Origin of the sequence: Actinomyces sp. zg328 (assembly GCF_009829635.1) — a bacterium.
GTDB classification, from domain to species: Bacteria; Actinomycetota; Actinomycetes; order Actinomycetales; family Actinomycetaceae; genus Actinomyces; species Actinomyces marmotae.
The window spans coordinates 57024-106358 of record NZ_VWPE01000004.1 but is presented as its reverse complement, the minus strand read 5'-3'; the positions used below and the strand labels follow the sequence as shown (position 1 = coordinate 106358).

Annotated in this window: 36 protein-coding genes, 2 tRNA genes, 1 pseudogene and 1 riboswitch (1 of these 40 cut by a window edge); of the genes and pseudogenes, 18 read left to right on the top strand and 21 right to left on the bottom strand. The window is 71.9% G+C overall.

Translation table 11 applies throughout. The features are described from left to right. Positions 1 to 360 precede the first annotated feature (360 nt). From GVV75_RS04085 to GVV75_RS04075, 3 genes are all read right to left on the bottom strand, one after another. A tRNA-Ala gene (locus GVV75_RS04085) sits at positions 361 to 433 on the bottom strand. 88 nt (positions 434 to 521) lie between these two features. Next, a complete protein-coding gene (locus GVV75_RS04080; RefSeq protein ID WP_159717336.1) occupies positions 522 to 1859 on the bottom strand; it encodes a hypothetical protein in 1338 nt (445 codons plus the stop codon). A 211-nt stretch (positions 1860 to 2070) separates the two neighbouring features. Then, positions 2071 to 3282 (bottom strand): molybdopterin molybdotransferase MoeA, encoded by a 1212-nt coding sequence (locus tag GVV75_RS04075; protein ID WP_159813594.1) that lies wholly within the window; start codon positions 3280 to 3282, stop codon positions 2071 to 2073. A 155-nt stretch (positions 3283 to 3437) separates the two neighbouring features. Between GVV75_RS04075 and GVV75_RS04070 the strand changes: the two genes are divergently transcribed. From GVV75_RS04070 to mscL, 3 genes are all read left to right on the top strand, one after another. After that, entirely contained in the window at positions 3438 to 4088 is a 651-nt protein-coding gene (locus GVV75_RS04070) for a 5-formyltetrahydrofolate cyclo-ligase (RefSeq protein ID WP_159522580.1), read from the top strand. A 124-nt stretch (positions 4089 to 4212) separates the two neighbouring features. Then, positions 4213 to 4926 carry an SAF domain-containing protein gene (locus tag GVV75_RS04065; RefSeq protein WP_159522578.1) on the top strand — a complete coding sequence of 238 codons (714 nt, stop codon included), beginning with the start codon at positions 4213 to 4215 and terminating at the stop codon, positions 4924 to 4926. Between the two features lie 162 nt (positions 4927 to 5088). Then, entirely contained in the window at positions 5089 to 5481 is a 393-nt protein-coding gene (gene mscL / locus GVV75_RS04060) for a large conductance mechanosensitive channel protein MscL (RefSeq protein WP_159624013.1), read from the top strand. Between the two features lie 184 nt (positions 5482 to 5665). On the opposite strand, the gene GVV75_RS04055 is transcribed toward mscL, so the two are convergent. Next, positions 5666 to 5896 (bottom strand): transcriptional regulator, encoded by a 231-nt coding sequence (locus GVV75_RS04055; protein ID WP_159522574.1) that lies wholly within the window; start codon positions 5894 to 5896, stop codon positions 5666 to 5668. Beyond that, the gene (locus GVV75_RS04050; RefSeq protein ID WP_159813592.1) at positions 5893 to 10287 is read right to left on the bottom strand and encodes a DNA helicase; all 4395 of its coding nucleotides are present in this window, start codon (positions 10285 to 10287) and stop codon (positions 5893 to 5895) included. Before GVV75_RS04050 ends, GVV75_RS04055 begins: the two co-directional genes overlap by 4 nt. Positions 10288 to 10876: 589 nt before the next feature. On the opposite strand from GVV75_RS04050, the gene GVV75_RS04045 reads away from it, so the two are divergent. After that, entirely contained in the window at positions 10877 to 11731 is an 855-nt protein-coding gene (locus GVV75_RS04045) for an MT-A70 family methyltransferase (RefSeq protein ID WP_159813590.1), read from the top strand. 138 nt (positions 11732 to 11869) lie between these two features. Here the strand turns inward: GVV75_RS04045 and GVV75_RS10260 are convergent. The 7 genes and pseudogenes from GVV75_RS10260 to GVV75_RS04010 form a co-directional block, all read right to left on the bottom strand. Beyond that, positions 11870 to 12160 (bottom strand): annotated as a pseudogene (locus GVV75_RS10260) (BglII/BstYI family type II restriction endonuclease); the annotation flags it as partial. A 258-nt stretch (positions 12161 to 12418) separates the two neighbouring features. Further along, a tRNA-Arg gene (locus GVV75_RS04035) sits at positions 12419 to 12494 on the bottom strand. A gap of 60 nt (positions 12495 to 12554) precedes the next feature. Beyond that, entirely contained in the window at positions 12555 to 13493 is a 939-nt protein-coding gene (locus GVV75_RS04030) for a universal stress protein (protein ID WP_159522566.1), read from the bottom strand. Between the two features lie 186 nt (positions 13494 to 13679). Continuing rightward, positions 13680 to 14480 (bottom strand): C40 family peptidase, encoded by an 801-nt coding sequence (locus GVV75_RS04025; RefSeq protein WP_159813588.1) that lies wholly within the window; start codon positions 14478 to 14480, stop codon positions 13680 to 13682. A 465-nt stretch (positions 14481 to 14945) separates the two neighbouring features. Continuing rightward, the gene (locus GVV75_RS04020; protein WP_159813586.1) at positions 14946 to 15731 is read right to left on the bottom strand and encodes a C40 family peptidase; all 786 of its coding nucleotides are present in this window, start codon (positions 15729 to 15731) and stop codon (positions 14946 to 14948) included. A 3-nt stretch (positions 15732 to 15734) separates the two neighbouring features. Then, positions 15735 to 15894: riboswitch (cyclic di-AMP (ydaO/yuaA leader) on the bottom strand. A 213-nt stretch (positions 15895 to 16107) separates the two neighbouring features. Beyond that, positions 16108 to 16794 carry a metal-dependent transcriptional regulator gene (locus tag GVV75_RS04015; RefSeq protein ID WP_159522560.1) on the bottom strand — a complete coding sequence of 229 codons (687 nt, stop codon included), beginning with the start codon at positions 16792 to 16794 and terminating at the stop codon, positions 16108 to 16110. Between the two features lie 170 nt (positions 16795 to 16964). Further along, a complete protein-coding gene (locus tag GVV75_RS04010) occupies positions 16965 to 18440 on the bottom strand; it encodes an NCS2 family permease (RefSeq protein WP_175994067.1) in 1476 nt (491 codons plus the stop codon). An 84-nt stretch (positions 18441 to 18524) separates the two neighbouring features. On the opposite strand from GVV75_RS04010, the gene GVV75_RS04005 reads away from it, so the two are divergent. Together GVV75_RS04005 and GVV75_RS04000 are read left to right on the top strand one after the other, a co-directional pair. Continuing rightward, on the top strand, positions 18525 to 19487 hold the full coding sequence (locus GVV75_RS04005) for an NAD(P)-dependent oxidoreductase (RefSeq protein WP_159813584.1): 963 nt from the start codon (positions 18525 to 18527) through the stop codon (positions 19485 to 19487). Then, entirely contained in the window at positions 19484 to 20779 is a 1296-nt protein-coding gene (locus GVV75_RS04000) for a TIGR04053 family radical SAM/SPASM domain-containing protein (protein ID WP_236266050.1), read from the top strand. Before GVV75_RS04005 ends, GVV75_RS04000 begins: the two co-directional genes overlap by 4 nt. On the opposite strand, the gene GVV75_RS03995 is transcribed toward GVV75_RS04000, so the two are convergent. Continuing rightward, positions 20720 to 22036 carry a DUF3027 domain-containing protein gene (locus tag GVV75_RS03995; protein ID WP_236266049.1) on the bottom strand — a complete coding sequence of 439 codons (1317 nt, stop codon included), beginning with the start codon at positions 22034 to 22036 and terminating at the stop codon, positions 20720 to 20722. The genes GVV75_RS04000 and GVV75_RS03995 overlap by 60 nt on opposite strands. A gap of 82 nt (positions 22037 to 22118) precedes the next feature. Continuing rightward, positions 22119 to 24221 carry a helicase-associated domain-containing protein gene (locus GVV75_RS03990; protein WP_159813582.1) on the bottom strand — a complete coding sequence of 701 codons (2103 nt, stop codon included), beginning with the start codon at positions 24219 to 24221 and terminating at the stop codon, positions 22119 to 22121. Positions 24222 to 24497: 276 nt separating this feature from the next. On the opposite strand from GVV75_RS03990, the gene GVV75_RS03985 reads away from it, so the two are divergent. Further along, positions 24498 to 24773, top strand: coding sequence for a hypothetical protein (locus GVV75_RS03985; RefSeq protein WP_201288698.1), 276 nt, complete (start codon positions 24498 to 24500; stop codon positions 24771 to 24773). Between the two features lie 69 nt (positions 24774 to 24842). After that, complete coding sequence (locus GVV75_RS03980) at positions 24843 to 26540, top strand: DNA repair helicase XPB (protein ID WP_159813580.1); 1698 nt, start codon at positions 24843 to 24845, stop codon at positions 26538 to 26540. Between the two features lie 50 nt (positions 26541 to 26590). Here the strand turns inward: GVV75_RS03980 and GVV75_RS10255 are convergent, their stop codons facing one another. Continuing rightward, positions 26591 to 29884 carry a GDSL-type esterase/lipase family protein gene (locus tag GVV75_RS10255; RefSeq protein ID WP_159813578.1) on the bottom strand — a complete coding sequence of 1098 codons (3294 nt, stop codon included), beginning with the start codon at positions 29882 to 29884 and terminating at the stop codon, positions 26591 to 26593. 228 nt (positions 29885 to 30112) lie between these two features. Between GVV75_RS10255 and GVV75_RS03970 the strand changes: the two genes are divergently transcribed. The 7 genes from GVV75_RS03970 (at position 30113) to GVV75_RS03940 (ending at position 38407) form a co-directional block, all read left to right on the top strand. Continuing rightward, positions 30113 to 32260: a TPM domain-containing protein gene (locus tag GVV75_RS03970; protein ID WP_236266048.1), complete on the top strand. Its 2148-nt coding sequence runs from the start codon at positions 30113 to 30115 to the stop codon at positions 32258 to 32260. Positions 32261 to 32317: 57 nt separating this feature from the next. Continuing rightward, positions 32318 to 33175 (top strand): PspA/IM30 family protein, encoded by an 858-nt coding sequence (locus tag GVV75_RS03965; protein ID WP_159522552.1) that lies wholly within the window; start codon positions 32318 to 32320, stop codon positions 33173 to 33175. A gap of 179 nt (positions 33176 to 33354) precedes the next feature. Next, positions 33355 to 33975, top strand: coding sequence for a nuclease (locus tag GVV75_RS03960; RefSeq protein ID WP_159522550.1), 621 nt, complete (start codon positions 33355 to 33357; stop codon positions 33973 to 33975). An 89-nt stretch (positions 33976 to 34064) separates the two neighbouring features. Further along, positions 34065 to 34817, top strand: a complete 753-nt coding sequence (locus GVV75_RS03955) for a response regulator transcription factor (RefSeq protein WP_159522548.1) — start codon at positions 34065 to 34067, stop codon at positions 34815 to 34817. Beyond that, positions 34817 to 36343 carry a sensor histidine kinase gene (locus tag GVV75_RS03950; protein WP_159624033.1) on the top strand — a complete coding sequence of 509 codons (1527 nt, stop codon included), beginning with the start codon at positions 34817 to 34819 and terminating at the stop codon, positions 36341 to 36343. Before GVV75_RS03955 ends, GVV75_RS03950 begins: the two co-directional genes overlap by 1 nt. A 169-nt stretch (positions 36344 to 36512) precedes the next feature. Further along, a complete protein-coding gene (locus GVV75_RS03945; protein WP_159717306.1) occupies positions 36513 to 37823 on the top strand; it encodes a hypothetical protein in 1311 nt (436 codons plus the stop codon). 290 nt (positions 37824 to 38113) lie between these two features. Continuing rightward, positions 38114 to 38407 carry a WXG100 family type VII secretion target gene (locus tag GVV75_RS03940; protein ID WP_159522542.1) on the top strand — a complete coding sequence of 98 codons (294 nt, stop codon included), beginning with the start codon at positions 38114 to 38116 and terminating at the stop codon, positions 38405 to 38407. Between the two features lie 111 nt (positions 38408 to 38518). On the opposite strand, the gene groL is transcribed toward GVV75_RS03940, so the two are convergent. The 3 genes from groL to GVV75_RS03925 form a co-directional block, all read right to left on the bottom strand. Further along, complete coding sequence (groL, locus tag GVV75_RS03935) at positions 38519 to 40138, bottom strand: chaperonin GroEL (RefSeq protein WP_159522540.1); 1620 nt, start codon at positions 40136 to 40138, stop codon at positions 38519 to 38521. Between the two features lie 266 nt (positions 40139 to 40404). Then, on the bottom strand, positions 40405 to 41943 hold the full coding sequence (locus GVV75_RS03930; protein WP_159717304.1) for a glycoside hydrolase family 15: 1539 nt from the start codon (positions 41941 to 41943) through the stop codon (positions 40405 to 40407). Between the two features lie 10 nt (positions 41944 to 41953). After that, positions 41954 to 42616, bottom strand: a complete 663-nt coding sequence (locus GVV75_RS03925; protein ID WP_159522536.1) for a LytR C-terminal domain-containing protein — start codon at positions 42614 to 42616, stop codon at positions 41954 to 41956. 198 nt (positions 42617 to 42814) lie between these two features. Here GVV75_RS03925 and GVV75_RS03920 point away from each other — a divergent pair, with 198 nt between their 5' ends. After that, complete coding sequence (locus GVV75_RS03920; RefSeq protein WP_159717302.1) at positions 42815 to 43501, top strand: uracil-DNA glycosylase; 687 nt, start codon at positions 42815 to 42817, stop codon at positions 43499 to 43501. Between the two features lie 71 nt (positions 43502 to 43572). Here GVV75_RS03920 and GVV75_RS03915 read toward each other — a convergent pair whose 3' ends face one another. The 3 genes from GVV75_RS03915 to GVV75_RS03905 all read right to left on the bottom strand — a co-directional run bounded on the left by GVV75_RS03915 (position 43573) and on the right by GVV75_RS03905 (position 47604). After that, complete coding sequence (locus tag GVV75_RS03915; protein ID WP_159624040.1) at positions 43573 to 44334, bottom strand: Rossmann-like domain-containing protein; 762 nt, start codon at positions 44332 to 44334, stop codon at positions 43573 to 43575. A 223-nt stretch (positions 44335 to 44557) separates the two neighbouring features. Then, positions 44558 to 46282 (bottom strand): DUF7059 domain-containing protein, encoded by a 1725-nt coding sequence (locus GVV75_RS03910; RefSeq protein WP_159813576.1) that lies wholly within the window; start codon positions 46280 to 46282, stop codon positions 44558 to 44560. A gap of 86 nt (positions 46283 to 46368) precedes the next feature. Continuing rightward, the gene (locus tag GVV75_RS03905) at positions 46369 to 47604 is read right to left on the bottom strand and encodes an ROK family transcriptional regulator (protein ID WP_159813574.1); all 1236 of its coding nucleotides are present in this window, start codon (positions 47602 to 47604) and stop codon (positions 46369 to 46371) included. Positions 47605 to 47684: 80 nt separating this feature from the next. Between GVV75_RS03905 and xylA the strand changes: the two genes are divergently transcribed. Next, the gene (gene xylA / locus GVV75_RS03900) at positions 47685 to 48866 is read left to right on the top strand and encodes a xylose isomerase (protein ID WP_159522526.1); all 1182 of its coding nucleotides are present in this window, start codon (positions 47685 to 47687) and stop codon (positions 48864 to 48866) included. A 149-nt stretch (positions 48867 to 49015) separates the two neighbouring features. Continuing rightward, positions 49016 to 49335, top strand: partial view of an FGGY family carbohydrate kinase gene (locus tag GVV75_RS03895; RefSeq protein ID WP_159813572.1) — the 5' portion only. Its footprint extends 1144 nt past the window's final position; the window shows 320 of its 1464 coding nt (coding positions 1–320); the start codon lies at positions 49016 to 49018; the stop codon falls past the right edge of the window.

The following is a 49335-nucleotide window of genomic DNA, read 5'->3' as shown; positions in this document are numbered from 1 at the left end:
CACGCCCCAAGCCCACCAAAAACAAAGCAAACCAAGAACGCGCCCACTCCATACAAGCCCAGAAAAAAAGACCAGGCCCAACCCACACCACCACCAAAAACAGCAGCAGCACAGGCCAAACAAAAAAACAAGACATAAACAAGCATGACACGCTATCGAGTTCTCAAACAACACACCCAGGAGAGCGATCCAAAGAGCCTTTCGCTCCTCGCGTCGCTCTCAAGGCGACTCGACCAACTTAACCAGATGATCGCGGTGATTGTCAATCTCAGGCTCTGTGATCCCGATCTCGACCCCGGATCGTTCGTGAACGATCTGGGCGATAGGAGACCCGAGCCTGACAGCCCGGGTCTCTACCGGTGGAGCTAGGGGGATTCGAACCCCCGACCTTCTCATTGCGAACGAGACGCGCTACCAACTGCGCCATAGCCCCAGGTGCCGGACGATACTAGCACCAGCACTCCGGTGCGCCGCAAGCTGACGCGCCGTGAGCCGCGCCACCGAGCGGTTTCAGCGGGCCATCACGCTCCAGCGGCGCGGCGCCGCTCCAGGACCTCATCGAGGTTGATGGGCTTGAAGGCCTGTTCCTCGTCGAGGACCGGTGCCGGCACATAGGCGCGCGCGTTGCGCGGCCGCACCGGGGATGGCACCGACTCTGCCTCCGGCAGGTCCAGGTCCGGCACCGCACGGCGGCGGGCCCGCGCGGCGAGCGTGTACGTCGGTGCGGGCACCGCCACAGGGCGCCAGCCCTGGGGAGGGGTCGACGTCGCGTCGCGGCGGACCGGCGGGGTAGCCACCGATCGTGGTGCCGCTGACTCGGGGCTAGCCGCGCCCTCCTGTCGGCGCCGCTCCGCCGAGGGAGCGCCGTCGGACTCGATGCGCCCGCTCGCGGCAGCGGTCGCGACGCGGCCACGATCGATCGTGGCCTTTTCACCGGACTCAGCCTCGTCGCGGTCAGCGCGATCGACGTCGGCCGCCTCCAGCGGGCGAGGCTCCATCATCCATTCCATGGGCTTCGCCGTATCAGCCGCGGCCGGCGCTGTTGCAGCGGACGGGGCCAAGGACGTCAACGAGGCCTCGACGACGCCGCTCGCCGGCTCCTCCGTCTCACCGGGAGCGACCGGCTCAGCACCGCTCGCGGCGCTGAGCGCGGCGGCGGTCGAGGCGCCGGCGGGCCCAGCGGCCTCCTCTTCCACGAAAGCGGCCCGTCCCAACTCACTCGACCCGAGGATGGCCCCGGCGGCGGGCGCGGCCACGGGCCTGGGCGCGGCGGGCTCGATCCTGGTCTTGGGGCGGGCGCCGGTGAGGGTGTCGAGTTCGCGCTGCAATGCGGCGATGCGGCGCCGCTCAGCGCGGTCAGCGGCGCGGGAGGCCTCAGCCGCTTTATGCCCGGCGACCATCGACCCCATTAGCAGCGCCGTCGGCAGTAGCGCGGGCCACCACGGCATGACGGTCATGAATCCCACCAGCCACAGCCCGAGGCTCACCCCGAGCAGGCCGGCGGCCACGCGCGCGCGGTTGGCGGCGGCGTCCTGGCGGCGCGCGCGAGCGGCATCGCGCGCACGTCGGGCCTGCACGAGCTCACGCTCGACGCGCAGCGCGCGGACGTTCCTCACAGCTGGCCTGTTCATCGCCCTCACCTCCGGGAGCTGTCGGAAGATCCTCGCGTGCCCGCCCTGCTCGCAAGCCTCGTCGGAGGCCGCGGCCGCGTCGCCGGTCGCCAGGATCCGCAATTCGGCGGAATAGCGATCCTCGGAGCGGGACAGGCTCATCACCTCGCGGCGCCCGACCAGAAAGGGCAGGAGATACGCGGTGAGAACGACGACAAGGGCGAGGAGCGCCCAGACTTCAATTCCCACAGCGCCACGGTACGGGCCACCGAGCCCCGGTCAGGAGAGATTGTCGGCGTGTTGTCACCCGGAATGACACCAATCCAGCCACGGCAGTCCCGCTATTCCCAACAGTCACTCAAAGCGCATGGGCCACTCCCCGAGCGCGCGCCGGGGCTCTCGGGCATCCGGGCTATCTCGCCCTCACGGAGACCGTCGCCCCAATCTCAGCGGACGGGCATCAGGCATCGAGGAGGAGGCAGTGGAGTGTGTCCCCGACCGAGACGCCGCGGGCCTCCTCTGGGACGACGGCGATGGCGTTGGCCCGCGCCAGGCCCATGAGGCGGGTGGTGCCGGGCTCCGCCGTCGGCTCGGCGCGGTAGCCGCTGGAGGGCGAGCCGGTCAGGCGCACGGGAACGAACTCCCTCCTACCGGCGGGCGAGGCCCACCCCCGCGTCATCTCGGCTGGCAGGCTTGAGCGGTGAAGCCCCTGCCAGCCGGCGATCTCTCGCAGCACGGGCCGCACGAAGGTCTCGAAAGCGATCTGAGCGCTCACGGGATCGCCAGGGAGGCAGAAGATCGGCGTGCCCTCCACGGTGCCGACGCCGAGCTGGCGCCCGGGGCTCATGGCGACGGCGTCGAAGCGCACCGAGCCCAGCGGCGCGAGGGCCTCCTTGACGGTGTCCCCCTGCCCCACGGACAGGCCCCCGGTGGTGATGAGGACGTCGGCGCGCACGAGCTGATCCTCAAGGGTCTCGGTCAGGGCGCCGAGCTCGTCGGGGACGGCAGCGACCCGGAAGGCCCGCCCGCCGGCATCGGTGACGGCGGTGGCCAGGGCGTGCCCGTTGGCGTCGTAGACGCTGCCGTCCCGGCCCGGCGATCCGGGCTCGACAAGCTCGTCGCCGATCGACACGATCACGACGCGCGGCGCGGGATGCACCTTGACGCGCAGCCGCCCCACCCCGGCCAGGAGCGCGATCTGCCGGGCGGACACGCGCGAGCCCTGCGGCAGGACCGTCGTCCCGGCGGCGACATCCTCAGCGCGCCGCCTCACGTTCTCCCCCTCGACGACGACGGAGCGGACCTCCACCCGCTGGGCGCCGCGGTCGGTGTCGATCCAGGGGACGACGGCATCAGCGCCAACGGGCAGGGGGGCGCCGGAGTCAATGAGCATGGCGGTGCCGGGGACGAGCTGGGCGCTGCTGGTGTCGCCGGCGCGCACGGCGTCGATGACGTCGAGACGGGCGGGCTCGCTCGCCGTCGCTCCCCGGATGTCGGCGGCGCGCACCGCGTAGCCGTCAAGGCCAGCCAGGTCCGCGCCGGGAAGGTCGAACTCCGCGACGACGTCCTCAGCCAGGACGCAGCCGACGGCGTCGAGAAGGACGACGTCGAGCGGCGGCGCCGGCTGCGCGATCTCGAGGCACGATGCGAGGTGCTCGGCGACGGTTCTCATGGGTTCCTCCCTGCCCGCAGGGCCCGGGACCTCGGGGCGGCACCGGGGTGAGGCCTGCGGCTCCAGGCAGTCAGGCTACCCGCAGGGGCCCATCTCCCCACCCCAGGGGCGGCTCGGCGCGCCCGGAGCGAAAGAGAACCTGAGAGAATCGGGGGGTGAGTTCTCAGGCGCGCCCATCCCCTGCTCCCGCTGGACTGGAGACCAGTCATGACAAGGGCCGCTGGCGCCAGATCCTGCGCCAGCGGCGCCGCAGAGAACACCCCCACCCCAATGCGGGCCACTGCCCTGCCTGCGAGAGCCTCATGGAGCACGCCCTCCAGGCCGTCGAGGGCATGAGAACCATCGCCGCCTACGTCTCGGTGGGCAACGAGCCCTGTACCCGGCTCCTGCTGGAGCACCTGGAGGCCGAGGGCCGCGAGGTCCTCCTGCCCGTCCTGGGCCCGCAGCTCTCCCGCGGCTGGGGGCGCTTCACGGGCATCGCTGATCTGGCCGAGCGCGCGCCGGGGCGCCCTCCCGAACCAGGCGGCGCGCCCCTCCCGGCGGAGGCGGTCTCCGACGTCGACGCCCTGATCATCCCCGCGCTCGCCATCGACCGCGCCGGCAACCGCCTCGGTCAGGGCGGCGGCTGGTACGACCGCGCCCTGCCGCTGAGGCGCGAGGGGGCGCTCGTGCTCGCCGTGGTCTACGACGATGAGCTCACCCCGCACCAACTCCCCACCGAGCCGCATGACCAGCGGGTGGACGCCGTCATCACGCCCGAGCAATGGTTCCTCCTGGAGCGCTCCGTCTTCGCCTCCGGGTCCTAACGGGGCGGCGGGGAGGCGGCTCGCGCAACCACCCCGGGAACCACAGGCGCGCGTGCGCACACCCGCGGCCGCGCCCTGTGGACGAGGGGAGCCGTCTTCCGGATGGAGGGCCCACCCTGGGGTCATGAGCCCCCACCCGCGCCTGAAGCGCTCCCCCGCCATTCGCCCATCGTTGCGCCTGTGGAGGGCGCGCCACCTCGTCATCGCCGCCTGCGTGGGCGCGGCCGTACTGCTCGCGCTCTCCGTGCTGCGCCCCTCACCGCAGGAGGACGGCAGCGCGCTGGTCGTCGCCCGGACGATCGGCGCCGGGGAGCGGATCGAGGCCCGTGACGTGGAGCGGCGCCCGATCCCAGGGGCGGCGCTGCCCGCCCGGGGGAGGGCGGATGAGAGCATCATCGGGAGCAGGGCGGCGGTCCGCTTGGAGGAGGGCACCGTCCTGACGGAATCGATGACGAGCTCGGCGCGCGCCCGGGGGATCGCCGACGACGAGCGGATCGTCCAGGTTCCTGTCGCGGTGGGAGGATCACTGGCGGAGCCGGGCGCGATCGTCGACATCATCGGCGAGAGCCCAGTCACAGCCGCGAGCGCGCCCGCGAGCCCCGCTACGCCCCGCGATCAGGCGGTTAATTCCGCGCCATCGCCGGTTTCGACGGGCGAGGGGACCAGGATCCTCTGCTCCGGCGCACGGGTCGTCGCTACCACAACAGAAGGTGACACTTCTAGGTTACTTTCAGGGAATAAGATCACAGTAGTAGAACTTGCCGTCCCAGCGGACACCGTTACCCTAGTCGTCGGTGCGGCAACGCAGGGCGCCCTCGGCCTCGCGCTGAGCCCCTGACGACCTCATCACAGTCGGGATGATCATTGATCCGATCATTGATCCGCCGGCGCGTTCAGCCGGCGCCGACTGCCCGATGCAGCCAACCGGCTGTCGATCATCGTCCCGGCCTCGCGCCTGTCGCCCCTGCGGGGCGCGCACTCACCGAAAGGTTCTCCCCTCATGATCAAGGGATTCAAGGAGTTCATCGCTCAGGGCAACGCCCTGGAGCTCGCCGTCGCCGTCATCATCGGTGGCGCTTTCAAGCCCATCGTTGACTCGATCACCAAGGTGATCCTGGACATCGTTGGTCAGATCGTCGGCTCCCCGAACTTCGACTCCGTCCTTCAGTTCAAGATCGACAGCGGTTCGGGCACCTACATCCAGCCCGGTACGATCCTGACCGCGCTCATCAACTTCATCCTGGTCGCCGCCGCCGTCTACTTCTGCATCGTCGTCCCGATGAACAAGATGAGGACCCTGCAGAAGAAGCAGGAGGAGGAGAAGCCCGCCGCGCCGACCGACGTCGAGCTGCTGGGCGAGATCCGCGACCTGCTCGCCGCCCGCAACCACTGAGAGCGAGCGCGCCCGGCAGCGCCGGAAGCCGCGCCCCAGTGACCCTCTGAGCCCCGCCGACCCAAGTGGTCGGCGGGGCTCAGTGCTATCCGCTCCGCTTCGCCCCCGCCGCGACCGGTCTCGCTCATGTTTTCGACCGGTCTCGCTCGTAATTTCGACCGGTCTCGGTGAAGGGGGGGCGGGGTCAGGACCAGTGGGGCGGAACCTCGGCGCGCAGGCGCGCGTCGTTGGCGCTGCCGCCGCCGGGCGCGTCCTCCCGGCGGGCACGGGCCTCGGTGAGGGCATCGATTCCACGGCGCCGCGCGTTCTCCTCGTCCTCCTCAGTCATCTCGCCACGCGCCACCCGCGCGGCGTCCTGAGGGGACAGCAGGACCACTCGGCGCCTGCGGGGCCCACCCGCCGCGGAAGCGCTCATCGGCCCCGCCGCACGGCGTTGCCGAGGACAGCGTCCACACCGGTCCCCCGGCGGGTCAGGGCGAGGGCGGCGCGAAGCTCGGCGAGTTCCTCCTCCTCGCTGCGCGCCATCCCATCGGAGCGGATCCAGGCGACGAGGTCATCGAGCTCGTCGTCGGAATAAGCCTGGAGGGGCAGCCCTTGCGCGATCGGCGGGCGAGCCCCGCGCGCATCCGCCCGGGCAGCGCCCGCGGACGCGCCCGGGGCAGTGGCACTGGCGGGCGCGGCCTCCCCGGGAGCGGGCGCGGGCCGGTCGCCTGCGGGCTCCGCCTCGCGGGCCCCGGCGGCTCCCGGGGAGGAGGCGCCTTCACCGGCGGCGTCGTCGATGCGCTCAGGGAGCTCGGGGCCCTCCGGGCGGGCCTGGGCGGCGGAGCGCTCATCGAGGAGCTCATCGATCATGATCTCGATGGCGCGGGCCTCGGCCTCCGGGTCAACGAAGACGCCGGCTGAGAAGGAGCGGTGGACCCGCCAGCCGCGGTGCTCAAGGCGCTCCACCCAGTGGCGGTCGCGGCGCCGCAGGCTCGGCTCGGCCACGTAGTCGTCGTCATCGGTCAGGACGGCGACGAACAGCTCCTCGGGGTAGTCGGGGTGGCCGATGGCCAGGGGGATGCGGGGGCCGCCGTCGGCTCCCCACTGGGGGACCACCACGAGTCCCTTGCGCCACAGGTGCCAGGCGAGATCCACCAGGAGGCGATCGGGCTCGGCGTTCTCCGTCGGGCCCACGGGGGTCCCTCCCCCGGCGGCGCGGGCGAGGACCTCGCGCAGCAGTTTGGCGCCGGGCGCCCGCAGCCGATCGGGATCGAGGTCCTCGGCCCCGATGGAGGAGATGACGGTCGTAGCGCCCCGGGAGGCGCACAGGGCCTCGACGAGAGCGACCATGCCGCCCTGCTCACCGAGCTCGCCGAAGGCGTGAATGGTGCGCCCGTGCGGGGTCTTCGCGAAGCCGACGGAGAGGATGACGCGGTCGCGGCGCAGGGAGCGGGCCTCGCGCAGGTCGATGACCGTGAAGGGCTCCTTCACGCCGACGGAGAAGAAGTCGTCCAGGGCGGGGGACTCGGCGGCCGCCACGGCCACCGCTCGACGGATCTCGTCGGCGTGGCGGGTGTTGAGGGCGATGACGCCCAGGCTCTCGTCGGGGCGGGTCAGCGCGTGCTCGATGACGACGTCGACCACCTGGTCCACCTCGTCCGGCACGGTCTCCACAGCGCTCTTACCGGGCGCGGGCATGCCGCGACCATCGACGCGGATAAGGGACAGGGTGGACTCGCCCGGCGGCCCGGGGATCACCTCGACGATGCCCTCATAGCCGTTAGAGGCGAGGAAGGAGGCGATCCCGGCGTCGAGCTGGTTGCGGCCGGTGGGCAGGGTCACCGAGGGCAGGAGCGGCCCGAGCTCGGCGGCGAGCCCCTTCTCCGCGCGGCGCGGGTCCCCGATGACGAGGACCTGCTCGGCGCGCACGAGGGCCGGCAGGGCCTGGGCGACCGGCATGCTCGCAGAGGCGTCGAGGATCGCCAGATCCACGACGGCGCTGGGGGCGAGCACCTGCGGCACAAGGGTCGGTGGGACGATCCAGACAGGGCGGGCCAGCCAGGCCACCGGGTGGGCATCGAGGATGTCGCGCAGGGGGACGCCGTTGTCCTTGGACAGGGCGATGTACAGGGAGCGGGCCTGCTGCTTGTCGGCCTCGACAGCGGAGCGCACGCGGCGGGCGCAGGCCTGCGCGACGGGACCGGACAGGGAGGCGGACTGGGCGGCGTCAAGCCGGCGCAGGCTCTCGGAGAGCTCGTTGAGGGCCTTGGCGTCCAGCCCGCCCATATCCGGATCCTCCCGCAGGGCCTGGGCGAGCACGGAGGACCACCAGCAGTAGGTGAGCTCGTCATCGAGCTCGTCATCGGGCACCTGGCGGGCGCGCAGATCCGCGACGAGCGGGCCCATGCCCAACTCGTCGATGGCGATGGTGGTCTGGTTGCGCTCAGGTTGGGCCTGCGCGGTCTCCGGGTCATCGGCGAGAGCCCGCACACGGGTGGTCAGCTCCGCGAGGGGCGTGTCCACGAGCGCCGGGGAGCCGTCGTGGCGGTCGAGGAGGGACTGGAGCTCGGTGAGCGCGTTCATGGCGCGCTCGCAGGTGCGGCGCATCTCGTCCAAGCCCTGCGGGAGGGTGGGCCAGCCGCCGTCGGGATCGTGGTGGCGCCACTCCTCGCGACGCCGCTGCACCTTGACGAGCTCGGCGTGCAGGTCCTCGACGACGCGGCCGGGGCGCACGAGGTCCTTGGCCTGCCGGGTGAAGCGACGGCGCGCGGAACCGCTCATGACGATGCTGCGCTCCTCGCGCCACCGCTTGGTGGCCGTGGCGATGACGAGGTCGGCGGCGGAGCGCTCGAAGACCTCGGGGAGGAAGACATCGAGGGAGTCGCGCACGCCGTCGAGCATGTCGAGCTGCTCGGACCACATGGCCGGCGTCGTGGCGCGCCGCAGCCCGGTGTAGGAGGAGACCTCGCGGCTGTGGGTCTCGATGGCGGGCAGTATGTCGTCGGCGAGGCGGCCCAGGCGCCCCAGGGCGTCGGTGACCTCGTCGAGGTCGGTCAGCGCCAGACCGCTCCAGGGCGAGGGCGCCTGGACCGGGTCGAGCATCCCGAGGGAGTGGGCGCGGTGGAGGATGCGAGAGGCGCGCTCGCGCCCGGCGTCGTCGAGGCGCTCAAGCCGTCCGGGGACGATCCTCGCGGTGGTGCGGGCCTTCGAGCGCGACGAGGTGAGTTCAGCGAGTGTCTGAAGCGCCTCGTAAGCGGAGACGTTCCAGGGCGCGCGCCGCGTGTGCAGAGCCGTCACGTAGCGGGACAAGCGCTTGCGCACGGCGGTGAGGCGCTGGCGGACCCGCAGGATCTCGGGGACGTCGATCTGGGGCGGCTGGGAGCCGAGCCCGGATTGGACGGCCTCGGCGGCGTGACGGCGCCAGCTGGCGTCCTCCGTGAGATCGACGACGAGGTCCCCCAGGCCGAGGTCCTCCAGGGCCTGGGCGACGGCGTGGCCATCCCCGCTCGTGGCCGGGATGTGGATGGCGGTGCGCCCGGTGGCGGCGGCGTCGGCGAGGACGGCGGCCAGCGTGGCGGCCACATCCGATCCGGGGGGCGCGTCGAGGAGGAGGGAGGCGCCCAGGCTGACGGATTCGACGACGTCGAGCTGACCGGGGTCGAGATCGCCCGCGCCGCGCTCGGCGTCGGGGGCGCGGTCCTCGCGCCGGAGGGCGGGCAGATCGACGGCGAGGGCCCGCTGGGCGGGCTCAACGCCGGCCAGCGCGGCCACGATCGCGGAGAGGCGCGCGCGGTCGACGACGGCGTCGAAGTCCTCGACGAGCGCCTGGCCCGGGTGAACGAAGGCGCCGACGACGAGCCGCTCGCGCAGTTCGAAACCGGGCAGGTAGTCGCGGCAGGCGGCGGCGATGCGGGTGAGGGCGGCGCGCGGGGTGAACCCCTCCGCGGTCAGGGCGGCGCGGGCCAGGGCCTGGATGTCGGCCGTCGATCCATAGCGGCGCAGGGCGCGCGTGAGAACGGGGTTGACCTCGATGGAGGGGTCGACGGCGATGGTCGCGTCCGCGGAGGCGCTGGCCAGGCGGACCGGCCGCATGAGCACGGGGGCGTTGACGGTGCGGACGGTTCCCGGGGGCCCTGCCGGCCGCGAGGAGAGCGCGCTCTCCAGGGCCGAGGCGAGGACGGGGTCGGAGATCTCATGCCCGGCGGGCGCCTCAGCCTCATGGTCGGCATCGGAGTCGCCGGGCCCGCCTGGGCCGCCGTTCTGGGCGCCCCCTGCGCCGCCGGCCGCCGCGGCGCCGGTGCGCCGGGAGTCCTCCCGGATGGTCTCAGTCCAGGTCGCGATCCCGATGGCGAGGTACACGGGGGCGACGCCGAACTGCCTGGCGAGGATGTCGGTGCGCCCGGCGACCTTGCGCACGGACTTGCGGGCGGCGGCCAGGGCGGTGGGCTCGCGGATGAGGCTGGACAGGGGGGTGGGGCGCCCGGCGTAGAGCTGAGCGAGCCCCGAGGGATGCGCGGTAGTGAGGTCGACGGCGCCGTCGAGCAGGGAGACGTCGTCGAGACTGGCCACTCCCCCGAGCCCGACGAGCTCCTCTCGCCATCCCGCGAGCGCGGCGTCCACGCGGGCCCGGCTGGCGTCGTCGAGGTCCGTGGGGGACGCGGGGGCCTCCGGCGCCGTCGGCGCGGGCTGGGGGCTGATGGCACCGGTGACGCGCGGCTCGCGCCCGTTCCCGTTGGCTCGCCCCTCGGCGGTGCCCACGCGATCGCCTGCTGCGTGGCCCGCGCTGTGCCGAGCGCGGCCGAAGGAGAAGAGTGAAGGCGCCATGCTCTGACAATATCCGCGCGCGGCGCGCTCCTGCCCGAGGCGCCCCGGGGTGGCGCCGCGTCAGCACGCGAGCGGGCGCCCGGCGACGACGACCGCGGCGGGATCGCGGGCGCGCCCCTCGGGTCATGGACCCGCTCCCGGAACGCGCCGGCCTGCCCGCGGCGCGTTGGCGAGCCCTGCCGCCAGGGGCGGACCACGGGCCGTGGCAGATGCGGGCAGAACAGCGGATCGGGGCCGCGAAGGCTTCCACGGCCCCGGACCCCGATCCGTGTGATAGGCCGTGCAGAGCGCCGTCTGGAGGCCTTGGAGGGACGCATGACATGGACGGCCGTAGGGCGGGGCGAAGACTCTCATCGCGATGGCCACGCTCGGCGGGGTCGCTGGATTTACGCCGGTCGTGTGGAGGCTCGCAGTACGGCTGCGTGATGAGTTCGGCTCGTGGTAAGAGAAAAAGGAGGTGAGGGCAGCGACAAGACCCTGGTCACCGTCACGGCGACCAGCATTCCTTCAGTCTGGACACTGTGTGACGGTAGGCCCGGAAAATATCTATCGCCACTAAAGTAGATCTTTGTCTAATACACTTGGACTCATGCATGAGCCACCGTACACACACGAGGAGATCGCCCCTCTCCCCACCGTTGAGGGCGGGTTTCAGACCATCTTGGCCGATCCTCCATGGCGTTTCGCCAACCGCACGGGCAAGGTTGCGCCAGAGCATCGTCGTCTCGGACGCTACGGCACTATGTCGCTGGACGAGATCAAGGCTCTACCAGTAGGCGATGTCACCGCCAAGTCCGCCCATCTGTACCTGTGGGTGCCCAACGCTCTCCTACCCGAGGGTATCGACGTGCTCCAGGCATGGGGTTTCCGCTACGTCTCGAATATCATCTGGGCAAAGCGCCGTAAGGACGGCGGCCCCGACGGCCGTGGAGTTGGATTCTACTTCCGCAACGTCACCGAGCCGATCCTGTTCGGTGTTAAAGGATCGATGAGGACTCTCGCACCCGGGCGCTCGACGGTGAACATGATCGAGACCCGCAAGCGCGAGCACAGCCGCAAGCCCGACGAACAGTATGGTCTCATCGAGTCCTGCTCTCCAGGACCCTACCTGGAGATGTTCGCACGATATGCACGTCCCGGTTGGTCCATGTGGGGCAATGAATCCGACGATGAGATCGAGCCTCAAGGCAAGGCACAGAGAGGCTACGGCGGGGGCGAGATCGCTCGATTGCCGATGCTGGAGCCGAATGAGCGCATGAGTGACTGGCTTTCTGAGCGCGTGAGCCAGATCATGGCGGACGAGTATTCTCGCGGCACCTCCGTCCAGCAACTTGCCAAGCAGTCTGGGTACTCGATTCAACGAGTGCGCACGCTCCTGGCAAAAAGTGGGGTGCCCCTCAGAAGGAGGGGTCACCCAAAGAAGCCGGAGAAACTGTCCGCGTAGGCGAATTCTTAAGATTCGTCGTTGTCGTCGTTGCAAGCATCTTCTTTGCTTCAGACTCAGACATGCCATAATCCTAATATCGCGATCCAGATTGCCGTCCTTAGCGTTCCATTCCAGATCGAGGGCCACTCGCCCCTTGAAGTTGTCAACCTTGTAGCCCTTGTTGGACACGGGACTTGAGGTCACCGTTGACTTCGTCTCACCAGCGGGCTTGTACGGCATGATCCGGAGTTTGAGTTCAATGTCAGTGTCGACGCGAGCCTCACGCCATCCCAGGCTACGGAATCCTTCATTGAAACGGCGCGCGAGAGTTGATTCCTGCCCACCCGCCAGAAGGAGATCTTTCGAAAGAATCTCAAAATCGTTGAGCGCCTTGACGAGCTCATCGAAGAGGTTGGGGTTCGTAGCTCGGACGATGAAGACGCCCACGTTTGGGGCTTCAACGACGGTGCAGCCGTGACAAGAGTCTTACTCCCACTTCTCCCAGTCGAAGTACCTCATAGCCTCCTCGGGCCAGCCGTAGAACATCCCGCAGTCGTCGGCCCCAGGCGGCTGAGCCACACGGCGGGCTGGACCTTCGCGGCCGCGTCGTGGCTCGTCAGATTCAGAACTACGAACGTGGATCGGGGTCCCGATCGCTTCCGCGCCCCGAGACCCCGATCCGTTTTCCCTGGTGAACCAGGGTTTTGGTGCCCCCGAGACGATTCGAACGTCCGACACCCGCTTTAGGAGAGCGGTGCTCTATCCCCTGAGCTACGAGGGCTGGGCGCGATAAGCCTACCAGCGTGCCGCGCCGATCGGGGACCGACGTGCCCCTGCTCGCTCAGGCGCGCTCCCAGGGCACGTTGGAGCGAGTGACCGCCGAGTCGTCGTCCTTGGCGCGGGCGGGCACCACCATGATCGGACAGGCGGCGTGCGAGAGCACCGCCTGGCTCGTGGAGCCCAGGAGGAGTCCCGTGAAGCCGCCGCGACCGCGCGAGCCGACGACGACGAGGTCGACGGCCGTGGAGAACTCGGCGAGGAGCTCAGCGGCGTTGCCGTCCAGCGCGTGGCGGCGGACCGTCACCCCGGGGTGCCCCTCGAGGGCCTCGGCGACGGCGTGGTCGAGGCCCGCTCGCACGTCGGCGAGGACCTGCTGGCGGTCCACGGCGGCCGGCAGCCATGCGAGGGCGCCAGTGCCAGTGCTCATGGGCACGGCGGCCACGGCGGTGAGCTCGGCGCCCCAGGCCTCGGCCTCGCGCACGGCCCGTCGCGCGGCCTTGCGGGCGGAGCCAGAACCGTCCACGCCGACGACGATCCGCTTGACCGGCGTGAAGGCCGCGCCGGTGGTGTGGCGGGGGACGATGACGGTAGGGCACTTGGCATGCGCGGGGAGGGCGGAGGAGACGGTGCCGAGCAGGCGGTCGGCAAAGCCCCCGCCGCCACGGGTGCCGACGACGGCCAGGGCGGCATCGGAGGAGAGGTCCACAAGCACTCCGGCGGGGTCGCCCGTCTCAAGCGAACTGCTCACCGCGACGCCGGCCTGCTGGGCGCGGGCCACGGCCTCGTCGACGACGGCCTGGGCGCCGGCGCGTATCGCGGTGTCGTCCAAGGCCGCGTAGCCGCCGTCGAGCGAGGCGGCGGTGAAGGACGGAAGCGAGTAGGCGCACAGGATGTGGACCCTCCACCCCTCGCGCGCCGCGCGGGCGACCGCCCAGTCGACAGCGCCGAGAGACTCGGGCGATCCGTCGACGCCAACGAGGACGACTTTGTCTTCAGCCATGGTTCCCTGCCTTTTCCATCGGAGGCCCCGGCCCTCCGGGGTCCGGCGAACCAGGTGCCCCCAAGCATACCTGTGGCGCAGCGCACGGCGGTGAGGTTCAGTGGACGTTGCCCCGGCACGCGCTTCGAGGGGGCGGCCGCCGTGGCGGTCGCCCCCTCGAAGCGGTGGCTGAGGTCCGAGCCGGTGTCAGCCGATCCGGATGAACGAGGTCGGGCTGCCCCAGATCTCGCGGTACACGACGCCGGTGGACTCGTTGCCGGCGTCGATCATCATGCCGTTGCCGGCGTAGATGCCGACGTGGTAGCCGTAGTAGACGATGTCGCCGGGGCGGGCCTCGGCCATGGAGACGGCCCTGCCCGCGGCGGCCTGAGCGCCGGAGGTGCGGGGCAGGCTGATTCCGGCCTGGGCGTAGACGTACTGGACGAAGCCGGAGCAGTCGAAGCCCGAGGGCGAGGAGCCGCCGTAGACGTAGGCGGCGCCCACGTACTGCATGGCGATGGAGACAATGCTCGAGCCGGAGGCGGCGGGGGCGGCGGCGGGCCGCGCCTGGGCGGCCTGAGCGATGGTCCGCTGGGCCGAGGAGCCGCCCTGGGCCGCGCCCTGCTCCGACTGAGCGGCCGGTGCCTGCTCAGGGGCCGTCTCCTCGACGACGGGCTTGGGAGCCGCGGCGACGGCCTCGGCCGCCTCTGAGCCGTGGCTGAAGGCATCAGCCTGGACATCGGCGCCCACGACGATCGCGGCGTTGGTCGTCGCGGCTGCGTGGGCGTCCAGGCCGAGGTAGTTGAGGCCGGAGGCGTCAAGGGAACCCGCGGAGGCCTGGGCGGGCTCCGCGACCGAGGCGGTGGCGGCACCGGAGGCGACCATGGTCAGGGCCAGGCCGGACGAGGCGGCCAGCGCGAGACCGCGGCGAGTGGCGGGCACGACCTCGGCGAGGGGAGTCGTGGGGCGCGTCGCGGCGCGGTGACGAGCCGGGGAATGGGTGGTCATGTTTCTCTCCTATGGCCGCCGAGGTGAACTGTCTGGTTCGGGCTGGAGACGCCCTCGCCGCGTCAAGCGGGACTCGCCCCGAGGGCCGCGTTCAGGGCCGCGACCCATGAAACGGTTCCCCCGTCCCCATCGCTGGTTGTTCGCCAGCCCGGGCCGGACGATGGGACTGGGCCCCGGCTCGGGCGCCGCGAGGGGGAGGCCCCGCGACACCTGAGAGGCTACCGGAGCGCCGACGGGCAAGTCACGGAAAGGTAAACGACACGATCGTGACCTGCCACACAATACCACCCCTCTTTCCCCGTCGTTCCAACGGGTTCCGACCAGTTCAGAGCCCCATTCAGGCACTCTCGAATGAGCGGCTTCACGATGAGAGCAACACCACATAAAACATCTCGGCCCCGCTCCCACGGGGGGAGCGGGGCCGAGAGCGGAGTCAGAGCCGATGCGGCCCGACCGCCGGTTCGCTCAGAGGCGGAGGTACGTGGCGCCACCGCGGACGGCCAGGTACTGCACGCCGACGCTCTCGGACTCGGCGGAGACCATCATGCCGTTGCCGGCATAGATCGCGACGTGGCCGGGCCACCAGAGGACGTCACCGGGCTGGGCCTCGGCGGCGGAGATGACGGTGCCGACCGAGCGGATGCCGCCGGAGGAGTGCGGGACGCTGATGCCCGCGACGTTGGCGTACACGTAGGAGACGAGGCCCGAGCAGTCAAAGGCGCTGGGGCCGCCCGCGCCGTAGACGTAGGCCTTACCGACCTGCGCCATCGCGAGACCCACGATGGAGTTTCGGGCGACAGGGGCGGCGGCCGGGGCGGCCGCGGCCTGGGTGGTGCGGGCCTCAGCGGTCGCGGCCTGGGTCGCCTCAGCGGTGGAGGCCTCAGCGGTCGCAGCCTGGGTCGCCTCAGCGGTGGGGGCGGGAGCCGGGGCCTCGGCGGCGACGGCCTCGGCGGTGTGGTTGAAGCCGTCCACCTGGGCGTCACTGGCGACCTTGACGGCCGCGTTGGCGATGACGGCCTCGTGCGCCGGGGCGGCGAGAGCGGCGGTGCCGACATTCTCTCCGAGGGAGCCGGCGGACTCGCTGAGCTGGGTCGTGTCACTCGCGGCATTGGCGCCGGAGGCGATCATGGTGAGAGCCAGACCGGAGGACGCGACGACGGCGATGCCGCGACGCGCGGCCGGACCGGTGCTCGACAACGGGGTGATCGGTCGAGTGGCTTTGCGGTGGCGTGCCTTGACGCTGGAAGTCACTGGATTTTCTCCTGGAGAGCCGTCGAGGTTAGCTGTCGGGTTCGGGCTGGAGACGCCCTACCCGCCGAGGCGGGATTCACCCCAAGGAGGAGCGAGCGCGAGGCTCGTTCTCATCCGGGGAATGGTTCCCCCGTCCCTGCCGGTGATCTGGGTGGGAATCAGGAGTGAGGGGCGCCGGCAGGGTTTGGCTCCGCCCGTCTCTCCACAACCGGGGCATCGGCTGCACCGCTGACACTAGTCGAAGTCCCGCGCCAGAGTGAAGCCTTGATGTCCGCGACCCCGTGTGGCATCCCTCTCCTAGGGGCCCCATAGGCATATTCACACTGGTCAGGCCCACTGACGGCCTGACCGGCCGCGGGCGCTCACGACCCGGGCTTCAGACAGCGGGAGCGCCCTGCTCCAGGAAGAGGTGGCGGGCGACATCGTCCGGCAGCACGATCGGCATGCCCGTGGGCCCCACGATGCGCACACCCCCGGCCGATCCGCGCAGCTCCACGCGCGCGCCCGCGCAGATCCCTGCGTCCTCCATCCGGCCCAGGAGCTCGCCGTCGGCCTGGATCGGCTCGCCGATCCGGCGCACGACGGCGGATCCGACGCCGTCGCGGACCGCGCGGTTGGCGCTTGACTCGTCTTTCCCCGGCGCGGGGTGGTCGGCTCGCCTGCCGGGGATGGGATTGCCGAAGGGATCGGTGGCCACGTCCCCGAGGATCTCGGCGAGCCGGTCCTCGACCCTCTCGCTCATCACATGCTCCCAGCGGCAGGCCTCGTCGTGGATGTAGCGCCGATCGACGCCGACGACGTCGAGCAGCAGCCTTTCAGCAAGGCGGTGCTTGCGGATCACCTCCGTGGCCCGGCGCCGGCCCTCCTCGGTGAGTTCCAGTGAGCGGTCCTCCGTGACCCTGATGAGCCCGTCGCGCTCCATGCGCGCCACCGTCTGGGAGACCGTGGGGCCCGAGTGGTCGAGACGATCGACGATCCGCGCGCGAAGAGGGGTGACGCCGTCCTCTTCCAACTCGTAGACGGTCTTGAGGTACATCTCGGTGGTGTCGATGAGTTCGCTCATATTCGCTCGCGCCTCCTGCGACGACGGTTCCCCACCCAGGCGGGCGGCCAGGCCCTCGCGCCGCCGCTCTCGTAGGGCGCGGGGACTAGGAGAAGGATATCGGTCACTCGCGCGCGGGGTCCTCCGCGAGCGCGGAGGACCCCGGGGTCGTGCTGGCAGTGCTGGGCGGCTCAGGACAGGCCGAGGATCTCCTTGATAGGCGCCGTCGTGAAGTAGACCGCGAACAGCGCGGCGGTCAGCCACATGAGCGGGTGGATCCTGCGCGCGCGGCCGACGGCGGTCTCGACGAGCACGTAGGTCAGGAAGCCCGCCCCGATGCCGTTGGTGATCGAGTAGGAGAACGGCATCATGATGATGGTCATGAAGGCGGGTATGCCCAGTTCGGGCCGCTTCCAGTCGATGTCGGCCACCTGGGTCATCATGAGGAAGCCGACGACGACGAGCGCGGGGGTGGCCGCCTCGTAGGGGACCATCGCGACGAGCGGCGACAGGAAGACCGAGGCGAGGAACAGGGCCCCGGTGACGACGTTCGCCAGGCCCGTGCGCGCGCCCTCCCCGACGCCCGCCGCGGACTCCACGTAGGAGGTGTTGGAGGACACCGCGCCGACGCCGCCGACGATGGCGCCCACGGAGTCCACCACGAGGATCTCGCGGGTGCGCGGCGGGTTGCCGTTCTCATCGAGGAGGTCCGCCTCGGCGCCGATGGCCACCATCGTGCCCATCGTGTCGAAGAAGTCGGCGAGCATCATGGAGAAGACGAGCAGGACGATCGACACGACGCCCGCCTTCTCGAAGGAGCCCAGCAGGGAGAAGTGGCCCAGGCCCGACAGGTTCGGCACGGAGACGGGACTGCCGCTCAACGAGGGGACGCTCAGCGCCCAGCCCGTGGGGTTGGAGCCCTCCTCGAAGGCGCCCAGGCCCTGGATGGCCTCGATGATGACGGCCAGGAGCGTGGCGCTGACGATGCCGATGAGGATGGCGCCGCGGACCTTGCGGATGTGCAGGATGATCGTGAGGAACAGGCCGAGCAGGAAGACGACCACGGGCCAGCCCTTGAGGGAGCCGCCCAGGCCGAGCTCGAGGGGCGTGCCGCCGGCGCGCACGACCTTGGCGTCCACCAGCCCGATGAGGGCGATGAACAGGCCGATGCCCACGCTGATCGCGGTGCGCAGGAAGGGCGGGACGGCCCGGAAGACGGCCTCGCGGAAGCCGGTGAGGACGAGGATGAGGATGATGACGCCCTCGATGACGACGATGCCCATGGCATCGGCGAAGGTCATGCCGTGGTTGCCGACGATCGTGTAGGCGACCATCGCGTTGATGCCGAGCCCGGCGGCCATGGCCAGCGGGTAGTTGGCGACGACGCCCATGAGGATCGTCATGACCCCGGCGATGAGCGCGGTGCCGGCGGCGATCTTCGCCTTAGCGCTGGTCACGTCGCCGTCGCCCGCCAGAGCGCCGCCGAGGATCAGCGGGTTCAGCACGAGGATGTAGCTCATCGTGAAGAAGGTGACGACGCCGCCGCGGAGCTCGCGGGCGACGGTCGAGCCGCGCTCGGTGATGCGGAAGAAGCGGTCGAGGGCTGGCAGGGCGGTGGAGGGGGTGGGGCGTGAGGGCGCGGCGCGCCCGGGAGAAGTGGTGCTCACGTTGCCTCATTGTCACAGACCCCGGCGTCGGCCACGAGACCGTATCAGGAGTCGAAAGCGGCGCGGGCGAACCATAATGGGCCCATGAAGATCCTGCTCACGTCCACCTCCCACCTCGATCCATCGCCGCTGGTCGCCGATGGTCACGAGGTGGTCGTCTTCGATGAGGCCGCCCCGGTTCCTCCCGAGCACCGCGATGCGGAGGCGATGATCCTGTGGGGCATGGGCGGAGCGCGGACCTTGACGGCCCTGCGGGACACGGCCGGCCACATGACAAGCCTGCGCTGGATCCAGACCCTCGCCGCCGGGCCGGACGCCATCCTCGCCGCGGGCTTCCCCGACTCCGTCGCGATCACCACCGGGCGCCACTTCCACGACGCTACGGTGGCCGAGCACACGCTGGCCCTGGCCCTGGCCTGCGCGCGATCCCTGCCCCGGGCGCTGGAGGCTCAGCGCGAGCACCGGTGGGACCGCGAGCTCGGCGGGGCGAAGCCCCTGCACGACCCCGACCGCCTGACCACCCTCATCGGCGCCCGCGCGCTCGTCTGGGGCTTCGGCGCGATCGGCCAGGCCACCGCGCGGCTGCTGACCGCCGTCGGCGCCCAGGTGCGCGGGGTGGCTCGCAGCGCGGGAACGCGGGCGGGCTACGAGGTGATCGCCGTGGACGACATCGACACCGCCCTGCCCACCACTGACCTGCTGGTCTTGATCCTGCCCGCCACGCCGTCCACGGCCGGGGCCCTCGATGCCCGACGGCTGGCCCTGCTGCCCCGGCGCGCCATCGTGGTCAACACGGGACGAGGATCCACGGTGGACACGCCCGCGCTGAACGCCGCGCTGCGCGAGGGGCGGATCGCCGCCGCCGGCCTGGACGTCACCCATCCGGAGCCGCTCCCAGCCGATTCCCCGCTCTGGGACGCCCCGAACCTCATCCTCACCCCGCATGGCGCGGGCGGGCGCCCCGTGGGAGCGATGGAGCGGATCGTGCGCAACGCCAGGATCGTGGCCAACTCGCCCGCCGGCGAGCCGATCGAGGGGCTGTCATGACGCCGTCGCCCACGGCCCCCGCCCGGCGCCCCTCCGCCCGGCCGGTGCGCGTCCAGCGTCATGATCCCGCCCAGCGCCCGATGCTCGTCACCTGGGAGGCCACCCGCGCCTGCGCCCTGGCCTGCCGCCACTGCCGAGCCGAGGCCGTGCCGCTGCGCAGCCCCTTCGAGTTGGGCCTGGATGAGGCGAAGGCGCTCATGGATGAGGCGGCCGCCTTCGGCAAGCCCGCCGTCATTTTCATCATCACCGGGGGCGACTGCTTCGAGCGGCCGGACCTGGCCGAACTGGCCGCCTACGGGACGGAACTGGGGCTGCATGTGGCGCTCTCGCCGTCGGGGACGGATAAGCTCACCAAGGAGGCGCTCGCCGAGTTGCAGGAGGTGGGGGTCAACGTCATCTCCCTGTCCGTCGACGGCGCCACCGCCACCACTCATGACTCCTTCCGGGGGCTGGAGCGCACCTTCGACCGCACGATCGCCGGCTGGGAGGCGGCCCGCGAGTTGGGAATGAAGGTGCAGATCAACTCCGTGGTGGCGCGCCACAACGCCCATGAGCTGCCGGATATCGCGGCGCTCGTGCGCGAGCACGGGGCGATGACCTGGTCCGGGTTCCTCCTGGTGCCCACGGGGCGCGGCGTCGACTTGGGCGCTCTGGACGCCGATGAGGTGGAGGACGTGCTCGGCGCCTTCTACGACATGGGCGAGGCCGTCCCCGTGCGCACCACCGAGGGGCACCACTTCCGGCGCGTGTGCTTCCAGCGACAGGTCCTCGCCGATCGGGGCGTCCCCGAGGAGGAGATGATGCGGATCATGGGGTACGGGCCCCTGTACCGCCAGTTGCGCGAGCGGATCACCGAACTCGGGCTCGACTCGGGGCCCCGGCGGCGGCGTCCGCCGATCACCGTGAGCTCGGGCAGCGGCTTCGTGTTCGTCTCCCACACAGGGGAGGTGACGCCCTCGGGCTTCCTGGAGAAGAGCGCCGGGAACGTGCGCGACTCCTCCCTGACCGAGATCTACCGCCGCTCCGAGGTGTTCACCGGCGTGCGCGACCCGGGGCTGCTGAAGGGCCGTTGCGGCGCCTGCGAGTACAAGGCCGTGTGCGGCGGCAGTCGGGCGCGCGCCTACAACACGACCGGCGATCTCCACGCGGAAGACGCCTCCTGCAACTACCGCCCCGGCAGCTTCCCCTTCCCCGACGAGGTCGCCGCGCTCATGAGCGGGGTCGGCGGGGGCTCAGGCGCGGGTGGGCATGAGGGCCTCAAGGTCGGCGAGGCTGTTCACGCCGGCCACTGAGTCAGCCGTCTCTTCCTCGGCATCGGGCCCGTCCGAGGGCCCGGCGGGCGCTGCGGAGCGCTCCTGGCCGAGTTCGTCGGCTAGGCCCGCGACGGCGTCGCGCGCGGCGACGGCGCGGTCCTCGCCAGCATCAGCGGTCCCCGGCGCGTCATCGACCGCCGGATCCGCCTCGGCTCCGGGCGCGGCGCCGACGGGGGCCTGCGGGGCCCGCGGGGCCTCATCAGCGGCGGGTTCCGCGGCAGCATCCTCGGCGGAGCCCTCGGCGGCGGGCACCGCCGCCTCCTCGACGGCGCCCCCGGCGATCTCGTCCAACGGAACGCCCCCGCGCAGGTCCTGGCCGTCGGAGCCGACGACCTCGATGCGGCCCTCGTCGACGCGTGAGGGCGTCACCGGCCACTCCGGCCCCTGGTCGGGCACATCGGTCTCGGAGTGGGCGCCGCAGCCGTGGTCGAGGGAGACGACGACGCCGTCGTCGGGGGCCCACTCGTTGGCGCAGATCCCGAAGGCCTGCCGGAAGGGCCCCGCCATGGGGATGAAGAAGCCGCATGTGGAGCAGGTGGCGTGGGCCTTGCGGACGCCGTCGGCATGGGGGCCGTGATCGCCGTCGTACCAGCGCTGGGCGGCGCGCTGGACGCCCTCGGGGCTGAGGACCCGCGCGCGCCCGAGGTCGAGCTCATCGAGGGCGACCCTGTCCCCCTCCTCGTCGCCAGTGGCTTCCCAGCCCGGCTCAAGGCGCTCGTCGGTCTCGCGCAGGGGGAGCCGGTCGGAGCGGCTGACATCCCCGGGGGCCAGGCGGTCCGCCCAGGGCACCCACACGGGGGCGAGAAGCGCGTCCTCGCCGGGCAGCAGTTCGAGCTCGACCACGGTGGCCGTCCGCGAGCGCGGCGCGCGGCTCATCGTGACGGCCCAGCGCCAGCCGCTGTAGCCGGCCAGGGTGCACTCGAAGAGGTGGGTGACGAGGCGCTCGGCGTCCGCGCGGGCGGCCGTGTGGGCCCCGATAGTCTCGGGGATCGTGATCTCCATGAGGGCGGTCCGCGCGAGCTCGACGGCGGTCGCGCTGGTCAGCGTGCGGTCCTTGGCGGCGAGGGCGGCCTGGGACGCCGTGGGCAGCGAGCCCCCGCGGACCAGGGCGGCGGTGGCGGGGTCGGCGGCGGTCCCGACGCTCCCCCGGGGGACCTCGGGGGCCTCAGGGCTCTGCGGGGTCGCGCTCATCTCGGGGGAGGTCGCGCCTGCCACGGCGCTCTCGGTTCCAGTCACGCGCCCCAGTGTAGAGGGGGTGTCCACGCCCCGCCCGCCAGCGCTCCCGTCGCGGGACGCGCCCCAGAGGCCCGGGGGCCGGTCAGTCCCGGCTGAGCGGCTCCACGGAGACGATGCGGTGGACGGCGACGGTCAACTCGGTCTCACGCGCGACATCGGCGAGCCTGACCCGCCCGGGCTCGACGGAGCGCACTCGCACCCGCCTGTCCTGGACCTCGCCGTCGGGTCCCGCCAGGCGCAGGCGCAGCAGGGAGCGGTTGGCCTGGCCCTGCCGCAGGACCGCTAGGGCGTGTACGGGGTCGCTCGCGGCAACGGCCGGCCCGGCGGCGTCGAGGGCCTCCTGGCCGGCGCGCATCCTGCCGACCATGACGGCGAGTTCCCGGCTGGCGGGGGCGCGGCGCCGGGAGGCGATGACGTGTCCCGGCCGGGTGGGCTCGGGCGCGGCGCCCCGGCCGCGCGCGCCAGCGGCACCGCCCGGGGCGCCGTCGATGACGAGGCGGCCCTGCCCGTCCTCCAGGACGGGAGCGAGCCCCGCGGCCCGCAGCTCGCGCAGGACCTGCCCGGCGCTGGCGGTCGCGGTGATGATCCCGGGGGCGGCCTCGTCCAGGCCGAGGCCGGCCAGCCGGGGCTCGGCCAGGAGGCCCGCGGCGGCGGCCGGGTCGGGGACGCGCAGGATCGAGGCGATGGGGCGCACGCGGATCGCCCCGTGGCGGCGGGCGGCGTCCTCGACAAGGGCCTCCAGCGCCCCCGGCAGGGGGGCGGGGCTGTAGGCGCCGAGCGCGTCGAGGAGCTCGGTGGCGCTCAGACCAGCGTCGAGGGCGCCTCGCACCGAGTCGGGGGTGAAGCGGAGGGTGAGGGCGCCGCCGCGCGATTCGACGACGGCGCTGCGCTCCAGCAGGGCGGCGAGCGCCGCGACGGGGCGGCCCGGGACGATCGCGGTGAGGTCGGATTGGACCAGCAGCATGGGCACCGGCTCGGGCAGGTCGGCGGCCAGCGCGTCCTCCAGGGGCCCCAGGGAGGCCGGATCCGCCTCGGCGTCCAGGGACTCGCGCTCGGCCAGGGCGCGGCCCGCGCGCGAGAGCGCTCCGGCGCCCGTGATCCCCAGGAGTTCGGCCTCGGCGAGGATCGCGGTGATGGCGCCGTCGGGGATGGGGCGGCGGGGGCGGGCCGCGGTGAGGGTCGCGCGCACGAAGCCGGGGGTGGCGGAGGCGCCGTCGGGCAGCGCGGCCAGGAGGCGCAGGACGCGGTGGCGCAGGGTGCGGGCCCAGGGGGCCTCGGCGGCGTCGCCGAGCACTGCTCTCAGGGCCCCATCCTCACCGCGGCTGCCGACCAGCCACGGGGCGCGGGCGCTGGAGGCCCAGGCGGCGGCGAGGGCGGCCCAGCGCTCGGGCAGGGGCGGGGCGTCGTCGTGGGAGAGCCAGGCCAGGGCGGGGGCGGCGGGGAGCCAGGCGGCGCCGTCGTCGTCGAGGCCGAGGAGGCCCGCGGCGGCGGCGATCTCGATGACGGTGGCGGCCTGGGCGGGGGCCAGGCCGAGGGCCTCAGCGGTGCGGGCCAGGGGGCGCACGCCGACGCCGCCGGCGCGCAGGAGGGGGCCGGGCTCGCGCGACCACTCGCGCAGGAGCGCGGTGACGAGGCGGACGGCCTCCTCGGCTCGCTGGGCGGACTCGGCGGCGATGGCCCGGGGCTCGATGATGGTCAGCGAGTCGGGGCTGGGGCCGGTGAGGCTCTCGGCGGGCGGGGGCCAGGAAGCGGTGCCGGGCGCGAGGGCTTCGGCCAGGCCGGGGGCGGGCCGGTTCGAGATCGTCAGGGCGAGGCGGGAGAGCTGGGAGAGCCGGTCGGTGACGGTGTCGAGGGGCAGGGAGAGACAGTCGGCGAGGATGGCGGCGAGGTCATCGACGGCGCCAGCGGGCCCTGCCAGCCCGGCGACGGGGCCGACGAGGCCCTCGGCGACGGCGATGGCGGCCGCGTCGAGCTGGGCGAGGGCGAGATCGGTGCTGGTCCGCCCGGCGGCGCGGGCCGCGAGCGCGGTGAAGGAGGGCGAAGGCGGAGAGAGGAGGTCGGGGCGGGCCAGGAGGAGGGCGGCGATCTCCCGGTCGGGCAGGCCGGTCAGGCGCGCGGCCAGGTCCTCCACCGTCGCTGGGCCTGGTGCGCTTGCCTCGCGCCGCTGCTCCTCCTCACCGCTCATCCCACCAACGGTACAGCCCCGCGCCACCGGGCCCCGCGCCCACTACTTCTACAGTGATATAGAGGCGTATACACGTGTATCTGAAAACAATATATCTTCCATAGACCTTTAGATTCGGAGGACTTCATGGCCCCCATGCTCAACCCCTACGTCCCCTGAGCGACCTCGCGCGCCCCTCCGAAGGACATCTCGCTCGCAGCCGCGGAGGCGGGCAGCGGGCTCGCGCTCCTCATCGACGAGGCACAGGACCTCTCAGCCGAGGATCTCACCACGTTGGTGGCCGTCTCCCACGCCGCCGCCCAGGACGACTGGCCGGTGCTCTTCGCGCTCGCCGATCCGGCCACGGCGGAGGGCGTGACGTGGGACGACGACGCTCTGTCACACGTCGTGGACCGCTCCGGGCGCTACCCGTACTTCATCCAGCAGTTCGGGCAGGAGGCGTGGAACGCCGCATCCGGCACACGCATCGACGCTCGGGCGGCTGAGCTCGGCGTCGTCGCCTTCACCGTCCCGGGCATGGCCGAATTCATCTCCCGGCAGCACGGCGAATAGGGGTCGGCTCCACGGACGCGGGCGGGCGCTCATACCCTCCTTGGCGCCAGGAGCGCGATACTCACCCCCATGCCCACCACGCCCAACCCATCCGCTCCCCCAGCCCCGGACGGCCCGCTCATCGTCCAGAGCGACCGGACGGTCCTGCTCGAGGCCGCCCACCCGGCCGCCGACGACGCCCGCCGCGCCATCGCGCCCTTCGCCGAGCTGGAGCGGGCCCCCGAGCACATCCACACCTACCGGATCACGCCCCTGGCGCTGTGGAACGCGCGGGCCGCGGGCCTGGACGCGGAGACGGTCGTCCACGTGCTCGTCACCTACTCCCGCTTCCCCGTCCCCCACGCCCTGCTCACCGAGATCGCCGAGACGATGGGGCGCTACGGGCGCCTCCAGCTGGTGGCGGATCCCGCGCACGGGCTCGTCCTGCGCGCCACCGACTCCCCGGTCCTGGAGGAGGTCCTGCGCTCCAAGCGGACCGCGGGGATGCTCGGGGAGCGCCTGGGGGACGCCGACGTCGTCGTCCATCCCTCTGAGCGAGGTCGCCTCAAGCAGGCCCTCATCAAACTGGGCTGGCCCGCGGAGGACCTCGCGGGCTACGTCGACGGCGAGGCCCACCCGATCACGCTGGTCGAGGACCCGGCCGGCGCGGCCGCAGGCTCCCCGGGGGCCTTCGCGCTGCGCCCCTACCAGCGCCAGGCGGTGGACGCCTTCTGGTCGGGGGGCTCCGGCGTCGTCGTCCTTCCCTGCGGGGCGGGCAAGACGCTCGTGGGCGCGGCGTCGATGGCGCGCTCATCCACCACCACTCTCATCCTGGTGACCAACGCGGTCTCGGCGCGCCAGTGGAAGGAGGAGCTCATCCGCTTCACCACCCTCACCGCCGACGAGATCGGGGAGTACTCGGGGGCACGCAAGGAGGTCCGGCCCGTCACCATCGCCACCTACCAGGTGCTCACCATGAGACGGAAGGGCACCTACCCGCACCTGGACCTGCTCGACGCGCGCGACTGGGGACTCATCGTCTACGACGAGGTCCACCTCCTGCCCGCTCCCGTCTTCCGCATGACGGCGGACCTCCAGGCGCGCCGCCGCCTGGGGCTGACAGCCACGCTCGTGCGCGAGGACGGGCGCGAGGATGAGGTCTTCAGCCTCATCGGGCCCAAGCGCTACGACACTCCCTGGAAGGACCTGGAGAACCAGGGGTGGATCGCTCCGGCAGTGTGCACGGAGGTCCGCCTCACCCTCGACGCCGGGGAGCGGATGTCCTACGCCACTTCGGAGTTGGAGGACCGCTACCGGCTGGCCGCCACCAGCCCGCGCAAGCGGGATGTGGTCGAGCGGATCCTGGCGCGCCATCGGGGCGAGGAGGCGCTCGTCATCGGCTCTTACGTCGACCAACTCGAGGATCTGGCCGAGCACCTGGGCGCGCCGATCATCACCGGGGCGACGACGGTTCGCCAGCGCCAGCGCCTCTACGACGACTTCCGGGCGGGCAAGGTCCCCGTACTCGTGGTCTCCAAGGTCGCCAACTTCTCCATCGACCTGCCCGGCGCCTCCGTGGCGGTACAGGTCAGCGGCTCCTTCGGGTCGCGCCAAGAGGAGGCGCAGCGCCTGGGGCGGATCATGCGCCCCAAGTCCGACGGCCGCCAGGCGCACTTCTACACCGTCGTCGCGCGCGACACCAAGGACCAGGAGTTCGCCGCCCACCGCCAACGCTTCTTAGCCGAGCAGGGATACGCCTACGAAATCGTCGAGGCCGACGACCTGTGACAGGAGGGCGGGTCGGGGCGCTCGCGCGTCCCGACCCGCCCTGGCTCCCGTCAGCCGATCCACCTCCCGGACTCGGAGAATCGGTGCCAGTCGGGCCCCAGCTTGCGCCAGCCGGTGACCATCGCACCGTCATCGCCCAGGTAGTACCAGTCGGGCCCGTGCTTGAGCCAACCGGTGACCATCGCACCGCTGTCACCCAGGTAGTACCAGTGGGGCCCGTGCTTGAGCCAACCAGTGACCATCGCGCCGCTGTCACCCAGGTAGTACCAGGCATCACCGTCACGCTGCCAGCCGGTGACCATCGCACCGTTGTCACCCAGGTAGTACCAGTTGCCCGCGTCGAGCGCCCAGCCCGTGCGCATCGTGCCAGCGCTGTCCAAGAGGTACCAGGTGCCGCGATCATTGAGCCATCCGGTGGCCCAGGAGCCGTCCGCGCGCTGGAACCCCCACGTCCCGTCGGGTTGGAGGACCCAGTGATCCGTGGCCTCCGGCTGGGGGCGCTGCGGCGGTCGTGGCGCATCACCCTGCCCTTGGGCACTGGCCTCGCCCGAGGCCACTCGGACCGGGGAGCCGGTCCGGTACGCGACGGCCGTGGCGACGTAGGAGGAGGCATTGGGGAGGCTCTCGAAGACGGCCTCCGCCTGCCCCGCTGGGACCACGCGGGTGACCGACCAGCCCTCATCCTTCCCGGAGACCGTGACAGCGATGTCGCCGATCGCGCCGACCTGCGGCCGCGTGAACGGCTGGAGGTCAACGGTAGCCGTGGTCCCCGAGGCGGCCGCGCTGGTCGTGATCCCCGGCGCGGGCGCCTGGGCCGCCGAGATGGCCGGCTCGTACTGGAGCGCGGCCTGCTCATTGTCGGGGGCCCACAGGCCGAGGGCACTCAGGAAGAGCCTGGCCATGTAGCGCTGGCCGTTGAACCCGGGGTGCAGGTTGTTGCCCATGAGGATCTGGTCGACCTTGTTGGCGTCCGCGGGGTCGCTGATGAGCCAGGGGTAGCGCTCCGCGGATTCCTGCCATCGGGTGAACTGATCGACGACGATGAGCCCGTCGTCCTCGGCGCCGAACTGCTTCATGATGGCGACATAGGGCTTGACCCGCTCACTCCTGCTGCCCGGCGTCGGGGTGCGCAGGATGATGACCGCGTCGGGGTTCTTCGCCCGGATGCGCTCGATGATGGTCCGGAGGTTCTTCCGGTAGGTCTCGGGAGGCGTGGCCGCACTGGCGGAGTCATTCGTGCCGATCATCAGGGAGACGACGTCGGCCGGGTAGTTGTCCAGGCGCGGCCCGATCTGCGCCAGAGTCTCAGCGGTGTCGGCCCCGGACACGGCGGTGTTGACCACCACGTCATCCTTGCGGCCCAGGACCTCATGGACGTACTTCTCCACGACCTGGGGGACGGCGTCGTAGCCCTTGGTGTGCAGCGCCCCGTGGGTGATGGAATCCCCCATGAACAGCCAGGTCAGGGGGCGCCCCTGCCCCAACTTGCCAGAGAGCCTGTCGATCGGCGAGACGACGGCGGGGCTGAAGGAGCCCGATGCGAGCTCGCCGCGAAGCGTCGCCAGCCGCTGGGCGCCGTCGGTCGAGGCGGTGGTGATCTCCACGCGCCCGGCGTTCGGCAGGCCGCGAAGCAATGCGGTGCCCCCGGCGTCCACCGTGGCGGAGGAGAGCGTCGTGCCGACCTTCGGCGGGGCGAGGTCGGCGTCCTCATCGGACAGGATCACCCGGGCCTCGACGCGCCAGCGCCCACCGACCTCCTGGGGGATCGAGACCGACAGAGAGCCGGAGCGGAGGGAGGCGGTCGGCGCCTCGGCCCTGAAGGCCGCGGGCGCGGGGCTCTCCTTGCGGTCGAGGGTCACGCCCCTCCCGGGGAAGGCGGTGGGCAGGCCGATCGTCGCATCGGCGAGCTGGCGGCCCAGAATGAGGTGGCCCTGGGCCGTGAGCGTGGAGTCGGCCCTCAGCCCCGCGGAGGCGAAGGCGCTGTCGGCCTTGGTCTGGGAGAAGTGGTCCACGACGATGATCCTGCTGTGGATCGCGGGCTTGGCCGCGTACTCGTTGATGACGTCCTTCGCGGCCGCCGCGTAGCGCTCAGCGAGGTCAGCCTTCTCCTTGGGCCGGTAGGGGAGTTGGACGACGGCGAAGGCGCCGGATCGCACGGCGACCGCCTTGTCGATGAACTGCCGGAGAGCGCCCTGGAAGGCGGGCACCCCGGCCTCACCGGCGGCGTAGTCGTCAGGGCTGATGAGGTAGGCGGTGGCCTTCGGTCTCAAGGGCGCGACCCGGGTGTCGAAGTCCGCCACGACGTCGGACAGGACCGCGCCGGGGCGGGCCAGGTTGACGGTGTAGCGCTGCCTCGCGTGGAGCTTGTTCCCACTCTGGGCCCGGTCCCAACGGATGTACTCCTCGAACTGGCCGACGTAGTTACGGGCCCCTCGCGTCTGCGAGAAGCCACCGGCGACGTCGGATCCCCCGGTGAACGCCCAGGTGTTGTCCGGGGAGTCGTCGAAGAGCTCGGCGCGCGCCGAGCCGAGGCCGTCCGAGCGGGCGCCGGCGAGCGTGATGGTCTTGGCGTCCTCATCGGACACCGCCTGCGAGGTCACCATGACATCGGAGATTTCGCCGGTGAAGCCATGGCGCACCGCCCCGTCGGCCTCCCGGTAGCCGCCGACACTCACCTCATTGATCTCGGTGAGGGCGCTGAGCAGGCCGTCGAAGGCGGCGTTCGTGGTGCTGAACACCTCGCGCCCGTCAACCGTCAGGCGCATCGCCTTGGCGTCGGTCGAGCTGAAGGCCGCCATGTGCCACTGATCGCGCCCCGCCCCGAGGGGCGACTCGGCCTGGACCTGCGGGAGGGCGTAGCGCACGACGCCCCCGTCCTTCTTGACGAAGAACGACGCGACGTCCGGCACCCGATCGAGCTCCTTGCCGGGCGTGGATCCCAGGGCGGCCCCGGCCTTCCTGGCGCCCAGGAGGAGCCCGGGCGCATTGGCCCCCTGGCTGCGGAAGCGGATGAAGACGGTGCCATGGCGCAGTCCTCGCAACCGCTCGGCGCGATCATCGAGGCTGAGGGCCCTGGTGCCGTCGAAGCGGGAGTCCTGGCCGGTCATGGCGATGGAGACCTCGGCACTCGCTTTGAGCGGCTCAAGGAGCGGGTTGTCGTGGGTCGGCTGGCCGACGGCCGCCGCGGCCTGCTGTCGCGGTTGGCCGTCGTGGACCTCCCCGGCGGCCGCGGGCGAGGGGGTGAGGATCATCGCCAGCGCCAGGGCGGCAGTGGCGAGGACCCTGGGGGGCCTGGCGGACACGAGCGGGAGGGCGGCATTGCGCCGCTTCGATCTGTACAGCATGACATCGTTGTCCTTACTATGCGCGTGGGAACTCAGGGTGGCAGATGGGGAACCCTGGGCGCCGGGGATCGTAGCATTCATCCGACGTCCGACCGGACGGGGTGTCATCCGCCGCCTATCGAGACCGAGCCCCGAAGCCCTTCAAAGCCGGCCGCCCGCGAGCGGATCGCTCAGGCGTGGGCGAAACGAGTTGCCCTAGGCGCGCTCCGACGGAGACGATGGACCGCGATGCTATCGACAGCCCGCCCCTCGCGCCGCCCGTGTCACGCTCCGCGCCTGGCCATCCCGATCCTCCTCGCCCTGGGCGCGGGGGCCCTCGTCGCGCCCACCGCCACCGCCCAGGCGCCGGCATCCACCGCCATCAGCGGTCCCGCCGCGATGACGGCCGGGGCTCTGGCATCGGGCTCCACGGCCAGGGGGGCGGCCGCCCGCGTCGTCGACGGCGCGAACATCCTGGACGACGCCGCGGCCGCCTCCGCCGTCGAGAAGGCCGCGAAGGACGGCATCACCCTGTCGATCCTCACGGCCACCGATGAGACGAGCAAGGCCGAGGCCCTGGCCAAGAAGGAGTGGCGCGCCAAGGGCATGGGGGCCTCCAACGCCCTGCTCGTCATCAACATGCCGGCTTCGGGCTCGAACTCCTACTACCTGGCCACGGGCAGCGACATCCCGGCCTCCAAGCGCAGCGAGCTGGGCAGCGAGATCGGCTCCTACATGCGCTCCCGCGACTTCGACGGCGCCGTCGCCGCCCTTCCGGGGCTCCTGGCCAAGGCCAAGGGCGGGAGCAGGAGCGGGACCGAGGGCTCATCGGGCGGGTCGGCCACGGGCCTGGTGCTGCTGGCGGGCGGGGGCGCGGCCGCCGCGGGGGCGGCCGCCTACGCCGTCTCGCGCCGCCGCAGGTCGGGAGCCTCATCCCCCCAGGAGGACAACGTGTTCTGGAATCGCAAGAAGAGGGCGCCTGAGCCGGTCGGTCCGGTGCCCCTGGACCAGCTCATCGCCCAGGCGGGCGCCGCCCTGGTGACCGCTGATGACGCGATGCGCGCCGCTGACGAGGAACTGTCCTACGCCCAGGCGCAGTTCGGCCTGTCCGCGACCGACTCCTTCACCGAGGCGCTGGGCCAGGCCAAGGCCCACCTGAGCCGCTGCTTCGAGCTACGCAAGATCCTCGACGACGACATCCCCGAAACCGAGGCCCAGCAGCGCCAGATGTACGGGGAGATCCTCGACCGCTGCCAGCAGGCCATGGGCGCGATCCGGGCGCAGAACCAGCTCTTCGAGGAGCGGCGCGGCATCGAGTCCGCCCTGCCGACCTCCATGTCCGAGACCGCCCAGCGCGCTGACGAGACCGAGCAGGCCATCACCATGGCCAAGACGCTCCTGGTGACGCTGCGCGCCACCTACCCCGCCTCAGCGCTCACCTCGGTCTCCGAGGCGCCCGCGCGCGCCGAGAGGCTGCTGGCCGCGGGCCGCACCGCCCTGGAGCAGGCCAGGGCCAGCGCCGACGCCGGGCAGCAGTCCACCGCCGTCGAGCAGGTGCGCATCGCCCAGGGCTCGATTGCCCAGGCCGGCACCCTCGCGGCCCAGGTGACCAGCGCCAATGCTCGCTTGAGCACGGCCTCGGCCGACCTCGCGGCGGCGATCGCCTCCCTGTCCTCCGATCTCGTGGACGCCAAGCGCCTGGCCGACCAGGTGCCCAGTGCCACCCTCTCCCCGCTCGTGGCCGACGCCGAGGCCGCGATCGCCGAGGGCCGCGCTGCCTCCGGGAGGGCCAGCACCGACCCGTCCGCCCCGGCCACCGGCGATCAGGTGGTCGGCGACCCCCTGGCTGCACTGGACCACCTCAGCCGCGCCGAGACCGCGATCGACGCCGCGCTCGCCCCGGCGCGGGCGAAGGAGGAGAACGACTCGCGGGCCCGCAGCCAGCTGGGCTCGCGCCTGTCGCGCCTCAACTCGCAGGTGCAGTCCGTGACCACCTACATCACCACCCACCGCGGCGCCGTCGGCTCTTCGGCCCGCACCGCCCTGTCCGAGGCGGCCCGCCACGCCTCGGCGGCCACCATCGCTCAGCCCACGGACCCGCAGGCGGCCCTGGCCGAGGTCGCCGCCGGAGAGCCGCTGGTGGCGCAGGCGCAGGCCCTGGCGGAGGCCGATGTGCGCGACGCCGGCAACGCCTGGGGCGCCGGCGCCAGCCACTCCGGGGGATATGGCCGCCGCGGCGGCGGCCTGGACCTCGGCTCGCTCGTGCTCGGAGGGATCCTCATGGGCGGCCTGTTCGACGACGACCGCCCCCACCACATCGGAGGTTGGGGCGGCGGCGACTTCGGAGGCTTCGGCGGGGACTTCGGAGACTTCGGCGGCTCCGGCGGGGACTTCTGAGCCCCTCACCACTGTTCAACCCCATCACCTCAACCACCACCCGAAGGGAACCCCCACATGGCTGAGAAGCAGTCGATCCTGGGCCGCATCGCCCAACTGACCCGCGCGAACATCAACGCCCTCCTCGATCGCGCCGAGGACCCGGAGAAGATGCTCAATCAGCTCGTGCGCGACTACACGAACTCCATCGCCGAGGCCAAGCAGGCGGTCGCCCAGACGATCGGCAATCTGCGCCTGACCGAAAAGGACTACGAGGCCGACGTCGCCCAGGCCAAGGACTGGGGGGCCAAGGCCCTGGCCGCCTCCCGCAAGGCCGACGAGATGCGCGCCGCCGGTGACGCCGCGAGCGCCGACAAGTGGGACTCCCTGGCCAAGGTGGCCATCACCAAGCAGATCACGGCGGAGAGGGAGGCCAAGGAGGCCGAGCCGATGATCGCCTCCCAGCGCCAGGTGGTCGAGCAGCTCAAGACGGGGCTGAACCAGATGGAGGTCAAGCTCGGCGAGCTCAAGTCCCGCCGCGACCAGCTCATCGCCCGCCGGAGGACCGCCGAGGCGCAGGTCAAGGTCCAGGGGGCGATCAGTTCGATCAACGTCATGGACCCCACGTCCGAGCTCTCCCGCTACGAGGAGCAGGTGCGCCGCGTCGAGGCGCAGGCCGCCGGGCAGATGGAGCTGGCGAGCTCCTCCCTGGAGTCCCAGTTCGCCGAGCTGGAGGCCTCAGACACCCAGATCGAGGCCGAGGCCCGCCTGGCAGCCCTCAAGTCCGGCGGCAAGGCGGCGCTGCCCTCCGCGTCCGCCGCCCCCGCCCAGATCACCGATGGGGACGACGCCGTCAACGCCGCCTTCGAGGCCCTCAAGGCCCAGAGCAGGCCTGTCGCCCAGGGCGCCACCGACGAGGACGCTTCCTCGTACTGACGCCCTGGCCAGACGGAGGGGCCGTGGTGGGATTCGGTCCGCGGGGCCGGCATCGGGTCTGGCCGAGGCGCCGGAGGGCGCCCGACGGCCAGGGGGGGGACCGGCCCGCGGATCGAATCCCACCGCCTCAAGCGCATCGCCATGCCCTCACCCATGCGCCGCCCGGCTACCATAGGCGCATGAGCAGCCCCACCTACCTCCTCATCGATGGCGAGAACATCGACGCCACCCTCGGCATGAGCGTTCTCGGGCGCCGCCCCGAGCCCGATGAGCGCCCTAGGTGGGACCGCGTCCTGTCCTTCTGTGACTCCTTGTCAGACGCGACGTCGTCGGACGGCCAGGGCGAGGACGCCCACGGCCTGTTCTTCCTCAACGCCACGAGCGGTCACATGCCGATGGGCTTCATCCAGGCGCTCATGGCGATGGACTACCGCCCGATCCCTCTGTCGGGCTCCGGCGCCGCCGATGAGAAGGTGGTGGACACCGGTATCCAGCGGACCCTCGACGCCTTGGCCGAGCGCCTCGCCGCTCAGCGCGCCGAGGATGCCTCCGCCCGTCTCCAGGTGCTCCTGGGAAGTCACGACGGCGACTACATCCCCCAGGTCGAGCGGCTCCTCGACGGCGGCGCCCAGGTCGGCATCCTGTGCTTCCGTGAGTTCCTCAACTCCCATCTGGCAGCCCTGGAGACCAGGGGCCTGAGGATCCACGACCTGGAGTACGACGTCGACGCCTTCACCTCCGTGCTGCCGCGCATCCGGATCATCCCGCTGCAGGAGTTCGACCCGCTGCAGTTCATCTGAGCGGCGGGCCCAGCGCCCCGAGGCGCCCGCCATCCAGGATTCCCAGCGACCATTCAGAGACCTTCCAGGAATCTTGCGACAATGGGCGCATGGATCTCGACACGCGCACCGGCACGCCTCAGGCATCCACCGAGGCCAAGCTCCTCGTTGTCGACGACGAGCCGAACATCCGCGACCTTCTCGCCTCCTCCCTGCGCTTCGCGGGGTTCGAGGTCGTCACCGCCACCGATGGGAATCAGGCGCTGCGCGCCATCGAGTCCAATGATCCCGACCTCATCGTCCTGGACGTCATGCTCCCGGACATGGATGGCTTCACGGTGGCCAGACGGGTGCGGGAGCGGGAGATCGCCACGCCGATCCTGTTCCTCACCGCCCGCGACGACATGGATGACAAGGTCCAGGGCCTGACGGTGGGCGGGGATGACTACGTCACCAAGCCCTTCGGCCTGGAGGAGGTCGTGGCCCGCATCCGCGCCATCCTGCGGCGCACGAACGCCGTCAACGAGACCGATGACGGCACGCTGCGCGTGGCCGACCTCATCCTCGACGAGGACGCGCACGAGGTCCACCGCGCCGGCGTCGAGGTCGAGCTCTCCCCCACCGAGTTCAAGTTGCTGCGCTACCTCATGATCAACGCGGGGCGCGTGGTCTCCAAGACCCAGATCCTCGATCACGTCTGGGAGTACGACTGGAGCGGGGACGCCGCGATCGTGGAGTCCTACATCTCCTACTTGCGCCGGAAGGTGGACCAGATCGAGGCGATCGACGGCACCACCGTGACGCCCCTCATCCAGACCCGTCGCGGCGTGGGCTACATGCTGCGCGAGCCCAAGGGTGAGTAATGCCGCCATCCCGGAGGCGGGGCCGCTTCCACCCCATCATCGAGTCCAAGCGCTACTGGCACTCCCAACCGCTGCGCACCCGACTGGCGCTCATCACCACGGGCCTGCTCACCGTGGGGCTCCTGGCCACATCCCTGGTCACCACCCAGTTGCTGCAGACCCACCTCATAGGGCAGGTCGATAACCAGCTCAAGGTGACCTCCCGAACGATCGGCGACCGGGGCCTGGAGTACCTCCAGCAGGATGGCAGGAGTTCGCAGGCCCCCACCACCTATTACCTGGAGGCCCAGTACTCCAGCGGCAAGATCGGCCGGATGGTCAATGACAAGACGACGGCGGAGTACGGCATCCCTTCCCTGGGAACCCTGTCGCTGGACAACCGCGAGCCGTTCACCGTCCCCTCCTCGTTGCCGGGCCACTACTGGCGGGTCCTGCCCCTGGAGATCAAGGATCAGGATGGCGACTACGCCGGCATCGTCGCCATCGCGCTGCCACTGCGCAATGTCCGGGACACCGTGGAGCAGACCAGGGTCGTGGTCGCCGTGACGGACGTCGTCGTCGTCCTCGTCGGGGCGGCCCTGGCCACCTACCTCGTCCACCGGTCCTTCGGCCCGCTGCGGCAGATCGAGGGGGTGGCGGGGCGCATCTCCCGGGGGGACCTGTCCGCTCGCGTGCCGGTGACCGAGCCGCCGATGACGGAGGTCGGCTCGCTGCAACAGGCCCTCAACACGATGCTCCAGCAGAACGAGCACGCCTTCTCGGTGCAGGTCACCGCGCAGGTGCGCATGACGCGGTTCGTCTCCGACGCCTCCCACGAGCTGCGCACACCGCTGTCGGCGATCCAGGGCTACGGCGAGCTCTATCGCATGGGCGGCGTGCCCGCGGAACGCACGAGCGAGGTCATGGGGCGCATCGAGTCCGAGGCCACCCGGATGGGCCGCCTCGTCGAGGACCTGCTCCAGCTGGCCCGCATGGATGAGGGCCGCAAGATGGACACCGCCCCCGTCGATCTCACGGCCGTGTGCGCCGGAGCGCTCACGGACATGGTGGTCCTGGCCCCCGAGCGCGACTGCGCGCTGCTGAGGCTCGACGGCGGCCCCGAGGCCCCCCAGCCCCTGACCGTCATGGGGGACCGCGACCGGCTCGCCCAGGTCGTCACCAACCTCCTGGGCAACGTGGTGCGTCACACGCCCGCGGGGACCCCGGTGGAGATCGCACTGGGGCCGATCGGCGGCCGTTCGGCCATCATCGAGGTGCGAGACCATGGGCCGGGCATCGCCCCCGCGGACGCGAGCAAGGTGTTCCAGCGCTTCTACCGGGCGGACACCTCCCGCAACCGGGAGACCGGCGGATCGGGGCTCGGCCTGTCGATCGTCGCCGCGATCGTCCAGCGCCACCACGGGACGATCGGCATCACCCCCACCCCGGGCGGTGGCGCCACGGTGCGCATCGAACTCCCTCTGGCCCAACCCGAGCAGGCCCCCGTGCCAGCGGGCGACGGGCCGCGCGCGGGTAGGCGCGGGTAGGCACGGGTAGGCACGGAGCGCCGCAGCAGGTCAAAGGCCCCCGCGCGGGCCCCGATGGGGAGCGCTGCCCGGGGTGGCGGGTGGAACACGATCGCACTTCGACTTTCCCGCCCCGCAGCCCTACGATGACAACTGTTCTGTAACTCCTGTGAGGCATCGGAGGCATGGCATGGCCGTCATCGACGCGCCGCAGTGGCTGCTCCCCGCCTTCGTGCGCAGCCTCAAGGCCCTGGGCACGACGGCTGATCCGGAGCAGCTCCGCGCTGCCGGTCAGGAGCTCATCGAGCGCTGGTCCACGCCGGACCGCCGCTTCCACAACCTCAAGCACGTCATCGACATGCTCGCCCGCGTGGACGAACTCGCGGATGAGTCCCACTACCCCGATGTCATGCGCATCGCGGCCTGGTACCACGGCTGCGTGTTCTCCGCGGAGACCAAGGAGACCTACCAGCGCAACGGTGGTGAGGACGAGGTCGCCTCGGCCGCCCTGGCCGCCAAGGAGTTGTCGGCCCTGGGCGTCCCGGACGCCACGGTGGATCGGGTCTGCGCCCTCATCCTCAACCTCAAGAGTCATACGCTGCCGGCCAACGACATGGACGCCAGCGCCCTCAATGACGCGGACCTGGGAACCCTCGCCGTCGAGCCGCAGATGTACAAGAAGTACCGGATGGCGGTGCGCGAGGAGTACGCCCACATCCCCGACGAGCGCTATTACGAGGCGCGCCTGGCGATCATCACCCGGCTCCTGGATCGGGACCGCCTCTTCTCCTCGCCCCTCGGTGAGCGCTGGGAGTTGCCCGCCCGGCAGAACCTGGCCGCCGAGAAGAGCAGGATCGAATGCGCCCTGGCGAAGATGCCCGATGGAGGGGCCCTGCCGAGCAACGACCCTGCTGTCGTCCCCGCTCCCGCCGGCGGCGCCGCCGCGCCCACCGCCCCCGAGCCTGGGATGAGGGCCGTCCCGGCTCCCACCGAGGCGACCCCGGCGTCCACGGCTCCGAGCGCCCCGGCGCCCTCGACGGCGGCCCCGGAGCGCATCGAGCCCGCCGAGCCGACGGAGGCCCCAGTGCCTCCGTCCCCCTCACGCCCCGCCGCGCAGGCGCGCCCCGAGGCCGTGCCCTCCTCGGTCCCGCCTGAGCCCCCGGCGGAATCGGGCTCAGTCCCATCGGCGCCGTCCACGCCGTCACCGCACACGCCCCCACGGGGGGTGCCGCGCGCCCGTGAGAGGCAGCGCGAGCATGATGAGCACGCCACCTCGATGGAGACCTGCGCCGAGGACATCGACCGCCTGCTGTCGTCCCCCCGTGCCGGGGAGGTTCCTGAGCCGCGCGGCCGCCAGGCGATGGCCCAGGCGGAGCGCGAGCGCATGGCCGAGCGCCTGCGTCTCAAGACCGAGGAGGCCAAGATCGCTCGCGAGGCCCGTACCGGCGAGTTCATGCCGATTCTCGACGAGATCATCGACGACGGAGCCGGGGGTCTCTGAGCCCCGCGCCCCTGTGCCGCTTAGCGCTCCTCTGAGCGCCTCCTCCGCCCTCGCCCTCGGCGACTTCGTGCTTTTGGTGACGGCCTCGGCGGGAGGGGCGCGAATTAGTCACCACAGGCATGACCTCGCGGGCCAGGGCGTCGCACGACCCCGGGCGCGCAGCACCACAGGCGGCCAGGCGCGGGGTGCCCGGGCTCCCTTGTGGAGGGCGCGCCAGCCCGTCCCCCACGCGCGCCTACCGTGGATCGACGGCGCCGCCCGGCGCCCACCCACGCAGGAAAGGCCCCATCATGCCCATCTTCTCCGTCGACACCCAGGCGGTCTCCGATACCGCCAGCCGGACCGCCACCCGCATCTCCACCATCCAGGCGGAGGTCGACGCCATGAACAGCGACATCGCCACGCTGGAGACCACTTGGTCCGGCACCGCCTCCATGTCCATGAGCGCGGCGGCGGCCTCCTGGCACCTCACTCAATCGCGGGTCCAGAACAGCCTCGACATGCTCCGCGCCGCGCTTGGCATCTCGGCCGACTCCTACTCCAGCGCCGAGTCCGGCAACCAGGCCCTCTTCGCCCCCCAGTGAGCCGCTCCGCGCGACGGCGGGCCGCCCCACTGAGAACCAGTGGAACGGCCCGCCGTCGATGGGCCCAGGGGCTGACGCCCCTGAGAAGTCCCCCGCGTGGGGAGGAGCGGATCAGTACATGCCGCCCATCTCGTCGCCGCCGCCGGCCGGGGCGGCCGGGGGCTCCGGCTTGTCCGCCACGACGGCCTCGGTGGTGAGGAAGAGGCCCGCGATGGACGCGGCGTTCTGCAGAGCGGAGCGGGTGACCTTGACCGGGTCGGCGATGCCGGCCCCGAGCAGGTTCACGTACTCGCCGGTGGCGGCGTTGAGGCCCTCACCGGTGGGCAGGTTGCGCACGCGGTCCACCACGACGCCGCCCTCGTAGCCGGCGTTGACGGCGATCTGCTTGAGCGGGGCCTCCAGGGCGACCTTGACGATCGCGGCGCCGGTGGCCTCGTCGTCGGAGAGCTCCAGGCCCTCCAGGGCGGCGGCGGCCTGGATGAGGGCCACGCCACCACCGGCGACGATGCCCTCCTCCACGGCGGCCTTGGCATTGCGCACGGCGTCCTCGATGCGGTGCTTGCGCTCCTTGAGCTCCACCTCGGTGGCAGCGCCGGACTTGAGGACGGCGACGCCACCGGCCAGCTTGGCGAGGCGCTCGGAGAGCTTCTCACGGTCGTAGTCGGAGTCGGACTTCTCGATCTCGCCGCGGATCTGGGCAACACGGGCCTCGATGGCCTCCTTGTCACCGGCGCCCTCGACGATCGTGGTCTCGTCCTTGGTGACGACGACCTTGCGGGCCTGGCCCAGGTCCTCGATGGTGGCGTTCTCCAGCTTGAGGCCGACGGTCTCGGAGATGACGGTGCCCCCGGTGAGGATCGCCATGTCCTGCAGCATCGCCTTGCGGCGGTCACCGAAGCCGGGGGCCTTGACGGCCACGGACTTGAAGGTGCCGCGAATGCGGTTGACGACGAGGGTGGCCAGGGCCTCGGCCTCGACGTCCTCGGCGACGATCGCCAGCGGCTTGCCGGCCTGCATGACCTTCTCCAGCAGCGGCAGGAGGTCCTTGACGTTGGAGATCTTGGACTCCACGAGCAGGACGTAGGCGTCCTCGAGGACGGCCTCCTGGCGGTCGGCGTCGGTGACGAAGTAGGGGGAGATGAAGCCCTTGTCGAAGCGCATGCCCTCGGTGACCTCAAGCTCGAGGCCGAAGGTGTTGGACTCCTCGACAGTGATGACGCCCTCGTGGCCGACCTTCTCCAGGGCCTCGGCGATGAACTCACCGATCTGGGAGTCGGCGGCGGAGATGGAGGCGGTCGCCGCGATCTCGTCCTGGGTCTCAACGTCCTTGGCGTCGGCGAGCAGGCGCTCGACGACGGCGGCCACGGCCTTGTCGATGCCGCGGCGCAGGGCGATCGGGTTGGCCCCGGCCGCGACGTTGCGCAGGCCCTCGCGCACGAGCGCCTGGGCGAGCACAGTGGCGGTGGTGGTGCCATCACCGGCGACGTCGTCGGTCTTCTTGGCGACCTCCTTGACCAGCTCGGCGCCGATCTTCTCGTAGGGGTCCTCGAGCTCGATCTCCTTGGCGATGGTCACGCCGTCATTGGTGATCGTGGGGGCGCCCCACTTCTTGTCGAGCACGACGTTGCGACCCTTGGGGCCGAGGGTGACCTTGACGGTGTCGGCGAGGACGTTGAGGCCGCGCTCCATGCCGCGGCGGGCCTCCTCCTCGAAAGCGATGATCTTGGGCATTGTGTTCCTCCACTGCGTGGTGGGTGGCTGGTCCGCGCCCGCGACGGACGGATCGACACCGGGCGTTCACGTCACGCCCAGCACCGGCCCTCACGTCCCAGCCGGGTCAATTGTCACTCGAAGGCTCCGAGTGCTAACGGCAATGCTGGCACTCTCGGTGCCCGAGTGCAAGATGCCCGCCGCGCCACGCGCCCGGCTTCCCCCGACGGCGAACCCGCCCCCTTTGGTGGGCGCGCCGAGCAGGCGCCCCGGCGGCCCCGAGTCGGTCAGCCGGCGAGCTCGCCAGCCGCCAGCAGCACGAGCGCGCAGGTCCATGCCAGGGGCGCGGGGCCGGCGGGCCGTCCATCCGACAGGACCTTTTCCGCCAGGGCGCCCGCCGCCGTGCGGTGCGATTCCAACCAGGTCATGAGCTCCTCGGCCTCGGTCCGCTCCCCCAGCGCCGCTGCCGACCATGCCAGGAGCGCTGTCTCCGGGGTCCAGGAGACGCCGTCGTCGCGCCAGCCCGAGCCCGGGGCGAGGCCGCCCGCCGCGCGGCTCATCCGCGCTCGGGCGCTGGCGCGGGCTCGCGCGCTGCCGGCAAGGGCCCGGGTGAAGGGCGGACCGACGAGCGCGATCGCGGCGTCGACGTCGTCATCGCGCACGTGGCGGCCCCATCCGGGGTTGAAGGAGAACTCGATGGCGGCCCGCGTCTGCCCCACCCGCTGGGCGAGCGCCTCGCGGCTCGGGATGGCGGGGGATGAGCCGGTGGTGGGGGCTCCCGTCGGCGCGCCCACCACCGGGCCGACGCGATCAGCCAGGAGCGAGTCCGCGAGCGCCACCGCCCCCTCCAGCCCCAGGAGGACCGGCACGGCCAGGCCGAGGGTGGTCCGCTTCTCGGGCACCTCCCAGTAATCGGGGCCGGCCGGGGGCAGGTGGGAGGGCGTGGAGGTGAGGGTCATCAGTCGGCCGGCGGCCCGGCCGGCGGGATCGGCCAGGTCTTCCAGGTCGGCCGGGTCGGCCGGGTCGGCCGGGTCGGCCGGGTTGAGCGGGGCGCCTCCGCTGGCGGGGACGGCCCCTCCCCCCGCGATGACCCGACCGAGTGCCCAGAGGAACCAGCCCGCACCATCCTCTTGGCGGGGGCGGCCATCCGGCACCTGGCCGACGGCGTCGTAGCGGGCCTCGAATCCGCCGTCGGGCAGTTGCAGCGCGGCGAGCTGGCGGAGGATGGCCAGGGCTTCCTCCCTCAGTCCCACGGCGTCGAGGGCGACGGCCGCGAAGGAGGCGTCGCGCGGCCACACGTAACGCCAAGCGCCCACGGGGCCGGCGACGACGGCGCCCACCGGGAAGCCCTCCGCCTCGGCGGATGGGGCTGCCGCATCCGTGGCGGGCGCGGGCTCGACGGCGAGGGAGGGGCTCGTGAGCGCGAGGAGGTCGGCCAGGGCGTCCGCGGCGAGATCCCGCCACCGGCCCCGCGGAAGGCGGGCGCCGGCGGCGCGCCGCTGGAAGGCGGTGTGGGCTGCGGCGCGCGCGGCGTCGTCGAGGGCCAGGGGGTCGGCGGAGGAGGAGGGCACGCGCGTGCCAGCGAGGTAGTCGACGGAGGCTCCGGGGGCGAGCGGGCGGACGAGGCCGCCGGCCCCGACGGCGAGCCCCTCGCTGAGGAGGGTTGGCTCGGGGCGCGCGGTCAGGCGCGTGATCGCGGGGATGGCCGCGATCGCGCCCCCCGCGAGGAGGGGCAGGGCGATGGCGCTCCGGCGCCGCAGGGTCCCCGTGCCGCGCGACGGCTCCTCAACCGGGGCGGCGGGGTCGGGCGCGCACGCGTCACCCATCAGGCGCTCATCAGCGGTTGCCGCCCCTGCCGTTGCCGTTGCCGCCGTTGCCCGGCCTGGCGGCGGCGCCGTTGGGGCCGTCCTCGGAGGCGCCCGGGAAGTCCTCGCGCAGGATGATGACGATCGGGTTGGACTGGGCCTGCCCCGGGTCCTCCACGGCCTCGCCGCCTCCAAGGACGGCGACGATCGCCTGGGCCGTGGCGGCCCGCTCGGCCGAGTCGTAGTACACGGTGGTCTTCGTGGGCCGCTCAACGGTGTAGGCGCCCGGTGAGACGGTGACCTGCGTGTATCCGGCGGCGGACAGCTTCTCGCCGGTGCGTCCCGCCAGGCCCTGGATGGTGGTGCCGTTGTAGAGCGTGATGCCGGTGGACATGTTGACCTCGCCCGTCGGCGTGGCGGAGGCCGTGACAGGGGCGGAGGCGCCACCCGCGCCGTCACTGGGGGTGGCGGTGGGGGACGCCGTCGACGTTCCCGCCGTGCTCGTGGAGTTGTTGCTGGAGTGGCCCAGGAGCTTGACCGCCCCCCAGGCCAGGATCGGGACCAGGATGAGCACAGCGAGGAGGGATACCCAGCTCCGCCAGGCGGGGAGCTCGGCGCGGTGAACGCCGATCGGCGCGGGTCCAGCGCCCCTGCCGTCGTCGAACTCGTCGGCGGGGTAGTCGTAATGGCTCACGCGGGCAGAATACCGGCCCGCCACCCCCCGGCGCACCGGACACGACGAGGGCGCGGTCATACCTGCCCGCTGCCCCATGTCTTCCCGCTGATCCATGGGCGCGAGCGGCCCGGCGGGCTCAGGGGCGGGTCGGCCGGGAGGCGCCCGCGGGATCTCGCTCATGCGTCCTCGGCGGCGATGACGCTCTACGCTCGGGGCATGAGCGAGTCCCGTGAGCCCCAGCCACTCGACCGGATCATCGACCCCTCGTGGGCGCGCGCCCTGGCGCCCGTGGAGCAGACGATCCATGAGATCGGCGCGCGCCTGCGCCAGGAGATCGCCGAGGGGCGCGGCTACTTGCCGGCGGGCACGGATGTGCTGCGCGCCTTCACATACCCGCTCGACGACGTGCGCGTCCTCATCGTGGGGCAGGACCCGTACCCGACGCCGGGCCACCCCATGGGGCTCAGCTTCTCCGTGACGCCGGGCGTGCGCCCGCCCCGGAGCCTGGAGAACATCTTCACCGAGCTCGTGAGCGATCTCGGCGTGCCGCGGCCGACCTCCGGCGACCTCACCCCGTGGTCTCGCCAGGGGGTCATGCTGCTCAACAGGGTGCTGACGGTCCGGCCGGGCTCGCCGGCCTCGCACAAGGGATGGGGCTGGGAGCAGGTGACGCAGCGGGCGATCGAGGCGCTGGTGGAGCGCGGCGGACCGCTGGTGGCGATCCTGTGGGGCCGGCCCGCGCAGTCGCTGACCCCGATGCTGGGCTCGACGCCGATCGTCGCCTCGCCGCATCCCTCGCCGTTGAGCGCTTCCCGGGGGTTCTTCGGCTCACGGCCGTTCTCGCGCGCCAACGCGCTGCTGGTCAAGCAGGGCGCGGCCCCCATCGACTGGCGCCTCCCCTAATCCAGCGAGACCGGTCGAAAACAAGAGCGAGACCGGTCCGCCCACGGCACTCCGCATCCCTCCCGTCGAGGTCAGGACGGAACTCGGTGCAGATGCATGCGTCGGCCGGGGCCGATGCCGGGAAGGACATCGAGCATGTCTGTTTCCAGACCGCGGTCCGCCACCCAGCCGGTGATCGTGTCGACGCCGAGGTCGAGGAAGAGCGGGTGCATCGGCGTCGACGGCCCCACGAGGACCGTGTGCGCTCCCCCGCCGACGGCGATCTCGATGAGCCGGGGCATCGTCTTATTGACGAGGCTCGACGACGAGATGAGGACGGCGTCGCAATCCGCGAGCACGTACTCGCAAGCGGTGTCGGGGTAGTCGCCGGGGCGCGGGTCGCGCTCCAGGATGAGGACCTCCGCGGCGCGGGTCAGCGCGCCCCGGGCGAAGGGGAAGTGCCCGATGACGCCGATGCGACCTCCAGCGAAGCGCTCGTTGTAGGGGTCGAAGACCTCTCGCCACCCCACTCCCTCCCCCGTGGGCGCGAAGCCATTGGCGACGGCGGTCTCCTCGCGGGAGTACCAGGAGTTGATCGCGGCGAGGCCCACGCTCGCCTCGGCCAGGTTCCAGGACTTCGCCAGTGAGGCGATGTCGCGAAGCGGGCGGCCCTCCGCCGGGGAGTCAGCGCTGAGCGCCGGGCGCGAGTGGGCGTCGATGGTGTAACCCGCGCCGCAGCCGCCACGGTCGTTGAAGACGCGCGTCCACTGCGGGCCGCGATGGACGGCAGTCACGCGCGCGTCATCGGGGAGGTCGTCGATGAGCGCGTCGTAGATCTCCCAGGGGTTGGTCATGCGGGGTCTCTCCACCAGTCGGCCGATAATCAGGTGAGCCTCACCGTATCTACGGGCTCGTGCCGGGCGCCGGGCCGACCGCCTTGCGGAATCACTGCGTCACCATCCGACGCCGCGCCGCGGCCGCGCGGCGCTTCGATCGGTACAGCCGCGCGACCCCGAACCGGTCTCGCTCGTATTTTCGACCGGTCTCGCGCCTGTTTTCGACCGGTCTCGCGCCTGATCAGGGGGCGGGGGGAAGCGAGAGCATTCCCCAGGCGGCGAGATCCCGGCACTGGGCCACGAGCTCGGCGGTGAGCGCCTCGGCGTCGGCGTCCAGGAGCGCGGCGACGGCGCCCGCGATCTGGGCGATGGACAGCTCGCCGTCGGCCACGCCGATGAGCGCGGCCAGGGCGGTGCCCGCCTGGACGGAGCGCCCCAGCCCGCCGCCCTGGCGCAGGAGGATGACGCTGGGGTCGGCGCGCCCGGGCACGAGGTAGCGCTCCTCAGTGACGTCAGCGGCGACGACCGGCCTCAGGGCGGCGACGTCGTCGTCATCCAGGAGGGCGAGCCGGCCGCGGACGGCGATCGACGCCGCGACATGAGCCCCCAGGGCCCCGGACGGGCTCGTGCTCACCTCCTCCAGGACGCGCCAGGGCCCGCGACGGGGACTTCCGGCGCCCACGGCCTCGGGCCGATGCGCCAGGAGGTAGCCGAAGCCGATCGCCTCGACGCCGCGTGCCTCGAAATCGCCGATCCAGGCGCCCAAGGCGGCCTCGAAGGCGTCGCGCTCGCGCTCAGGGGCCAGGCCGCCGTCGCGCAGCCACATGGTGGCGTACTCGACCGGGTCCTGGGCGTCGCGCTCGATGACCCAGGCGTCGACGTCGTCGGGGAACCACTCCCCCACGCTCTCCCGCCAGTCGGCACCGGCCCCGTGCTCCCAGTTGCCGAGCATGACGAGGGTGCCGCCGTCGGCCAGCATCCCGGCGAGGCCCGGCACGAGGCGCGGCAGGACGGGCCCACCGGCGTCGCGGTACTCCATGAGCGGCAGGCCGGCCTCCCGCACGGCGGGTGGGGTGAGGACGAAGGGCGGGTTGGAGACGATGAGGTCGTACCGGCGTCGACCGAGCGGCTCCAGGAAGGAGCCCGCGAGGAGCTCAAGGCGCTCGGGGGCGATGCCGGCGAGCGCGGCGTTGAAGGCGGTGAAGGCCAGTGCGCGCTCGGAGATGTCGGTGGCGGTGATGCGCTCGGCGTGTCGGGCGAGGTAGAGGCTCTGGATGCCGCAGCCGCAGCCCAGGTCGAGCGCGTTGCCCACCGGCCGCCGCGGCGCGAGCCCGGCCAGGGTGAGGCCGGCGCCACCGATGCCGAGCACGTGATCGGGGGCCAGGGCCTGCCCCGAGACGAGCTCCCCGACGTCGGAGGCCACCCACCAGCGCGCCTCTCCAGCGTCGTCGCGGGCCTCGTGTGGACGCAGGTCCACCAGGGCGCGCGCGAGGGCGGCTCGTCCCGGGCGGTCCCCGCGGGCCTCGGCCTCCTCGCGCCCCTCCAGCGCGACGAGGCCGATCCGGGCGGCGCCGCGAGCCCCGGTGCGCGGGAGGGCGCTATCGAGTTCTGCTGCCCTCACGGGCTCGCCGAGCATGAACAGCGCGGTGAGGACGGCGACCGGGCTGGCCCCGGTATCCGCCTGGCGCCCAGCCTCCAGGGCGGCCCTTACGGCGCGCAGGGCGGGCAGGCGGATCTCCCGGCGCAGGGCGGCCTCGGCGACGCTTCCGATGAGGACGGCGACGGCGTCGACGCCCCATCCGGACTCCTCCAGATCCGCTCGCAGATCGGCGGCCTGGCGCGCGGTCAGGACGGGGGCGGGAGGGGAGGTCGGCCGTGCCGGGGACGCGGGGGCGGGCAGCGCGGGGGCGGGCGGCGCGGTCCGCCCGCCCGGGGCGGAGGAGGGGCGCGAGTCGTGGGCGGTCATGGGCCCAGTCTCCCGCGTCACCGCCTCATTCCCGGCATCCGGCGCGGGGCAAGGGTCCCGAGTGGGTCAGGCCCGGAGGCTGCGCCCTACATCCAGGCGCTGGGATCCGCGGCGACCCCCTCCAATAGCGCCCAGGCCGCGCCCGTGGCCCCGGACATCTGGTCTTTGTCGGCCCTGAGCACCTGCGGGGGGGACCACGCCGAGGCCAAGACGCGCACGCGCAACTCCTCCTCCAGTTCGGGGCGCAGCACCTCTGTCAGCGGGGAGAGATGGCCGCCGAGCACGACGATGGGGATGTCGAGGATGTTGATGGCCGCTCCCAGGCCCACGCCCAGGGCGTGGGCCGCGCGCGAGACAGCGGCCCTGGCCCGGGGCTCCCCCGCCTCCCAGGCCGCCACGAGTCTCTCCGCGGGCGCGTCGTCGGCCAACCCGGCCGCGGACAGGATGATGCGGCGCCCGGCGTAGCGCTCGAGGCATCCGCGGTTGCCGCAGGTGCATTCCGGGCCGCGCGGATCGACCTGGACGTGCCCGATCTCCCCGGCGAACCCGTTCGCGCCGTCGACCGCGGCCCCGTCGCGCACGAGTCCCGCGCCGATCCCGTTCTCCCCCGACAGGTAGATGTAACTGGGCCAGGCGTGGACCATGGCGGGGCGCCGGCGCCCGACTGTCAGCGCGCCCAGGCTCGCCTCGTTGCCGACCTGGATAGAGGTCAGCCCGGCGGGCTCGAGCACCGGCGCCAGGATGTCCGACGGGCGCAGGTCCTCCCAGCCCAGGTTCGGGGCGCGCAGCAGCCGGTCCCCGGAGACCAGGCCGGGCAGGGCGAGCCCCGCCCCCACGATCGTGGACTGCCGGACGGCCGCGATGGTCAGCACATCGGTGGTCAGGCGCGCGAGGGCGCTGAGGACCCGCGCGGGATCCGAGCCGGCGAAGTCGTCGACGACGACGCGCTCCGCGAGCAGGTCACCGGACAGGTCGATGGCGCGCACGGCCATGTAGGCGACGTTGACCTCCAGTCCGAGCGCCACGAAGGTGCCGCTCGGCGCCACGAGCGGGACGGCCGGGCGGCCAGGACCGACGGAGGGGGCCGGCTCCAACTCGGCGATGATGCCGGCCGCGACGAGGTCGTCGGCCAGGCGCGAGGCCGTTGAGCGAGTCATCCCCGTCGAGGCGGCGACGTCGGCCCGGGAGACCGGCGTCGGGGCGGACAGCACCTGGTGGGCGACGAGTGCGAGGTTCGCGGTGCGCAGCGTCGACTGGCGCGCCGAGGAGGCGGTGCTGGCGGCAGGTGACGACGATGCCGCCGAGATGGTACGAGCGGGCACCCCTTGACCCTACCTCATCGACATGCCATAGTTGTTCCGCCAAACAAATACGGGCGCATGTCCGGCTCGAGGAGGAGATCATGGCTCGCAAGCCCACGAAGGAAGACAAGTTCTCATTCGGCCTGTGGACTGTCGGCTGGCTGGCGGCCGACCCCTTCGGCGACAAGACCCGCGCCGCTCTCAAGCCGTGGGAGTACGCCGAGAGGCTTGCCGAGCTCGGCGCGTGGGGCATCACCTTCCACGACAACGACGTCTTCCCCTTCGACGCCACCGACGCCGAGCGCGACGAGATCGTGCGCCGGCTCAAGGAGACCGTCGACGCCACCGGCCTGACCATCGAGATGGTCACGACCAACACCTTCACCCACCCGATCTTCAAGGACGGCGGCCTGACCAACAACGACCGCTCCATCCGCCGCTTCGGCCTGCGCAAGGTGCTGCGCAACGTCGACCTGGCCGCCGAGCTGGGCGCCACGACCTTCGTCATGTGGGGAGGGCGCGAGGGCGCCGAGTACGACTCCTCCAAGGATCTCAACGCGGCCTTCGACCGTTACAAGGAGGGCCTGGACACCGTCGCGGGCTACATCAAGGACAAGGGGTACAACCTCAGGATCGGCCTGGAGCCCAAGCCCAACGAGCCCCGCGGCGACATCTTCCTGCCCACCGTTGGCCACGCCCTGGCCCTCATCGCCGAGCTCGACAACGGCGACGTCGTGGGGCTCAACCCCGAGGTCGGCCACGAGCAGATGGCGGGCCTGAACTACACCCACGCCCTGGCCCAGGCCCTCAATGCCGGCAAACTATTCCACATCGACCTCAACGGCCAGAAGGGCCTGAAGTACGACCAGGACCTCGTCTTCGGCCACGGCGACCTGCTCAGCGCCTTCTTCACCGTCGACCTTCTCGTCAACGGCTTCCCCGGGGGCGGGCCCCGTTACGACGGGCCCATCCACTTCGACTACAAGCCCTCGCGCACCGACGGTATGGACGGCGTGTGGGAGTCGGCCGCCGCGAACATGGAGATGTGGCTCCAGCTGGCAGAGAAGGCCAAGGCCTTCCGCGCCGACGCCGGGGTCCAGGAGGCCCTGAGGCTCTCCGGCGTCTACGAGCTCGGCGAGCCCACCCTCGCCGAGGGCGAGTCCATCGAGGACTTCCTGGCCGACCGCTCCGCCTATGAGGACTTCGACGCCGAGGCCGCCGCCGCCCGCGACTACCACTTCGTCGACCTCTACCAGAAGGCCGTCATGCATCTGATCGGCTGATCATCCGGGAATCCCGTCAGATCCAGCCGACCCGAGCGCGTCAGGGGCGGTGGCGCCCACCGGCGTCGCCGTCCCTGACGCGCTCGGTCCCGACGGCGGGCCCCGCCGTCCTCGTCCACACCCCCACCCCGCGCGGAAGGAACACCCGTATGAGCGCGACCCTGGTTGCCGGCGTCGACTCCTCGACCCAGTCCTGCAAGATCGTCATCCGTGACGCCGCCACCGGCGCCCTCGTGCGTGACGGGCGGGCTTCTCATCCCGATGGCACCGAGATCCATCCCGATCAGTGGTGGCGGGCCCTGGGCGAGGCCGTTGACGCCGTTGGGGGGCTTGATGACGTGGCGGCCCTGAGCGTGGGCGGCCAGCAGCACGGCATGGTCGTGCTGGACGAGGACGGCGAGGTGATCCGCCCGGCCCTGCTGTGGAACGACACCCGCTCGGCCGGCGCCGCGGCCGACCTCATCGTCGA

Excerpts from the sequence above, each read along its gene's own strand:
- GVV75_RS04075 (WP_159813594.1), bottom strand. The coding sequence starts at position 3,282 with ATGAGAACCGTCGCCGAGCACCTCGCATCGTGCCTCGAGATCGCGCAG.
- GVV75_RS04065 (WP_159522578.1), top strand. The coding sequence starts at position 4,213 with ATGAGCCCCCACCCGCGCCTGAAGCGCTCCCCCGCCATTCGCCCATCG.
- mscL (WP_159624013.1), top strand. The coding sequence starts at position 5,089 with ATGATCAAGGGATTCAAGGAGTTCATCGCTCAGGGCAACGCCCTGGAG.
- GVV75_RS04055 (WP_159522574.1), bottom strand. The coding sequence starts at position 5,896 with ATGAGCGCTTCCGCGGCGGGTGGGCCCCGCAGGCGCCGAGTGGTCCTG.
- GVV75_RS04050 (WP_159813592.1), bottom strand. The coding sequence starts at position 10,287 with ATGGCGCCTTCACTCTTCTCCTTCGGCCGCGCTCGGCACAGCGCGGGC.
- GVV75_RS04045 (WP_159813590.1), top strand. The coding sequence starts at position 10,877 with ATGCATGAGCCACCGTACACACACGAGGAGATCGCCCCTCTCCCCACC.
- GVV75_RS04030 (WP_159522566.1), bottom strand. The coding sequence starts at position 13,493 with ATGGCTGAAGACAAAGTCGTCCTCGTTGGCGTCGACGGATCGCCCGAG.
- GVV75_RS04025 (WP_159813588.1), bottom strand. The coding sequence starts at position 14,480 with ATGACCACCCATTCCCCGGCTCGTCACCGCGCCGCGACGCGCCCCACG.
- GVV75_RS04015 (WP_159522560.1), bottom strand. The coding sequence starts at position 16,794 with ATGAGCGAACTCATCGACACCACCGAGATGTACCTCAAGACCGTCTAC.
- GVV75_RS04005 (WP_159813584.1), top strand. The coding sequence starts at position 18,525 with ATGAAGATCCTGCTCACGTCCACCTCCCACCTCGATCCATCGCCGCTG.
- GVV75_RS04000 (WP_236266050.1), top strand. The coding sequence starts at position 19,484 with ATGACGCCGTCGCCCACGGCCCCCGCCCGGCGCCCCTCCGCCCGGCCG.
- GVV75_RS03990 (WP_159813582.1), bottom strand. The coding sequence starts at position 24,221 with ATGAGCGGTGAGGAGGAGCAGCGGCGCGAGGCAAGCGCACCAGGCCCA.
- GVV75_RS03980 (WP_159813580.1), top strand. The coding sequence starts at position 24,843 with ATGCCCACCACGCCCAACCCATCCGCTCCCCCAGCCCCGGACGGCCCG.
- GVV75_RS10255 (WP_159813578.1), bottom strand. The coding sequence starts at position 29,884 with ATGCTGTACAGATCGAAGCGGCGCAATGCCGCCCTCCCGCTCGTGTCC.
- GVV75_RS03970 (WP_236266048.1), top strand. The coding sequence starts at position 30,113 with ATGCTATCGACAGCCCGCCCCTCGCGCCGCCCGTGTCACGCTCCGCGC.
- GVV75_RS03965 (WP_159522552.1), top strand. The coding sequence starts at position 32,318 with ATGGCTGAGAAGCAGTCGATCCTGGGCCGCATCGCCCAACTGACCCGC.
- GVV75_RS03960 (WP_159522550.1), top strand. The coding sequence starts at position 33,355 with ATGAGCAGCCCCACCTACCTCCTCATCGATGGCGAGAACATCGACGCC.
- GVV75_RS03955 (WP_159522548.1), top strand. The coding sequence starts at position 34,065 with ATGGATCTCGACACGCGCACCGGCACGCCTCAGGCATCCACCGAGGCC.
- GVV75_RS03950 (WP_159624033.1), top strand. The coding sequence starts at position 34,817 with ATGCCGCCATCCCGGAGGCGGGGCCGCTTCCACCCCATCATCGAGTCC.
- GVV75_RS03945 (WP_159717306.1), top strand. The coding sequence starts at position 36,513 with ATGGCCGTCATCGACGCGCCGCAGTGGCTGCTCCCCGCCTTCGTGCGC.
- GVV75_RS03940 (WP_159522542.1), top strand. The coding sequence starts at position 38,114 with ATGCCCATCTTCTCCGTCGACACCCAGGCGGTCTCCGATACCGCCAGC.
- groL (WP_159522540.1), bottom strand. The coding sequence starts at position 40,138 with ATGCCCAAGATCATCGCTTTCGAGGAGGAGGCCCGCCGCGGCATGGAG.
- GVV75_RS03930 (WP_159717304.1), bottom strand. The coding sequence starts at position 41,943 with ATGGGTGACGCGTGCGCGCCCGACCCCGCCGCCCCGGTTGAGGAGCCG.
- GVV75_RS03920 (WP_159717302.1), top strand. The coding sequence starts at position 42,815 with ATGAGCGAGTCCCGTGAGCCCCAGCCACTCGACCGGATCATCGACCCC.
- GVV75_RS03915 (WP_159624040.1), bottom strand. The coding sequence starts at position 44,334 with ATGACCAACCCCTGGGAGATCTACGACGCGCTCATCGACGACCTCCCC.
- GVV75_RS03910 (WP_159813576.1), bottom strand. The coding sequence starts at position 46,282 with ATGACCGCCCACGACTCGCGCCCCTCCTCCGCCCCGGGCGGGCGGACC.
- xylA (WP_159522526.1), top strand. The coding sequence starts at position 47,685 with ATGGCTCGCAAGCCCACGAAGGAAGACAAGTTCTCATTCGGCCTGTGG.